Genomic DNA, 57,671 nt, shown 5'->3' with positions numbered 1-57,671 from the left:
GTTCCTGCATCCAGGTTGCGGCTTCTTCAGAGAACTTACGGTTAAACAGCATGCGATACGCACGGTCTTTCTGCGCCGCGTCGGTTTTATCCACGTTGCGCGTGTCCATCAGCTGGATCAGATGCCAGCCGAAGGAGGAGTGTACCGGCGCGCTCATCTGGCCTTTATTCAGCTTCATTAACGCATCGCGGAAAGCCGGATCGTAAATATCCGCTGCCGCCCAACCCAGGTCACCGCCCTGGTTTGCAGAGCCAGGATCCTGAGAGAACTCTTTTGCCGCTTTATCGAAGGTGGTTTTACCGCTCTTGATGTCTGCCGCGATCTGTTCCAGCTTCGCACGAGCCTGATCGTCAGTCATGATCGGAGACGGCTTAAGCAGGATATGACGCGCATGCACTTCGGTAACCGAAATGTTCTGGCTCTGGCCGCGCAGGTCGTTCACTTTCAGAATGTGGAAGCCCACACCGGAACGGATTGGACCGACGATGTCGCCTTTCTTCGCCGTGCTCAGCGCCTGGGCAAACAGGGATGGCAGCTCCTGAATACGCCCCCAGCCCATCTGGCCGCCTTTCAGCGCCTGCTGGTCAGCGGAATAGGTGATCGCCAGCTTGCCGAAGTCATCGCCATTACGCGCCTGCTCAACGATAGCGCGCGCCTGGCTTTCCGCCTCAGCCGCCTGATCGGAGGTTGGGTTTTCCGGCAGTGGGATCAGGATGTGGCTCAGGTTAAGCTCAGTGCTGGCATCATTCTGATTCCCTACCTGTTTTGCCAGGGCATCCACTTCCTGAGGCAGGATGGTGACGCGGCGACGGACTTCATTGTTACGCACTTCTGAAATCAGCATCTCTTTACGGATCTGATTACGGTAGGTGGCATAGCTGATGCCGTCATAGGCCAGGCGGCTACGCATCTGATCCGGGGTAATGTTGTTCTGCTTTGCAATGTTGGCGATCGCCTGATCGAGCTGCTCGTCAGAGATCGTCACGCCCATTTTCTGGCCCATCTGAAGAACAATCTGATCCATGATCAGACGCTCCAGGATCTGGTGGCGCAGCGTAGCGTCATCCGGAAGCTGTTGACCTGCTTCGCCCGAGTTGAGCTTTACAGATTTCATCAAACCGTCAACGTCACTTTCAAGCACGACGCCGTTGTTAACCACAGCCGCGACTTTATCGACAACCTGTGGGGCCGCGAAGCTGGTATTCGCAACCATAGCGACACCGAGTAGCAGCGTTTTCCAGTTCTTCATACTTTTTCCATTTCAATTAACCGCAAAGCGGATTACGTTGTAAATCAAGCACATTACAATGAACTACGATACGGCAGAATGTTCGAGCGCAGCATCTGCTGCGTGCCCAGACCGTAGTTAGAACTCAGGCCGCGCAACTCGATATTAAAGCCGATCACGTTATCATATTTGCCCTGACTGTTTTGCGTATCCCAGCCGTTAAGTTTGCGTTCGTAACCGACACGTATTGCGTAACAGCAGGAGTTGTATTGCAGACCCAGCATCTGGTCAGCAGGTTTTTGGGCATTCGTGTCATAGTAGTAGGCCCCGACGACTGACCAACGATCGGCGATCGGCCAGCTCGCGGCGGTACCCACCTGTGAAATACCGTCTTTGTATTGGTCTGTATTCGCATAGTTTGGCAGCGTCGCCTGGATATACTCCGGGCTGGCGTAACGGTACGTCAACTGCAACATGCGGTCTTCATCACGACGGTATTCGATGGCTGCGCTGCCCGTCGCGATATTGTCCAGTCGTGTATCGTACTGAACACCACCGCGCAGACCCCAACGATCCGTCATGCGCCAGTAGGTGTCGCCCGCCCATACCAGTGAGCCCGTTTTGTTGTCTTTCTCCCAGTTAATGTCGTCATCACCGGTACGAGACTCGGTGAAATAGTAGATTTGACCAACAGAAACGTTAAAACGTTCAACGGCAGCATCATCATATACGCGCGTTGTGACGCCAGTCGTTAACTGGTTAGCAGACGCAATACGGTCAAGCCCGCCGTAGGTACGGTCACGGAACAGGCCGCTGTAGTCTGATTGCAGGAAGGAAGAGTCGTAGTTTTGAATTTTGCTCTGATCGCGATAAGGCACATACAGATACTGCATACGCGGCTCAAGCGTCTGGGTGTATCCATCGGCGAGAAGGCCCATATCACGTTCGAAGATCAGCTTCCCGTCCATTTTGAATTGCGGAAGCGTACGGTTTACCGACTCTTCAAGATCGGTACCATAGCGTTTGTTATACCAGTCCAGATTTTTCTGCTGGTAATGGGTGGCCATCAGCTTAGCTTCGGTATTCAGGCTCGCCCAGTCGTTTGACCACGGCAGATTGATCGTCGGCTCGATATGCAGACGCGTTGATTCCGGCATATCCGAGTTGGTGTTGACGAAATGGACCGCCTGAGCATAAACGCGCGTGTCGAAAGGACCCACATCGTTCTGGTACCAGTTCACGTCCAGCTGCGGCTCGGCACCATAGGTACTACGCGATTGCGTATCAAATACCTGGAACTGTTTGGTCGACACCGTCGCGTCAAAGTTCTCAATGGCGTAGCCCACGCTGAATTTCTGCGTGGCGTAACCGTCGGTACTGGAGCCGTATTTAGAATCAAAGTCGTTGAAGTAATACGGATCGCTGACTTTGGTGTAGTCGATGTTGAAGCGCCACACCTGATCCAATACCCCGGCGTGCTTCCAGTAGTACATCCAGCGGTGCTTATCACCTTCGCTCGGATGCTCGTCCTGGAACACCTTATCTGATGGCAGATAATCAAATTCCATCAGACCCGCGCCCGCCTTGGTCAGATAGCGGAATTCGTTCTCCCACATGATGTTACCGCGCTTATGGATATAGTGCGGCGTGATCGTGGCGTCCATGTTGGGCGCAATGTTCCAGTAGTACGGCAGGTAGAACTCAAAGTAGTTCGACGTGCTGTACTTGGCGTTCGGGATCAGGAAACCTGAACGACGTTTGTCACCCACAGGCAGTTGCAGGTAAGGGCTATAGAAAATGGGCACCGGGCCGAGTTTAAAACGGGCGTTCCAGATCTCTGCAACCTGTTCTTCACGGTCGTGGATCACTTCACTGCCCACAACGCTCCAGGTATTTGACCCTGGCAAACAGGAGGTAAACGTGCCGTTTTCGAGAATGGTGTAGCGGTTTTCGCCGCGCTGCTTCATCAGGTCCGCGGTACCGCGCCCCTGACGACCGACCATCTGGTAATCACCTTCCCAGACGTTGGTGTCTTTGGTATTCAGATTCGACCAGGCTTTCGGACCTTTCAGGATGACCTGATTGTCGTCATAGTGCACATTACCCAGCGCATCCACCGTACGGACAGGCGCCTGAGCACCTTCCGGTTGCTTCTGGTGCAATTGCACTTCGTCAGCAAGCAGGCGACTGTTTCCCTGGTTAATATCGACATTGCCCGTAAAGGTCGCATTGTCAGGATAATTACCTTTTGCGCTGTCGGCATTAATGGTGACGGGTAAGTCATTCGTATCGCCTTTCACCAGTGGGCGATTGTAACTTGGGACGCCAAGCATACACTGCGAGGCGAGATCGGCTGCGAGCCCCTGTTGGCTATACAGGGCGGTGCCAATCATTGTGGCCAGAAGGGTGGGGATACGTTTTTTCATACGTTGTATTTTATTGTTCCGTCATCAGTGGCTACGGCTTACAAACGCTCAGAGACTATCTTACTCATCAGCGCAGTACCAGCGTTAATCCTGCCCGTTTGCGCGCCAGAGTGTTAGGCTCGCTATCGAATGACGAGTATGATAATGCAAATTATAGGCGATGTCCCTCAATTGACCGTGGCGCGACCACTGTAATGATGGCGTTGCGTCGGCCAGGAACATGACCATTCGGGGAGTATATGCAGTATTGGGGTAAAATAATCGGCGTTGCGTTCGCAATTATTATGGGTGCCGGATTCTGGGGTGTCGTTCTTGGCCTCATTATCGGCCATATGTTTGATAAAGCACGCAGCCGCAAAATGGCCTGGTTTGCCAACCAGCGCGAGCGCCAGTCACTCTTTTTCTCCACCACCTTCGAGGTGATGGGGCACTTAACCAAATCAAAAGGACGCGTAACGGAAGCCGATATTCAGGTGGCCAGCGTCTTTATGGATCGCATGAATCTGCACGGCGAATCCCGCATCGCGGCGCAGAATGCGTTCCGGATTGGTAAATCAGATCACTACCCGCTGCGTGAAAAAATGCGGCAGTTCCGTAGCATCTGTTTCGGGCGTTTTGATTTAATTCGGATGTTTCTGGAAATTCAAATCCAGGCCGCCTTCGCGGATGGCTCTCTGCATCCGAATGAACGGGACGTCCTGTATGTGATTGCTGAAGAGTTGGGCATTTCCCGCATGCAGTTCGATCAGTTCCTGCGCATGATGCAGGGCGGCGCGCACTTTGGCGGCGGTTATCAGCAGCAATCGTCCGGCGGCGGCTGGCAGCAGGCGCAGCGTGGCCCTACGCTTGAAGATGCCTGTAACGTCCTCGGCGTGAAGCCGTCTGACGATGTTACGACCATCAAACGCGCCTATCGTAAGCTGATGAGCGAGCACCATCCGGATAAGCTGGTGGCGAAAGGCCTGCCGCCAGAGATGATGGAGATGGCGAAACAGAAAGCGCAGGAAATCCAGAAAGCCTACGAGCTAATTAAAGAGCAGAAAGGTTTTAAATAAAAAAATGGCCCGACAGTGTCGGGCCATTTTTTCAGAAGTCCACCGGGGCTTTGAACGTCATGGCGTTGCCGAAAGCAGGGTGGGTGATGGTGAGCGTCTGCGCATGCAGTTGCAGGCGCGGCGCTAACGCCAGCGCTTCCGGCGGCGCATAGAATCTGTCCCCCAGAATGGGGTGACCCATCGCAAGCATATGCACACGCAGCTGGTGGGAGCGCCCGGTAATCGGCTTCAGCAGGACGCGCGCGGTGTTATCCGGCGCGTACTCCAGCACTTCATACTCGGTTTGCGCGGCCTTGCCGGTTTCGTAACACACCTTCTGCTTTGGCCGGTTCGGCCAGTCGCAAATCAGCGGTAAATCCACCAGCCCTTCCGCCTGCGCCGGATGGCCCCAGACGCGCGCGACATACTGTTTCTTCGGCTCGCGCTCGCGGAACTGACGCTTCAGCTCGCGTTCTGCCGCTTTATTCAGAGCCACCACAATCACGCCGCTGGTCGCCATATCCAGACGATGGACAGACTCGGCCTGGGGATAATCACGCTGGATACGCGTCATCACGCTGTCTTTATGCTCTTCCAGACGCCCCGGCACGGATAACAAGCCGCTCGGCTTGTTAACCACCATAATATGCTCGTCCTGATACAGAATGACCAGCCACGGATCCATCGGGGGATTGTAGGGCTCCATTACCATCTTGCGCTCCGCTTACTGATGCGTCACAACGATAAGACGCAGGGCGTCGAGACGCCATCCCGCCTGATTCAGGCTTTCCAGCACCTGCTGGCGGTTGTTCTCAATGGCGGCCAGCTCATCGTCACGAATGTTAGGGTTCACTGCTTTCAACGCTTCCAGACGCGACAGCTCGGCAGAAAGCTTCTCATCGGCTTCGCTACGCGCCGCATCGATCAGCACTCTGGCCGCTTTTTCGGCCTGGGCTTCACCCAGTTGCAGAATGGCATGCACGTCCTGCTGCACCGCATTCACCAGCTTACTGCCGGTATGGCGGTTCACCGCGCTCAGCTGACGGTTGAAGCTTTCAAACTCCACCTGGCCGGCCAGGTTCGTACCGTTTTTATCCAGCAGCAGACGCACCGGGGTTGGCGGCAGGAAGCGGTTAAGCTGAAGCTGTTTCGGCGCCTGCGCTTCCACAACGTAGATCAGCTCCACCAGCAGCGTGCCCACAGGCAAGGCTTTGTTCTTCAACAGGGAGATGGTGCTGCTGCCGGTATCGCCGGAGAGGATCAGATCCAGACCGTTGCGGATCAGCGGGTGCTCCCAGGTGATGAACTGTGCATCTTCGCGGGAAAGCGCCACATCACGCTCAAAGGTGATGGTGCAGCCGTCTTCCGGCAGGCCCGGGAAATCCGGCACCAGCATATGATCGGACGGGGTCAGCACGATCATGTTCTCGCCGCGATCGTCCTGGTTAATGCCGACGATGTCGAACAGGTTCATGGAGAAGCTGATCAGGCTGGTGTCATCGTCCTGTTCTTCGATACTTTCGGCCAGCTGCTGCGCTTTTTCACCGCCGTTGGAGTGGATCTCCAGCAGGCGATCGCGACCCTGCTCCAGCTGAGCTTTCAGCGCGTCGTGCTTCTCTCGACAGGATTTGATCAGCTCATCAAAGCCCTCGGTGTTTTCCGGCGCCGCAAGGTAACCGATCAGATCGCTATGCACCTGGTCATAAATGGTGCGGCCCGTCGGGCAGGTATGTTCAAACGCATCCAGGCCTTCGTGGTACCAGCGAACCAGAACGGACTGGGCGGTTTTCTCCAGATACGGAACGTGGATCTGAATATCGTGCGCCTGACCGATACGATCCAGACGGCCGATACGCTGCTCCAGCAGATCCGGGTTAAACGGCAGATCGAACATCACAAGATTGCTGGCGAACTGGAAGTTACGGCCTTCAGAACCGATTTCGGAGCACAGCAGAACCTGCGCGCCGCTGTCCTCTTCACTAAACCACGCCGCAGCGCGGTCGCGCTCGATAATAGACATGCCTTCATGGAACACGGCGGCGCGAATACCTTCGCGCTCGCGCAGCACTTGTTCAAGTTGCAGGGCGGTGGCTGCCTTGGCGCAGATCACCAGCACCTTCCGGGAACGGTGCGCGGTCAGATAACCCATTAACCACTCCACGCGCGGATCGAAGTTCCACCAGGTGCCAGTGTCGCCTTCAAATTCCTGATAAATTTGCTCCGGGTAGAGCATATCGCGCGCGCGATCTTCCGCTGATTTACGGGTGCCCATAATGCCGGAGACTTTAATCGCCGTCTGGTACTGGGTCGGCAGCGGCAGTTTGATGGTGTGCAGCTCGCGTTTCGGGAAGCCTTTCACGCCGTTACGGGTGTTGCGGAACAGCACGCGGCTGGTGCCGTGACGGTCCATCAGCATGTCGATCAGCTCTTTACGCGCAGATCCCGCATTATCGCTGTCGCTGTTCGCGGCCTGAAGCAGCGGCTCAATATCCTGCTCGCCGATCAGATCGCTGAGGGTGTTAAGTTCATCATTAGAGAGACGATTACCGGCCAGCAGCAGCGCAACGGCGTCCGCCACCGGACGGTAGTTTTTCTGCTCTTCAACAAACTGCTCAAAATCGTGGAATCGGTTCGGATCGAGCAGGCGCAGACGGGCGAAGTGGCTCTCAAGACCCAGCTGCTCCGGGGTGGCGGTCAGAAGCAGAACGCCCGGTACGCGCTCGGCAAGCTGCTCAATCGCCATGTATTCACGGCTTGGCGCATCTTCGCTCCAGACGAGGTGGTGCGCTTCGTCGACGACCATCAGATCCCATTCTGCGTCGCACAGGTGCTCCAGGCGCTGCTTGCTGCGGCGTACGAAGTCCAGGGCGCAGATCACCAGCTGTTCGGTTTCAAACGGGTTGTCCGCGTCGTGCTGGGCTTCGGCATAGCGCTCGTCGTCGAACAGGGAGAAGCGCAGGTTAAAGCGGCGCAGCATCTCGACCAGCCACTGGTGTTGCAGCGTTTCCGGCACCACAATCAGCACGCGCTCGGCAGCGCCAGAGAGCAGCTGCTGGTGCAGGATCATGCCTGCTTCGATGGTTTTACCCAGGCCCACTTCGTCAGCCAGCAGCACGCGAGGCGCATGGCGACGGCCCACGTCATGGGCGATATTCAGCTGATGGGGAATAAGGCTGGTACGCTGGCCGCGCAGGCCGCTCCACGGCATGCGGTACTGTTCACTCTGGAACTTACGCGCGCGGTAGCGCAGGGAGAAGCGATCCATTCGGTCGATTTGCCCGGCAAACAGACGGTCCTGCGGCTTGCTGAAAACCAGTTTGCTGTCGAGCAGCACTTCACGCAGGATAACATTCGTCTCGTCGGTATCAAGACGCGTTCCAATGTAGGCGAGCAGTCCATTCTCTTCTTTTACGTCTTCAACCTTCAGCTGCCAGCCTTCGTGGCTGGTCACGGTGTCGCCCGGATTGAACATTACGCGGGTAACAGGGGAGTCATTGCGAGCGTACAGGCGGTTTTCACCGGTAGCAGGGAAAAGGAGGGTAACCATGCGCGCATCGACGGCAACGACGGTTCCTAATCCAAGTTCGCTTTCTGTATCGCTGATCCAGCGTTGACCAAGTGTAAAAGGCATAGTTGTTCGGCTCTAATCTTTAATTGCAGGCAATAGTTCGACCCCGTCAAAAAAGACGGTCATCGAAAAATGGGTCCGGGAATGGAAAGGGCGCTATGGTACTGGATGGCAACGGTTTCGTCACGCGTCAAAATAGCCCAAGTTGTCCTGTCACTAGTGTAGCAAAGTCGTCATTGATGAACGGTAAAATTCCCTCCGCAACCGGCTGAAGCTGGCGGGTCAGGTAGTGATCGTAATCGAGCGGAGACTGCTGGTAATCAACGGGTTCCGGGCCGTTAGTTGTCCAGACGTATTTGATCGTACCCCGGTTCTGATACTGCGGCGCACGGCCCCGGCGAACATTCTCTTCATCCGCCAGCCGCGCGGCGCGTACGTGGGGAGGAACGTTACGTTGATATTCGGCCAGCGGGCGGCGCAGGCGCTTGCGATACACCAGCTGGTCATCCAGTTCACCCGCCATCAGGCTGGCGATGGTGTCGCGCACGTAGTCCTGATACGGCTCGTTGCGAAACACCCGCAGGTAGAGCGTCTGCTGGAACTGCTGCGCCAGTGGCGTCCAGTCGGTGCGCACCGTCTCCAGCCCTTTAAAGACCATCCGCTGCGTGTCACCTTCCTGAATCAGCCCGGCGTAGCGCTTCTTGCTGCCCTGGTCGGTTCCGCGAATGGTCGGCATTAAAAAGCGGGCAAAATGGGTTTCAAACTCCAGCTCTAACGCGCTGGTTAACCGCTCTTTTTGCAAATTTTCGCGCCACCAGTCGTTCACGTAGGCGACCAGTTCTTTGCCGATGCGCGCGGCGTCGTCTTCTGAATGGGCCGCTTTCAGCCAGACAAAGGTGGAGTCGGTATCGCCATAAATAACGTCATAGCCCCGGGATTCAATCAGCGCTTTGGTCTGGCGCATAATGTCGTGCCCGCGCATGGTGATGGAAGACGCCAGACGGGGATCAAAGAAGCGGCAGGCGCTGGTACCCAGCACGCCGTAAAAGGCGTTCATAATGATTTTCAGCGCCTGTGAGAGCGGCTTGTTGCCGTGGCGCTTCGCCTCGTCGCGGCCGTGCCAGATGTTTCCCACAATTTCGGGCAGGCAGTGTTTTTCCCGCGAGAAGCGTGCTCCAAGAAAACCTTCGGTGCTGTGCGCATCGTCTGGCTGCGCCATTCCCTCCACCAGCCCCACCGGATCAATCAGAAACGTGCGGATAATTGACGGGTACAGGCTTTTATAATCCAGCACCAGCACCGAGTCATACAGTCCGGGCCGTGAATCCATCACGTAACCGCCGGGGCTGGCCTGCGGCGGCACGTCGCCGAGATTAGGGGCGACATAGCCCGCCCGGTGCATCCGCGGGAAATAGAGGTGGCTGAAGGCCGCTACCGAGCCGCCGTGCCTGTCGACCGCGAGACCGTTCACCGTTGCGCGTTCCAGCAGGAACGGCATGATCTCGGTTTTGTGGAAGATCTGCGTCACCAGCTCGCAATCTTTCAGGTTATAGGTAGCGAGCGCCGGTTTATCCTCGTTAAAGCGCCGGTCGATCTCGTCCATTCGGTCCCAGGGATTGTCGATGGATTTACCTTCGCCGAGCAGTTCCTGGGCGACCGCTTCCAGCGAGAAGGAAGAGAAGTTCCAGAAGGCGGATTTCAGCGCCTCGATGCCGTCGATAATCAGGCGACCATTGGCCTGTGCAAAGAATACGCCGTTCTTAAAACCGTGCTCACGCCACTCCAGCTCGCTGTTGCCGCGCCCCAGAATCAGCGGGATACGGTAACGCTCGGCATGTTTTTGCAGCACGCGCAGGTCAAACTGCACTACGTTCCAGCCGATCAGAACATCCGGATCGTGCTCGGCAAACCACTGGTTAAGCTTCTCCAGCAGTTGCGGGCGGCTGTTGACGTACTCCAGATTAAAATCCAGCGCGGACGCATCGCCGTTCGGCGGCCCGAGCATATAGACAACCCGCTGCCCACAGCCTTCCAGACCAATGCAGTACAGTTCGCCGTGGCGGGTGGTTTCAATATCCAGCGACACCCACTTTAGCGGCGGGCGATAGTGCGGATTAGGCTTCAGGCGCGCGTTAACGATCCTGCCGTTTTGCGCGGTGCCATCTACCCAGACGGGGGCGGTGATAAACCGCTCCATCAGAAAGCGTTCAGGCGGGCGAATGTCGGCCTCGTAAAGCGTCACGCCTGCTTCACGAAGCAGCTTTTCATAGCGCATCAACTGGCGATGGGCGCGGCAGTAGAGGCCGTAAACCGGCTGGCGGTGGAAATCTTTCAGCTGAAGCGGCGTAAGGCGCCAGTTGTTTTCGCCGCGTAGCAGTTGTTTCACTTTCTCGACGTGAGCTTCAGGAATAAAGGCCACGGACTCCTGCGGCGGGAGCGTAACGTTTAGTGGGCCGTTGTCCGTTGCCAGCCAGAATTCAACCTCAGTACCCTGAGGGGTATCCTGCCAGTGTCTGGTCAGTAAAAAGCCTTCTTGCGCCTGCGTCACGGCGTTATCCCATAAAACAAAACCAGGCCTGATTATAGCCTGGTTGAGGGGTGTTTGCTGGGGTTTTATACAGTGCCTGTTCCGCCGGATGGCGCTGCGCTTATCCGGCCTACAGGTTCCGCAGGCCCGGTAAGCGCAGTGTCACCGGGCAAGGGTTTACTGCCCGTAGTAGGCTTTCGCACCGTGCTTACGCAGGTAATGCTTATCCAGCAGGGTTTGCTGCATATCCGGCAGCTGCGGTGCCAGCTGGCGGCAGAAGATCCCCATATAGGCGACTTCCTCCAGCACGATCGCGTTGTGCACCGCGTCCTCCGCGTTTTTACCCCAGGCAAACGGGCCGTGGGAGTGCACCAGCACGCCGGGCATTTGCGCCGCGTCGATTCCCTGTTTTTCGAAGGTTTCGACAATCACGTTCCCCGTTTCCCATTCGTACTCACCGCCGATCTCCGCATCGGTCATCAGACGCGTGCAGGGAATGGTGCCGTAAAAGTAGTCCGCGTGGGTGGTGCCGGTGGCCGGAATAGGCTGGCCCGCCTGCGCCCAGATGGTCGCGTGACGCGAATGGGTATGCACAATCCCGCCGATGGTCGGGAAGGCCTGATACAGCAGGCGATGAGTGGGCGTATCGGAGGAGGGCTTTTTATTGCCTTCAACCACTTCACCCGTTTCGATGCTGACCACCACCATGTCTTCTGCGGTCATTACCGTGTAATCCACGCCGGAAGGCTTGATCACGAACACCCCTTTTTCCCGGTCAACGGCGCTGACGTTGCCCCATGTCAGGGTTACGAGGTTATGTTTTGGCAGCGCCAGGTTGGCTTCGAGTACCTGACGTTTGAGATCTTCTAACATTGTCGTCTCCTGCCGGATGGCGCTGCGCTTATCCGGCCTACAGAACCGTAGGCCCGGTAAACGAAGTGCCACCGGGCACTCCGTACTTAGCGTTTTGAACCGTAATAGACTTCGTTCCAGCGCAGCGCGTCTTTAAAGGCTGGCAGACGGGTGTCGTTATCAATCACGGTCAGTTCGATGTCGTGCAGCTCGGCAAACTGACGCATATCGTTCAGGTCAAGCGCGTGGCTGAATACGGTGTGGTGCGCGCCGCCGGCCAGGATCCAGGCTTCCGAGGCGGTTGGCAGGTCAGGCTGCGCTTTCCACAAAGCGTTGGCAACCGGCAGCTTCGGCAGAGAATGCGGGGTTTCAACCGCATCGACGCAGTTCACCAGCAGGCGGAAACGATCGCCGAGGTCAATCAGGCTGGCGTTAATGGCCGGGCCGGTACGGGTGTTGAAGATCAGACGGGCCGGATCCGCTTTGCCGCCAATGCCGAGGTACTGCACGTCGAGGATCGGTTTCTCTTCAACCGCGATGGATGGACACACTTCCAGCATGTGCGAGCCGAGCACCAGATCGTTGCCGTTCTCGAAGTGGTAGGTGTAGTCCTCCATAAAAGAGGTGCCGCCCTGTAGACCGGTCGACATCACCTTCATGATGCGAAGCAGAGCGGCAGTTTTCCAGTCGCCTTCGCCCGCAAAGCCGTAGCCCTGCTGCATCAGACGTTGTACCGCCAGACCCGGGAGCTGTTTCAGGCCGTGGAGATCTTCAAAGGTGGTGGTGAAGGCATGGAAGCCGCCCTGTTCCAGAAAACGCTTCATGCCCAGCTCAATACGTGCGGCATCCAGCACGTTCTGGCGCTTGTCACCGTTGACCTGTGCCGCAGGCGTCAGGCGATAGCTGCTTTCGTACTCGTCCACCAGCGCGTTAACGTCGCCATCGCTGATGTCATTCACCACCTGCACCAGGTCGCCCACCGCCCAGGTGTTGACGGAGAAGCCAAATTTAATCTGCGCGGCCACTTTATCACCGTCGGTGACCGCCACTTCGCGCATGTTGTCGCCGAAACGCACCACTTTCAGGTGGCGGGTATCCTGCTTAGATACCGCCTGACGCATCCAGGAGCCAATACGTTTTTGTGCCTGACCGTCCTGCCAGTGCCCGGTCACCACGGCATGCTGTTGACGCATGCGCGCGCCGATGAAGCCGAACTCGCGGCCGCCGTGCGCGGTCTGGTTCAGGTTCATGAAGTCCATGTCGATGCTGTCCCACGGCAGGGAGGCGTTGAACTGCGTGTGGAATTGCAGCAGCGGTTTGTTGAGGATAGCCAGGCCGTTGATCCACATTTTGGCTGGCGAGAAGGTGTGCAGCCACACCACCAGGCCAGCGCATTTGTCATCGTAATTGGCATCGCGGCAAATGTTGGTGATTTCGTCCGGGGTGGTACCCAGCGGCTTCAGCACCAGTTTGCACGGCAGTTTGGCTTCCGCGTTCAGCGCATTCACAACGTGCTCCGCGTGTTTCGTCACCTGCTGCAACGCTTCCGGTCCGTACAAATGCTGGCTGCCAATCACAAACCACACTTCATAATTATTAAAAATGGTCATTATCGTGTCCTTAATGTGTCAGGGTTGCCGTAGTATCCGCGGTGCTTTTGGCCGGGGCGGCGACAGGGAGATAGTGAAGTTCGGCGCTTTTTGCCCATTGCTGGTAGCGCTGATAAAGCTGTTCAAAGCGTTGTGCCTGCTGAGTCTGCGGCTGGAGCGTACTTTCGACGGCGCTCGCCATGTGCTGTTGCGCGGTCGGGATATCCGCATGTACGCCTGCGGCCACGGCAGCGAAAATCGCGGCGCCCAGCGCACAGCACTGATCGGAGGCCACAATTTGCAGCGGCCGGTTCAGCACGTCGCAGCAGGCCTGCATAATCACCGGGTTTTTACGGGCGATGCCGCCCAGCGCCATCACGTTGTTCACGTCAATGCCCTGCCCGGTGAAGCACTCCATAATGGCGCGCGCGCCGAATGCGGTGGCGGCGATCAGGCCGCCAAACAGCGCGGGCGCGTCGGTCGCGAGGTTGAGATCGGTAATCACCCCTTTCAGACGCTGGTTGGCAAACGGCGTACGACGCCCATTGAACCAGTCCAGCACCACCGGCAGGTGGTCGAGAGACGGATTTTTTGCCCAGGCTTCGGTGAGCTGCGGCAGGAGCTGTTTTTTGCTCGCCGTAATCTGCGTTTTCAGTTCAGGATGCGCGGCAGCCAGCTGATCCAGCGGCCAGCCGAGCACGCGGCCAAACCAGGCGTAGATATCGCCGAAGGCGGACTGACCCGCTTCGAGGCCGATAAAATCGGGTACCACGCTGCCGTCAACCTGACCGCAAATGCCTTTCACCGCGCGGTCGCCGACGCTGGCTTTATCTGCCGTCAGAATGTCACAGGTGGAGGTGCCGATAACTTTCACCAGCGTGTTGGGCTGCGCACCCGCGCCCACCGCACCCATATGGCAGTCGAACGCGCCGCCGGAAATGGTCACGTTTTGCGGCAGACCGAGGCGTTTCGCCCACTCTTCGCAGAGCGTGCCGACCGGAATATCGGCGGTGAAGGTGTCGGTAAACAGCGGGTATGTCAGGTTTTTGTTGATGATCGGGTCGAGTTCATCGAAGAACGTTGCCGGAGGCAGCCCCCCCCAGCTTTCATGCCACAGCGATTTATGCCCGGCGCTGCAACGGCCGCGGCGGATATCCTGCGGGCGAGTGGTGCCGGAGAGCAGGGCGGGAACCCAGTCGCATAGCTCAATCCATGACGCGGCTGCCTGTGCGACCGACGCGTCCGCGCGGGTAACGTGCAGGATCTTGGCCCAGAACCACTCGCTGGAGTAAATTCCGCCGATATACCGTGAGTAGTCAGTTTTGCCCGGCTGATGGCATAAGCGGGTGATGGCTTCCGCCTCTTCCACGGCGGTATGGTCTTTCCACAGCACAAACATGGCGTTCGGGTTGTCGGCAAACTCCGGTCGCAGCGCCAGTACGCGGCCTTCGGCATCGACAGGGGCAGGCGTTGAGCCGGTGCTGTCGACGCCAATCCCCACGACATCGGCCCGCTGGGCGTCCGTCAACTCTGCCAGCACGGTTTTGATCGCCGCTTCCATTGATTCAATGTAATCACGCGGGTGGTGGCGGAACTGGTTGTTCGGCGCATCGCAGTAGCGCCCCTCTTGCCAGCGCGGATACCACTCAACGCTGGTTGCTATCTCCTGGCCAGTCGTACAGTCCACTGCCAGCGCGCGAACTGAGTCGCTGCCAAAATCGAGGCCAATTGCAATTGCCATGGTGTTGCTCCATCCAAAAAACAGGTATGGAAGAACATTAGAGACTAGGGACAAAAATCGTCAGGCAGGATCCGCTAATCTTATGGACTAAATTGCTGTAGCCACGCAAAGTGTGACGCCGTGCAAATATTCTATGTGGACATTTCTGCCGCACTTATAGACACTTTTGTTACTGCTTATCTGCCCGTACTGGCGGAGAAATCAGGGGGAAGGGCTGAAACATGGCGGACGTAAAAGAGGCGTGATGCTTTTTGGATCTTTTCGCGGGCCATTTTTATACTGCTTTTATCGATATGGACAATTGGTTTCCTTCAGGACCCTTGGGAGAACTGAATCTATGGCCGAACCGCAAAACGATCCCTTACTGCCGGGCTACTCATTTAACGCCCATCTGGTGGCGGGGCTGACGCCAATTGAGGCCGAGGGATATCTCGATTTTTACGTCGATCGCCCTCTTGGCATGAAGGGATATATCCTCAACCTGACCGTACGCGGAGAAGGGGTCGTCAAAAACGGGGCTCAGCAGTTTATCTGCCGCCCCGGTGATATGCTGCTGTTCCCGCCGGGGGAGATCCACCACTACGGGCGCCATCCGGATGCCAAAGAGTGGTATCACCAGTGGGTCTATTTCCGTCCGCGCGCCTACTGGCAGGAGTGGCTCTCGTGGCCGGCCATTTTCGCCCATACCGGTTTATATCGCCCGGATGAGGCGCATCTGGCGCAGTTCCGTGAGCTGTTCGCACAGATTATTGAGGCAGGGCAGGCGGGCGGGCGCTACGCCGAACTGCTGGCCATCAACCTGCTTGAACAGGTGCTGCTGCGCCGCATGGAGGCCATCAACGAGTCGCTTAATCCGCCGCTGGACAACCGCGTCCGCGACGCCTGCCAGTACATCAGCGACCACCTTGCCGACAGCCAGTTTGATATTGCCAGCGTCGCCCAGCATGTGTGTCTGTCGCCGTCACGGCTCTCTCATCTGTTCCGCCAGCAGCTTGGCGTGAGTGTACTCAGCTGGCGTGAGGATCAGCGCATCAGCCAGGCGAAACTGCTGCTCAGCACCACCCGAATGCCTATCGCCACCGTCGGGCGTAACGTCGGCTTTGAAGATCAGCTCTATTTCTCTCGCGTGTTTAAGAAGTGCACCGGTGCCAGCCCGAGCGAATTCCGTGCGGGATGTGAATAATCGGTAAACATTCAGGTGAACTTCAGGCGCATCTTGTAAACTATTCAGACAATTGATGCCTTGACGCGGTGCAGGGCGCTAAGCAGAATCGCTGATTCGTTTTCTGACCGGAATAGTTATGCAGGCATTGCTGGAACATTTTATTACCCAGTCCGTTATGTATTCGCTCATCGCCGTGGCGCTGGTGGCGTTTCTGGAGTCGCTGGCGCTGGTCGGGCTGATCCTGCCCGGCACCGTGATGATGGCGGGGCTTGGGGCGCTGATCGGCAGCGGCGAGGTCAATTTCTGGCAGGCGTGGATGGCCGGTATTATTGGCTGTTTGCTGGGGGACTGGATCTCCTTCTGGCTGGGCTGGCGCTTTAAGAAGCCGCTGCACCGCTGGTCGTTCATGAAAAAAAATAAAGCGCTGCTGGATAAAACCGAGCACGCGCTGCACCAGCACAGCATGTTCACCATCCTCGTGGGGCGCTTCGTTGGCCCAACGCGCCCGCTGGTGCCGATGGTGGCCGGGATGCTGGATCTGCCCGTCGCGAAGTTTGTGGTGCCGAACATCATCGGCTGCGTCTTCTGGCCGCCGTTCTACTTCCTGCCGGGGATCCTGGCGGGCGCGGCCATCGATATTCCTGACGGTATGCAAAGCGGTGAGTTCAAGTGGCTGCTGCTGGGAACGGCGGTCCTGCTGTGGCTGGCGGTCTGGCTCTGCTGGCGCCTGTGGCGCAGCGCGAAAGCCAGTGTTGATCGCCTGACGCGCTATCTTCCGCGCTCTCGCCTGCTCTGGCTGGCCCCGCTGACGCTGGGGGTGGCTGTCGTGGCGCTGGTGGCGCTGATTCGCCACCCGCTGATGCCGGTGTACGGTGAGATCCTGTTGAAGGTGGTGAGCCGTTAAACGCCGGGCGGCACTGCGTTTGCCCGGCCTACGGTCTTATACCCAGTAATCCTGACGCGCTTTCTTTCCCGCTCATTAAGGCGTCGGTTGTTCCATCCCACAAAATACGTCCCTCCGCGATCACTACCGATCGCGGCGCGATGCGTGCGGCATCTTCGATGCTATGCGAAACCATCAGCATCGTCAGTTGCTCGCGCTCGCAAACCTCCTCAACCAGTGAGAGCATCTCCTGACGCAGGGCCGGGTCGAGCGCCGAAAAGGGTTCGTCGAGCAGCAGCAGCGGCTGCTTGCGCACCAGACAGCGTGCCAGCGCCACGCGCTGGCGCTGGCCGCCGGAAAGCTCACCCGGTAGTCTGTTGATAAACGCAGCCAGGCCCATTTGTTCGGCGATCGCCTCCAGCGTCTGACGCTGCGCAACACTGAGTTTTAACCCCGGATCCATACCCAGCGCGATGTTCTGCCACACCGTAAGATGATTGAACAGATTGTTTTCCTGAAACAGCATCGACACCGGGCGCTTAGCCGGCGGAGCGTAGGTATATTCGCCATTATCAATGACGATCGACCCGCTGGCAGGCTGCAAAAAACCGGCAATCAGATTGAGCAGAGTACTTTTTCCGGCCCCGCTAGGGCCAAGCACTGCGATTCGCTCTCCCTGACGAACGGAGAGGGTAAAACGCATTGGCAGGTGCTCATAAAGCCAGGTTACATCAGTCAGTTTTAACATCACGCCCCGGAAGTTTTTCGATAACGGTAAATAACGCAAAGCACAGCACCAGCAGTAAAAGTGCCGTGACGGCGCCGTCCTGGCTACGATAGGAGCCAATTTCCTGATAAAGCCAGAACGGCAGCGTGCGGAAATCCTCGTTGCCAAAGAGGGCCACAACGCCAAAATCGCCAATCGACAGCACGCAGGCAAACGCCAGCGCCTGAGCCAGCGGACGCTTTAGCGCGCACAGTTCGACCACCTTCAGACGCTTCCAGCCCTGCATGCCCAGCGACTGACACAGCAAACTGTAGCGGCTGTTGACGTCGCGCATCGGGTTTTCCAGCACCTTGAGCGCGTAAGGGATAGCCATCAGTGCGTTGGTAAAAATGACGATGCCGTCGGCGCTTTCCGGCAGGCCGATGGTGCTGTTGAACAGTAAAAAGAATCCGGTCGCCAGCACAATACCCGGCATCGCCAGGATCAGCATACCCGTCAGTTCCAGCGCGTGTCCGGCTTTACGGGCATGACGCGCGTACAGCTCGCGGCTGCTCCAGAGCAGCATCATGGTCAGGATCACGCACAGCAGCCCGGCTGCCAGCGCGATGCGCAATGAGGTCCACGTCGCCTGCCACAGGACAGGCTGTTGCAGTACCGACAACACATTGCGATTCAGGCCATCAACGATAACGGCCAGCAGCGGGGGCAGCAGAAGCAGGAGGGCCAGCGCGATCAGCATAAAATCCGCGACGCGGCTGTGCAGGCTGTCCTGCGGATCGCGCCAGCCTGTCAAGTGATTGCTGCCTGTGGGGATCGCTTTACTCAGCCGCTGGCTGAGTAACACCAGCGCCAGGCAGCAGACCATCTGCACCATCGCCAGCAGCGCGGCGCGGCCCGGATCGTAGTCGTAACTTAAGGCCTGATAGATCGCCAGCTCAATGGTGGTGGCCTGCGGCCCGCCGCCGAGAGAAAGCACGGTCGCAAAGCTGGCGAAGCAGAGCATAAAGATTAGCGCGGCCACCGGGGCAATCTGGCGTCGCAGCCACGGCCATTCGACAAAGCGGAAGAACGACCAGCCGCGCATGCCAAGCTGGGCGGCAATCTGACGCTGCTCACCGGGAATGTTTTCCAGCGCCTGTAAAAAGAGGCGCGTCGCCATCGGCATATTGAAAAAAATATGCGCCAGCAGAATGCCTTTCAGGCCGTAAGGGGAGAAGGTCCATTCCAGACCAAGCAGGTTGAAGAGGGATGCCAGCCAGCCCTGCCGACCGTAGACGCTCAGAATACCGAACACCGCCACCAGCACGGGCAGGATCAGCGTCATCGCGCACAGCCGCAGCAGGGCAAGCCTGCCGGGGAAACGTCTGCGATAGAGGGCGCGTGCAAGGAAAATGGCCGGGATCGTCGACAGCAGCGCGGAGAGAAACGCCTGCCAGAAGGAGAAACGGATGACGTGCCAGAGATAGCTGTCGTGCCAGAGGGCGAGCAGATCGCTCTCTGGCGCGTTAAACCACAGCGCAAGGAATGCACCCAGGCTGACGACCACCATCAGTATGGCGGCGAGCAGCCCGGGAACTAACCAGCCGGGGATCAGCGGCTGACGGCGCGTTGCCATTCACTAATCCATGCGGCGCGCTGGGCGGCAACCTGCTGCGGCGTAAATTCCAGTGAGGTTTGCGGCTTGTTTAGCTGCTCAAAGCCTGCCGGCAGCGCAACGTCAGTGACCGGGTACATCCAGTTTCCTGTCGGAATAGCATTCTGGAATGCCGGGGAGACCATAAATTTCAGGAATTTTTCGGCAAGCTCCGGCTGTTTGCTCGCGGCGGTGCGGGCGGCCACTTCCACCTGCAAATAATGCCCTTCAGCAAAGTTCGCGGCGGCGTAGTTATCCTTCTTCTCGGCGATAATGTGGTAGGCCGGAGAGGTAGTGTAGCTCAGCACCAGATCGCTTTCGCCTTTCAGGAACAGGCCGTAGGCTTCGCTCCAGCCTTTGGTGACGGTAACGGTTTTCGCGGCCAGCTTCTGCCACGCTTCCGGCGTTTTATCCCCGTAGACTTTCTGCATCCACAATAGCAGCCCCAGACCCGGCGTGCTGGTACGCGGATCTTCATAAATTACGCGCCATTTCTGGTCACTTTCGACCAGCTCTTTCAGGCTTTTGGGCGGATTCTTCAGCTTGTTTTTATCGTAGACAAACGCAAAGTAGCCGTAATCAAAGGGAACGAAGGTGTCGTTTTTCCAGCCGCCCGGTACGTTGACGGCATCTGACGCCACACCGCTTTTGGCGAACAGTCTGGTTTGGGTGGCGGCTTCCAGCAGGTTGTTATCCAGCCCGAGCACCACGTCGGCTTTGCTGTTTTTGCCTTCCATGCGCAGCCGGTTAAGCAGAGAGACACCATCTTCCAGCGCCACGAATTTCAGCTCGCAGTTGCAGTCGGCTTCAAAGGCTTTTTTAACCACCGGGCCGGGGCCCCAGTCGGCGGAGAAGGAGTCGTAGGTGTAGACCGTCAGAACGGGCTTAGCAAAAACAGGCAGCGCAAACAGCGCCAGCAGAGGAAGAACGTTTTTTAACACTTTGCACCTCAGGGTTGAGTGGCAAAGGATTTTGAGAGACAGCCTCAAATCCCTTCGCCGGCGTTATCCGGATCAGGTTCGACGGGTATTATCTCAGCGCACATCAGTGATGCAGCACCCCGTTGAGAACGGCGCTATTGTAATGATTTGGTGAATATTACGAAAGCGTTATGGCTCCGGCGGCGCAAACCAGGCGGATTTAAAATCAAACCAGCCGAGGGTATTCATCCGCAGGCCGCGCATGCTGCGCTGCCCCTGGATCAGCAGCCAGTGGTGAATCAGCGGTACGATCGTCTGCCCGGTCAGTAATTCCTGACACCAGGCGGCCAGATCCATTTCTCCCGCGCGCCACCGCGCGGCGTCCTGCTGCCAGTCCCGGTTGATACAGTGCTGAATCAGGGGCACTTCGTACAGGTGAGAAAAGAGCGAGAAATCAAGCGGCAGCGTAAAGTTTGCGCTGTTGAGCCAGATATCGCTGATGACGTCTCCGCGATGCCATTCATCATAATCGACTTCCTGTATCGCCAGCGTCACGCCTTCGGCTGCCAGCAGCGTGCTCATGATCCTCGCCAGAAAACGATGCTCAATGTGATCGCGATAGTAGCTGAGGGTGATGGTCTCCAGTCCGGCAGGCTTTTCGCTGCGGACGGGCTGCGCATGGTGCCAGCGTGGGAGCAGGCCATAGGCCGGGAACCACCAGGTCTGGTATTGCTCCTCTGCGTGATAAATCAGGTTAGCGGGCGCCAGAATATGGCTTATCCACCTGCGGACGTCGTGGTTTGCCCCGCGATGGCTGCGGCTATCAAAGAGCAGGTAGTAGCAGCCCTCCTCCAGGCGGCTTTCGAACGCCTTTTCACCGGCTGTTGGCCCTTCCAGGGTCAGGCCTGCGCTCAGCTCTTCGTTGAGATCCGGTAACACCCAGACGTTCACTTCGTCGATCAACGCCCTATAGCCAAAGTAATCATCAAAGGCGCGGATCTTCAGCTGATTACTGTTATTTCGTGTAACGGAGTAGGGGCCCGTACCAATCGGCTGGCTGGAAAAATTGTTCAGGGAGCGCCACTCGGCAGGCAGGATCATTGATGGCACGTAGCCCAGAAGCCACGGAAGCCATTTGTCCGGCTGCGAAAGCTCAATATCCAGCGTCCAGGCCGTTGGAGAGTGGATCCGTGCGATATGCGAATAGAGCGGCAGCGTGCGGGCGCGCTCTAAAGAGGCGATAACGTCGCGCATCTCCAGCTCGCGTCCATGGTGGAAATGAATGCCGGGGCGTAGAAAGAAGCGCCAGTGCAGCGGAGACACCTGTTGCCAGTGATGGGCAATATCCGCTTCCAGTTCCCCGTTTTCCTCATTTATCCGCGTCAGGCCGCTGAAAATCTGCCGGGCCATGTGGGTTTCAGAGCGACGTAACGCCGTACCGGGCAACAGATTTTTCATTGGGCGGTAGTAAAGTACCCGCAGAATGTGGCGTCCCTGACGAAAGCTGCGTCCCAGATGCGAGACCAGCATCTGGCGCACGGCGGCTTTGTCGCCCACCAGCTGGACCAGCTGATCGATGCGGTCCTGCTCCAGCAGATCCTCCGCTCGCTGTTGCTGTAACGCCAGGCCGGTATAAAGGAAAGTCAGGCGCGAACGCTTGCCGCGTCCGGCTTCGGCCTCCCAGTTTAGCCAGCCCTGCTGCTGCATGGTATTAAGGAGCGTGCGCATATGACGCCGGGAGCAGTTGAGGAGCTCGGCCAGCTCGTTCAGCGTGGTCTCCTGCGATTGCCCCTCGCAGCACTGCCAGAGGCGGATAAATTGTTGTTGCAGACGACCGGAAGGCATAAAAGGGGAACTCCTGACAAAAAATCAGCAATTTATTAATCCCTATATTAAGCCAATAATCCTTTTCGATGAAGCGAGGAGGTAAATTATGAAGAGGTCTACCGCACGTCAGTTTTATCAGCACTATTTTTCAGCGACAAAGGGAGTGTCCTGGCTGGCCCGCCAGTGCGCAGAGCAGCGGCTGAGAATACTGGAAGATCTGATGCAGTGGGACGTTACGAAACCGACCTCTTCTCGCTAACTCGCCTCGATCATGTGTGACTGAGTATTGGTGCTAATCACCCGCCAGCAAAATGTTTTTTGCTGGCTTTTTTCGTTTACTATTCCACCCAATTTCGATTCGCTTTCATAAGGACTTGCGCATGCTCTGGTTGATGACGATGGGGCGACGCCTGAATGGCGTGTACGCCGCTTTTATGCTGGTGGCCTTCATGATGGGCGTGGCCGGCGCGCTTCAGGCGCCGACGCTGAGCCTGTTTCTCAGCCGCGAGGTGGGGGCGCAGCCGTTTTGGGTGGGCCTGTTCTACACCGTCAACGCCATTGCCGGGATCCTCGTCAGCCTGTGGCTGGCGAAACGATCCGACAGCCAGGGCGATCGCCGCAAGCTGATCCTCTTTTGTTGCGCCATGGCCGTGGGCAACGCGCTGCTGTTTGCCTTCAACCGCCATTACCTGACGCTCATTACCTGCGGCGTGCTGCTGGCCTCTCTGGCGAACACCGCCATGCCGCAACTGTTCGCCCTGGCCCGGGAGTACGCCGACAGCTCGGCGAGGGAAGTGGTGATGTTCAGCTCGGTGATGCGTGCGCAGCTCTCTCTCGCGTGGGTCATCGGTCCGCCGCTGGCGTTTATGCTGGCGCTGAACTACGGCTTCACCACCATGTTTTCCATCGCGGCGGGGATTTTTGTCATCAGCCTGGCGCTGATAGCCTTTGCGCTGCCATCGGTGGCGCGCGTAGAGCAGGTGACGGACAAGCCCATCACGCAGGTGAGCGGCTGGCAGGATAAAAACGTCCGCATGTTGTTTATCGCCTCCACGCTGATGTGGACCTGCAACACCATGTACATTATTGATATGCCGCTGTGGATCAGCAGCGATCTGGGACTGCCCGACAAGCTCGCGGGTATTCTGATGGGCACCGCTGCCGGGCTGGAGATCCCGGCGATGATTCTGGCGGGTTACTACGTCAAACGTTTCGGAAAGCGTCGGATGATGGTCGTCGCCGTGGCGGCCGGGGTACTGTTCTACGCGGGGCTGATCCTGTTCCATTCGCGTGAAGCCTTGCTGGCGTTACAGCTGTTTAACGCGGTGTTTATCGGAATCGTTGCCGGGATAGGCATGCTCTGGTTCCAGGATTTAATGCCGGGGCGCGCAGGCTCCGCGACCACGCTGTTTACCAACAGTATCTCTACCGGCGTGATTCTGGCAGGGGTGATTCAGGGGGCGCTGTCGCAAAGCTATGGGCATGCATCCGTGTACTGGGTGATCGCAGCGATTTCGCTCGTCACGCTGATGCTGACGTGCCGGGTAAAAGACGTTTGATTCTGGAAGGCGGCTTCACGAAATGAAACGATTTTCTGACAGGCGCAGAGAAGGCGCATAGAGTGCGTGACGGGTGCTTGAGGCTGTTTGCCTCAGGCTTTCGCAAGAGGCAAACAGTGGAGAGTCCCACATCAAAAAACTGATGGGGAGACCAACTTCACAACCAACATTGCGAGGTTAGTCTCTTCATTGCCGAAAAGCAATAAGGAGGCTGGAATGCCAAAACGTACTCTGCTGTTAGGTTTGTTTCTGATCTGTACGACGCTGTTGATCTTCACCTGGATGGTGCGCGACTCGCTGTGTGAGCTGCACTTCAGACAGGAGAAAACAGAGCTGGCGGCAGTGTTGGCTTACGAAGCAAAACGTTAGCAGTATTGGCGGGGAGTTTTCCCCGCCACTCCAGAGTGGTTGAGCCTCAACGCACCCTTATCAATGGCCCGCGCCCTGCGGGCCATTGCCTTTAACCCATAAACGCAGGCTGTTTTTTCTCGTAAGCGGAGATAGCCTCTTCGTGTTGCAGCGTCAGGCCAATGCTATCCAGACCGTTCAGCATGCAGTGGCGGCGGAACGCATCAATGCTGAAGCTGTAGATCTTATCCCCGGCTTTCACCACTTCCGCTTCCAGATCCACCTCAAACGAAATCCCCGGATTCGCCTGCACCAGCGCAAACAGTTCATCGACCTGTTCGTCACTCAGCGTCACCGGCAGCAGCTGGTTGTTGAAGCTGTTGCCGTAGAAGATATCCGCGAAGCTCGGGGCGATAACCACCTTAAAGCCGTAGTCGGTTAATGCCCAGGGCGCATGTTCACGCGACGATCCGCAGCCAAAGTTTTCCCGCGCCAGCAAAATGGAGGCGCCTTTGTATTCCGGAAAGTTCAGGACGAATTCCGGGTTCGGCACTTCGCCTTTATCGTCGAGGAAACGCCAGTCGTTGAACAGATGCGCACCAAAACCCGTGCGCGTCACTTTCTGCAAAAACTGCTTAGGAATGATCGCGTCAGTATCGACGTTAGCGGCGTCCAGAGGGACAACCCGGCCCGTATGTTGGGTAAATTTCTCTGCCATGATTGTCTCCTTATTTCAGGCTGCGAATATCGGCGAAATGACCGGTGACTGCCGCAGCGGCGGCCATTGCCGGGCTGACCAGGTGGGTGCGCCCACCGCGGCCCTGACGGCCTTCAAAGTTACGGTTGCTGGTGGAAGCACAGCGCTCGCCCGGATTCAGGCGGTCGTTGTTCATCGCCAGACACATGGAGCAACCCGGCAGGCGCCACTCGAAGCCTGCTTCGATAAAGATCTTATCCAGACCCTCCGCTTCCGCCTGGGCTTTCACCGGACCGGAGCCTGGCACAACCAGCGCCTGCACGCCCGGCGCCACTTTGCGGCCTTTAGCGATTTCTGCCGCAGCGCGTAAATCTTCAATACGGGAGTTGGTACAGGAGCCGATGAATACTTTATCAATGCTCACGTCGGTCAGCGGTACGCCGGGTTTCAGCCCCATGTAAGCCAGCGCTTTTTCCGCACTGGCACGTTCGACCGGATCGGCAAAGGAGGCCGGGTCAGGAATACTGTCGTTGACGGAAATCACCTGGCCCGGGTTGGTGCCCCAGGTGACCTGCGGGGCGATTTCTTCCGCCTGTAACGTCACAACGGTATCAAAAATTGCCCCCTCGTCCGTTTTCAGGGTTTTCCAGTACGCTACCGCGTCGTCAAAATTCTGACCTTTCGGCGCATGCAGACGCCCCTTCACATAGCTGAAGGTGGTTTCGTCTGGGGCCACCAGGCCTGCTTTGGCGCCCATCTCAATGGCCATGTTGCACAGGGTCATACGACCTTCAATGCTCAGCGCCTGGATAGCGTCGCCGCAGAATTCCACGACGTGACCGGTGCCGCCTGCGCTGCCGGTTTTGCCGATAATCGCCAGCACGATATCTTTCGCGGTGATACCCGGCGCAGCTTTACCCTTCACTTCAATCTTCATGGTTTTGGCGCGGCCCTGCTTCAGGGTCTGCGTCGCCAGAACGTGTTCAACTTCAGAGGTCCCAATCCCGAACGCCAGGGCGCCAAATGCGCCGTGCGTCGCGGTGTGGGAGTCACCGCAGACGATGGTCATGCCCGGCAGAGTAATCCCCTGCTCAGGCCCCATTACGTGGACGATGCCCTGATAGGGGTGGTTCAGATCGTACAGCTCCACGCCAAACTCGTTACAGTTCTTAATCAGCTCCTGCATCTGGATACGCGCCATCTCGCCAGATGCATTGATGTCTTTGGTCTGGGTGGAAACGTTGTGATCCATCGTGGCAAAGGTTTTACCCGGCTGACGCACCGGGCGCTTATGCGCGCGCAGGCCGTCAAATGCCTGAGGAGAGGTCACTTCGTGTACCAGATGACGGTCGATGTACAACAGTGGGGTTTCGTTTGGTGCTTCGTAAACAACGTGCGCATCAAACAACTTCTCATATAACGTCTTAGCCATGATTACACCCCTTCAGCGACATAGCGGGCAATGATGTCGCCCATTTCATCGGTACTGACTGCCGCCGTGCCGCGTGCTAAATCACCGGTACGGACGCCTTCTTCTAATGCCCGGTTAATGGCGTTTTCAATTGCGGTTGCTGCATCGCCTGCATCCAGGCTGTAGCGCAGCAGCAGAGCCAGGGAGAGGATCTGCGCAATCGGGTTGGCGATGTTTTTACCTGCGATATCCGGCGCGGAGCCGCCCGCCGGTTCGTACAGGCCAAAGCCTTCTTCGTTCAGGCTGGCCGAGGGCAGCATGCCCATGGAGCCGGTGATCATCGCGCATTCATCCGAGAGAATATCGCCGAACAGGTTGGAGCACAGCAGCACGTCAAACTGGGACGGATCTTTAATCAGCTGCATCGTTGCGTTGTCGATATACATATGTGACAGCTCAACGTCCGGGTACTGCCTGGCAACTTCACTGACGATTTCGCGCCACAAAATAGACGACTGGAGCACGTTCGCTTTATCAATAGAGGTCACTTTACGGCGGCGTTTGCGCGCTGACTCAAACGCGATATGAGCGATACGTTCAATTTCAAAACGGTGATACACCTCGGTATCAAACGCTTTCTCATGCTGACCGCTGCCTTCGCGGCCTTTTGGCTGCCCGAAGTAGATCCCGCCGGTCAGCTCACGCACGCAGAGAATGTCGAAACCGTTGGCGGCGATATCGGCGCGCAGCGGGCAGAACTCTTCCAGCCCCGGGTACAGCTTCGCGGGACGCAGGTTGCTGAACAGTTTGAAGTGTTTACGCAGCGGCAGCAGCGCGCCGCGCTCTGGCTGCTCTGCTGGAGGCAGGTGTTCCCACTTAGGGCCACCCACTGAGCCAAACAGAACGGCATCGGCATTCTCGCAGCCTTCTACAGTCCCTTTCGGCAGGGGAGTACCGTGGTTATCAATGGCAATACCGCCCACGTCGTAGTGGCTGGTGGTAATTTTCATCGCAAAACGCGAACGAACGGCTTCCAGTACTTTCAGCGCCTGTGTCATCACTTCCGGGCCAATACCGTCACCCGGCAACACAGCAATATGGTAATTCTTCGACATCACACGGTTTCCTTGTTGTTCTCTTTATTCTGAGCTTTGCGTTGCAACTCTTTTTCGACTTCGGCTGCGCGCCAGATGTTGTTCAGGACATGCACCATCGCTTTCGCGGAGGATTCGACGATATCTGTCGCCAGACCCACACCGTGGAAGCGGCGACCGTTATAGTTGACGACGATATCAACCTGGCCCAGGGCGTCTTTACCGTGCCCTTTTGCCGTCAGGTCGTATTTCACCAGCTCTACGTCGTACTCAGTGACGCGGTTAATCGCCTGGTAAATGGCATCCACAGGGCCGTTACCGTTGGCGGCTTCCGCTTTAATTTCATCGCCGCAGGCCAGCTTGACGGAGGCGGTAGCGATATCACTTGAGCCTGACTGAACGGTGAAGTAGTCCAGACGGAAGTGTTCTGGCTCTTCCTGCTGTTTGTTGATGAATGCCAGCGCTTCCAGGTCGTAATCGAAGACCTGGCCTTTCTTGTCAGCCAGTTTCAGGAATGCGTCGTACAGCTGATCCATGTTGTAATCGCTGTCCTGATACCCCATCTCTTCCATACGGTGTTTCACCGCCGCGCGGCCAGAGCGCGAGGTCAGGTTCAGCTGAACCTGGTTCAGACCGATGGATTCCGGAGTCATGATTTCGTAGTTTTCACGGTTCTTCAGCACGCCATCCTGGTGAATACCGGAGGAGTGAGCGAACGCGCCAGTACCAACAATCGCCTTGTTCGCCGGGATCGGCATATTGCAAATCTGGCTCACGGTCTGGCTGGTGCGCCAGATTTCGTTGTGATTGATGCGAGTGTGTACGTTCATAATGTCTTTGCGCACCTTGATCGCCATGATCACTTCTTCCAGCGAGCAGTTGCCGGCGCGTTCACCAATGCCGTTCATTGCCCCTTCTACCTGACGCGCGCCGGCGTGGACGGCAGCGATGGCATTGCCCACAGCCAGACCCAAATCATCGTGGGTGTGAACAGAGATGATGGCTTTATCAATATTAGGTACGCGGTCGTACAGGCCGGTGATGATGTTAGAGAACTCAAACGGCATGGTGTAGCCGACGGTATCCGGGATGTTGATGGTTCTGGCTCCGGCATTAATCGCGGCTTCCACTACACGGGCCAAATCGTCAATCGGCGTGCGGCCTGCATCTTCACAGGAGAATTCGACGTCATCAGTATAGTTACGCGCGCGTTTAACCATATACACCGCACGTTCGATCACTTCATCCAGCGTGCTGCGCAGCTTGGTTGCAATGTGCATGGGGGAGGTGGCAATGAATGTATGGATACGGAAGGCTTCTGCAACTTTCAGGGATTCCGCGGCCACATCAATATCTTTCTCAACGCAGCGAGCCAGACCGCATACGCGGCTGTTTTTGATGGTGCGGGCGATGGTCTGTACTGACTCGAAATCACCCGGCGAGGAGACGGGAAAGCCGACTTCCATTACGTCTACACCCATGCGTTCGAGGGCCAGCGCAATTTGCAGTTTTTCTTTAACACTCAGGCTCGCCTGTAATGCCTGTTCACCGTCACGTAAAGTAGTATCGAAAATAACGACTTGCTGGCTCATGGGTTAGGTCCTTGTCAGTCTTAGGGCGCCTTGCTACGAGCATAAAAAAACCCGCGCAGTGGCGCGGGTTTTTAGTTTTACTGAAGACGATTCAACGCTGAATTTCGCCCGCCAGTCTACCGCGCACAGTGGATGCGTTTAGTAGTAGTAGACCGGTGAAACGAAGGGTGCGAATCATGAATCGTGCTCCAGATGAATGCGATATGCTTTTAGTGGTACTGGATACGCTGACTCATGTCAACCCCTCTCAGGCAAAACGGCCACTCAGCGCAGGATAAACACATTAGCTAATTGTGCTGGTTTTTACGCTGTTAACCGATTTAATTGTCTATTATTGGACTTGAGATTCATCTCTGGAATAATTTGAATATAATTGGTAGCAATTGAACACAGTATTTTTACCGATGTGCTGTGAAATGGAATGTGTTTTATTTCATTGAGTTATAAGTTCTATGAATGAATCATGGGCGGGAAAGTTATCAATATTGATATCATTTTGTTAATGAAATCGTGGTGTATGGCCTTCATAGTTTAATAATACTTAAGTTATTATTAACTAAGGCGGTGATTGTGTATTTGCCAGCTTTATGGTTTCATGCCTGCATTAAAGTTTTAGATATCATTTGAACGATTTTTAGCTCTTCATTCAGGGGATGCTTAATGGCATCTCTTGAATGAGGGTTCTTTATATATTCTGAATTTTAAATAATTTCCTTTCGCTTGTTGTATATGCATGGTAAATCATATTTTTCGAAGTTATTACTGTACTTTGGCAAAGGGAATTTAGCGTGACAGTGGAGTCAGAAATGCCAGAAAATAATATTAACCAACCACAGCCTTATGATGGGGTTAAGCCTCAGTTACGCACAGTGGATCTCAACCTGTTAACTGTATTTGATGCAGTTATGCAGGAGCAGAATATTACGCGAGCAGCGCAATCTCTGGGAATGTCTCAACCTGCCGTGAGTAATGCCGTAGCCAGACTTAAGGTGATGTTTAACGACGAGTTATTCGTCCGGTATGGAAGAGGTATCCAGCCCACGGCGCGTGCATTCCAGCTATTCGGTTCGATTCGTCAGGCGCTACAGCTGGTTCAAAATGAGCTTCCCGGCTCAGGGTTTGAACCTTTAAGCAGTGAGCGGGTTTTCCATCTCTGTGTTTGCAGTCCGTTAGACAATTATTTGACGTCTGTTATATATAATAAAGTTGAACAGATTGCTCCTAATATTCATCTCGTTTTTAAATCATCTTTAAATCAAAACACTGAGCACCAGCTTCGTTATCAGGAAACGGAGTTCGTTCTGGGCTACGAAGAGTTTCGCCGTCCAGAGTTTGCATGTGTTCCGTTGTTTAAAGATGAAATGGTGTTAGTCGCCAGCAAAAAACATCCACGCATGAATTCGCCGCTGCGTGAAAGCGATGTTTACAGCGAGCAGCATGCCGTTGTTGCTCTGGACAGATATGCTTCGTTCAGTCAGCCGTGGTATGACACTGCCGATAAACAAGCCAGCGTGGCCTATCAGGGGATGGCGATGGTCAGCGTTTTAAATGTCGTTTCTCAGACGCAGCTAGTCGCTATTGCACCGCGCTGGCTTGCTGAAGAGTTCTCCGATTCGCTGAGCCTGCAAATTTTACCTCTGCCGCTCAAGCTGAATAGTCGTACCTGTTATCTTTCCTGGCATGAAGCGGCGGGGCGGGATAAAGGGCATCAGTGGATGGAAGAGTTGCTGATCAATATTTGTCGTCGATAAGTCAGGGTGAATAAACCGCATGGTGCCATGCGGTTTATTCTGTGATTTTTTATGCAGGCAATATTTTGTTCTGTGCGCATTTTTTCAGACGCTCAGGGCGGCTTAAAAATAGATGATTTCCTGATCCATCCTCTTTTTAAGAGATGAATTATTAGCGTCTCCCCTCATACCAGACGAATTCACCATATTCGTGTCTGACAGCTATTTTTTCTGCTTTTATTGCCCATTCCCGCATTCCGTTTGCTAATTGCCTGCCTCATAACGAGCGGTTAAGGTATCCATCACTCTGCACATTATAAGATGGGTTCACCCTGTCAGAAGACGGCGCGGAAATGAATTCTGTTGACCGTCTATAACAAAAGCCTGGAGGCAAAGCATGGAGATGTTGTCTGGCGCGGAAATGGTCGTCCGATCGCTTATCGATCAGGGCGTGAAACAAGTGTTCGGCTATCCCGGAGGCGCGGTTCTCGATATTTATGACGCGCTGCACACGGTAGGCGGTATTGATCATGTTCTGGTTCGTCATGAACAGGCTGCTGTGCATATGGCTGACGGCCTGGCCCGCGCCACGGGCGAAGTGGGTGTAGTGCTGGTTACTTCGGGGCCGGGAGCGACCAATGCCATCACCGGCATTGCGACTGCGTATATGGACTCTATTCCACTGGTCATTCTCTCCGGACAGGTGGCGACGTCACTGATTGGCTATGATGCGTTTCAGGAATGCGACATGGTGGGGATCTCACGCCCCGTGGTGAAGCACAGCTTTCTGGTTAAGCAAACGGAAGATATCCCGGGCGTGCTGAAAAAAGCCTTCTGGCTGGCCGCCAGCGGTCGTCCTGGGCCAGTGGTTGTCGATCTGCCAAAAGATATTCTCAATCCCGCGAATAAACTGCCTTACCTGTGGCCTGAGTCGGTGAGCATGCGTTCGTATAATCCGACGACGCAAGGGCACAAAGGCCAGATTAAGCGTGCGCTGCAAACGCTGCTGGCTGCGAAAAAGCCCGTAGTCTATGTGGGGGGCGGCGCCGTCAATGCAGCCTGTGAAACGCAACTACGCGAACTGATTGAGAAGCTGAATCTTCCTGTCGCGTCATCGCTGATGGGGCTGGGGGCATTCCCGGCTACCCACCGTCAGGCGCTGGGCATGCTGGGTATGCATGGCACCTATGAAGCCAATATGACGATGCACCATTCTGATGTGATTTTTGCCGTCGGCGTACGTTTTGACGATCGCACCACCAATAACCTGGCGAAATACTGTCCGAATGCGACGGTGCTACACATTGATATCGATCCTACTTCTATCTCTAAAACGGTGCCGGCGGATGTGCCCATCGTGGGGGACGCACGACAGGTGCTGGATCAAATGTTGGAACTGCTGGCGCAGGAGACCGCCTCTCAACCGCTGGATGAGATCCGTGACTGGTGGCAGCAAATCGAACAATGGCGCGGCCGTCAGTGCCTTAAATACGACACGCAGAGTGAAAACATCAAGCCGCAGGCGGTGATCGAGACGATCTGGCATCTGACCAAAGGCGAGGCGTATGTCACTTCTGACGTAGGCCAGCATCAGATGTTCGCTGCGTTGTATTACCCGTTTGATAAACCGCGTCGCTGGATCAACTCAGGCGGGCTTGGCACGATGGGCTTTGGTCTGCCCGCCGCGCTGGGGGTGAAGCTGGCGTTGCCGAACGAAACGGTTATCTGCGTAACGGGTGATGGCAGTATACAGATGAATATTCAGGAGCTTTCTACTGCGCTGCAATATGAGTTGCCAGTGCTGGTGCTTAACCTGAATAACGGTTACCTCGGTATGGTGAAGCAGTGGCAGGATATGATTTATTCCGGCCGTCACTCTCAGTCTTATATGAAGTCACTTCCGGACTTTGTCCGTCTGGCTGAAGCCTATGGTCATATTGGCATGCGGGTAACCGATCCGTCAGAGCTGGAAGCGAAGCTCGGCGAAGCGCTTGAGCACGTTAAAAACAATCGCCTCGTCTTCATGGACGTCATCGTCGACGGCACAGAGCACGTTTATCCGATGCATATCCGTGGCGGTGGTATGGATGAAATGTGGTTAAGCAAAACGGAGAGAACCTGATATGCGCCGGATATTATCTGTATTACTGGAAAATGAGTCGGGCGCACTGTCACGCGTCATTGGGCTTTTTGCGCAGCGCGGATACAACATTGAAAGCCTGACCGTTGCGCCGACCGATGATCCAACGCTCTCCCGCATGACGATCCAGACTGTCGGCGATGCGAAAGTGCTTGAGCAGATCGAAAAGCAATTGCACAAGCTGGTGGACGTGTTGCGCGTCAGCGAGCTGGGGCAGGGGGCTTACGTCGAACGTGAAGTGATGCTGGTGAAAATTCAGGCCAGCGGTTATGGCCGTGAAGAGGTCAAGCGTAACACGGATATTTTCCGTGGGCAGATCATTGACGTCACGCCTTCTATATATACTGTGCAGCTTGCCGGAACGAGCGATAAGCTGGATGCGTTCCTGGCCTCCGTCAGGGATGTGGCAAAAATTGTTGAAGTTGCGCGCTCTGGCGTTGTTGGCCTCTCGCGCGGCGATAAAATCATGCGTTAGTTGCGCAAAAGGTTCGCCTCTTTCAGCCCGGTAGCCAAAGCCGGGCTTTTTTTTGCGTAATCCGCCGACAACGCGGACAAAAGCGGTTGCCGTGAAAGCTATTCTGCGTTTAGATGTTAAAATATTTAACCATAACCTTGACAGGGCCATGGACTTTTTTCTTTTTTTGAGGGGCAATTGTGAAACTGGATGAAATCGCCCGGCTCGCCGGCGTGTCGAGAACCACGGCCAGCTATGTGATTAACGGTAAAGCAAAGCAGTATCGTGTCAGCGATAAGACCGTTGAGAAAGTGATGGCAGTCGTTCGTGAGCATAATTACCATCCGAATGCTGTCGCCGCAGGTTTACGTGCCGGACGCACCCGCTCGATTGGCCTGGTGATCCCGGATCTGGAAAACACCAGCTATACCCGCATCGCCAACTATCTTGAACGTCAGGCTCGTCAGCGGGGCTATCAGCTGTTGATTGCCTGCTCCGAGGATCAGCCCGACAACGAGATGCGCTGCATTGAGCATCTGCTGCAACGTCAGGTTGACGCCATCATCGTGTCGACCTCTTTACCACCCGAGCATCCTTTCTATCAGCGCTGGGCGAACGATCCATTCCCGATTGTGGCGCTGGATCGTGCTTTGGATCGTGAACATTTCACCAGCGTCGTAGGCGCCGATCAGGACGATGCAGAAATGCTGGCTGCCGAGCTGCGTACCTTCCCGGCGGAAACGGTGCTCTATCTTGGCGCTTTGCCTGAACTATCCGTGAGCTTCCTGCGTGAACAAGGGTTCCGTACGGCGTGGAAAGACGATCCGCGTGACGTTCATTATCTGTATGCCAACAGCTATGAGCGCGAAGCGGCTGCTCAGCTGTTCGAGAAATGGCTGGAAACGCACCCGATGCCGCAGGCGTTGTTTACCACCTCGTTTGCCCTGTTGCAGGGGGTGATGGACGTGACGTTACGTCGCGATGGCAAGCTGCCATCCGATCTGGCGATTGCGACCTTCGGCGATAACGAACTGCTCGACTTCCTGCAATGTCCGGTGCTGGCCGTGGCTCAGCGTCACCGCGACGTCGCCGAGCGCGTGCTTGAGATTGTTCTGGCAAGCCTGGATGAACCTCGCAAACCGAAACCCGGGCTTACGCGTATCAAACGTAATCTCTATCGGCGCGGGATTTTGAGCCGCCATTAATATTTCCACAGGGGCGGTAAAACTGCCCCTTTTGCGGCGCATTTATTGCGGGAAATAATTCCCGGATAAAAATTAGGATTTATCTCTAAGATTCGTAGCCGGCTATTTTTCTGAATCCGTTTTGGCGTTAAAAAGCGCAATTATAATTTTTAACGGGCATTCTTTTGTATTGTTTTGTTACAAACAGCCGCCAGCCGATGAATATTCAGCCATTTTTTACTGTCCCCTTCAGCCCTCAATGTACACGAACGAATCCATATTGCCTTGCGCTTAATCTGATGCTGTTATCCCCCGGCGATATGCCTTAAAATGCTGCCCGCGTCGCAAACTGACACTTTATATTTCCCTGCGATGATATTGAGTGAGTCTTAACGCTCGTGTGCATATTCGGTTTTTTTCTTACAAATATTCATAACGTTAATTTTGCCTCGCCAGTTGTGTAGTTATTAGCCAGGTCACTCTTGCTCTGTAAATACGGTGCTTTCGCGCCGGTATAGAGAGAGTCCTGGCTTGACAAGCTTTTCCCTCGCTCCGTAAACTCCTTCAGGTGGGAATTTGTGGGTTAAAGTGGTGAGGAGGGGTGAGGCTGGCATGTTCCGTGGAGCAACGTTAGTCAATCTCGACAGCAAAGGGCGTTTATCGGTACCAACCCGATACCGCGACCAGCTGATTGAGAACGCTTCGGGTCAACTGGTTTGCACCATTGACATCAACTCCCCCTGCCTGCTGCTTTACCCTTTGCCTGAATGGGAAATCATTGAGCAAAAGCTGTCGCGACTGTCGAGCATGAACCCGCAAGAACGCCGCGTGCAGCGGTTGTTATTGGGACATGCCAGTGAATGTCAGATGGATAGCGCCGGGCGATTATTGATTGCGCCTGTGTTGCGGCAACACGCCGGTCTGACTAAAGAAGTGATGCTGGTCGGGCAGTTCAACAAGTTTGAACTGTGGGACGAAACGACCTGGTATCAACAGGTCAAGGAAGATATCGACGCTGAGCAGTCTGATTCCGCAACATTATCGGAACGGCTGCGGGACTTGTCTCTATAAATATGATGGAAAATTATAAACATACAACGGTGCTGCTGGATGAGGCCGTTAACGGCCTGAATATTCGTCCAGACGGCATCTATATTGATGGCACTTTTGGTCGCGGTGGTCACTCGCGTTTGATCCTCTCCCAGCTTGGAGCGGAAGGACGCCTGCTGGCAATTGACCGCGATCCGCAGGCGATTGCCGTTGCGCAAACCATCGATGATCCTCGCTTTTCCATCGTGCATGGACCTTTCTCTGCGCTTGCGGATTATGTCGCTGAGCGCGGCCTGACCGGCAAGATCGACGGGATTCTCCTCGATCTTGGCGTCTCTTCACCACAGCTTGATGATGCAGAACGCGGCTTCTCCTTTATGCGTGATGGGCCGCTGGATATGCGTATGGACCCCACTCGCGGCCAGTCTGCCGCTGAATGGTTACAAACTGCTGACGAAGCGGATATTGCCTGGGTAATCAAAACCTTCGGTGAAGAACGCTTTGGCAAACGTATTGCGCGCGCCATCGTGGAGCGCAACCGCGTTGAGCCAATGACCCGTACCAAAGAGCTGGCAGAAGTCATCGCGGCGGCAACGCCGGTGAAGGACAAGCACAAACATCCTGCGACCCGTACCTTCCAGGCGGTTCGTATCTGGGTAAACAGTGAACTGGAGGAAATAGAGCTGGCGCTAAAAAGCTCGCTCGACGTGCTGGCCCCGGGTGGGCGGTTATCCATCATCAGCTTCCATTCGCTGGAAGATCGCATCGTAAAACGCTTTATGCGTGAACAGAGCCGCGGTCCACAGGTTCCAGCTGGGTTGCCGATGACGGAAGAACAACTCAGAAAGCTGGGAGGCCGTCAGTTGCGAGCATTAGGCAAGTTGATGCCGGGCGAAGAAGAGGTGGCAGAGAATCCACGTGCCCGTAGTTCAGTGCTGCGTATTGCAGAGAGGACGAACGCATGATCAGCAGAGTGACAGAGACCCTAAGCAAAGTTAAGGGATCGTTAGGAAGCAACGAGCGCCATGCCTTGCCTGGCGTGATCGGCGACGATCTTTTGCGGTTTGGGAAGCTGCCACTCTGCTTGTTCATTTGCATCATTGTGACGGCAGTCATGGTGGTCACCACCGCTCACCATACCCGTTTATTAACTGCGCAGCGCGAACAGATGGTACTGGAACGCGATGCGCTGGATATTGAATGGCGAAATCTGATCCTTGAAGAAAACGCGCTCGGCGATCACAGCCGGGTTGAACGGATCGCAACGGAAAAACTGCAATTACAGCATGTTGATCCTTCGCAGGAAAATATCGTAGTACAAAAATAAGGGAAAACGCGACGCATGAAAGCAGCGGCAAAAACGCTAAAACCAAAACGCCAGGAAGAACAGGCCAACTTTGTCAGTTGGCGTTTTGCGTTGCTTTGCGGCTGCATTTTACTGGCGCTGGGTTTCCTGCTGGGACGCGTGGCGTGGCTACAAATCATCGCGCCTGACATGCTGGTACGTCAGGGTGATATGCGTTCTCTGCGCGTGCAGGAAGTTTCTACCTCTCGTGGGATGATCACCGATCGTTCCGGCCGTCCGCTGGCGGTGAGCGTGCCGGTGAAGGCGATCTGGGCCGATCCGAAAGAGTTACACGATGCAGGCGGGATCACCCTTGATAACCGCTGGAAGGCGCTGTCAGACGCGTTGAAAATGCCGCTGGATCAGCTGGCGTCGCGCGTTAACGCCAACCCGAAAGGGCGCTTTATCTATCTTGCCCGTCAGGTGAACCCTGACATGGCTGACTACATTAAGAAACTGAAGCTGCCCGGCATTCATCTGCGGGAAGAATCCCGCCGTTACTATCCTTCGGGCGAAGTCACCGCGCACCTGATTGGCTTTACCAACGTGGATAGCCAGGGGATTGAGGGCGTTGAAAAAAGCTTCGACAAGTGGCTTACCGGCCAGCCTGGCGAGCGAATCGTGCGTAAAGACCGCTATGGTCGCGTCATTGAAGACATTTCCTCGACAGACAGCCAGGCCGCGCACAACCTGGCCCTGAGTATTGATGAACGCTTGCAGGCGCTGGTCTATCGTGAGCTGAACAACGCCGTCGCGTTTAACAAGGCGGAATCGGGCAGCGCCGTGCTAGTGGATGTGGCGACAGGTGAAGTGCTGGCGATGGCCAGTAGCCCCTCATACAACCCGAATAATTTTGCCGGTACAGCAAAAGATGCAATGCGTAACCGCTCCATCACCGATGTGTTTGAACCCGGCTCAACCGTAAAACCTATGGTGGTGATGACGGCTCTACAGCGAGGCATCGTCAACGAAAATACCGTTCTGAATACGATTCCTTATCGAATTAACGGTCACGAAATCAAAGACGTGGCACGTTACAGCGAACTGACCCTGACCGGGGTCTTACAGAAGTCGAGTAACGTCGGTGTGTCAAAACTGGCGTTAGCGATGCCGTCCTCAGCGTTAGTAGATACTTACTCACGTTTTGGGCTGGGAAAGGCGACCAATTTGGGGTTGGTCGGAGAACGCAGTGGCTTATATCCTCAAAAACAACGGTGGTCTGACATAGAGAGGGCCACCTTCTCTTTCGGCTACGGGCTAATGGTAACTCCCTTACAGTTAGCGCGAGTCTACGCAACGATTGGCAGCTATGGCATTTATCGTCCGCTGTCGATCACCAAAGTTGATCCACCGGTTCCGGGGGAACGTGTTTTCCCGGAATCTATCGTTCGTACCGTCGTGCATATGATGGAAAGCGTCGCGTTACCTGGCGGTGGCGGCGTGAAGGCCGCAATTAAGGGCTATCGTATCGCCATTAAAACCGGTACAGCGAAAAAAGTGGGGCCGGACGGCCGCTATATCAACAAATACATTGCCTATACCGCAGGCGTAGCGCCTGCAAGCAATCCGCGTTTTGCACTGGTGGTCGTCATCAACGATCCGCAGGCGGGTAAATACTACGGCGGCGCCGTCTCCGCGCCTGTGTTCGGGGCTATTATGGGCGGCGTGTTGCGCACCATGAACATTGAACCGGATGCGCTGGCGACGGGCGAAAAAAGTGAATTTGTAATTAATCAAGGCGAGGGAACAGGTGGCAGATCGTAATTTGCGCGACCTTCTTGCTCCGTGGGTGCCTATGCTACCTGCGCGAGCACTGCGAGAGATGGTACTGGACAGCCGCGTAGCGGCTTCTGGCGATCTTTTTGTGGCAGTAGTGGGTCATCAGGCGGACGGGCGTCGTTATATCCCGCAGGCGATTGCGCAAGGTGTTGCTGCCATTATTGCTGAGGCCAAAGATGAGGCAACAGACGGTGAGATCCGTGAAATGCACGGCGTGCCGGTCATCTATCTCAGCCAGCTGAATGAGCGTCTCTCCGCGCTGGCAGGACGTTTTTACAACGAACCTTCCGACCAGTTACAGCTGGTTGGCGTGACAGGAACCAACGGAAAAACCACCACCACTCAGCTGATGGCACAGTGGGCGCAGCTGCTGGGCGAAACCGGTGCCGTCATGGGCACGGTGGGGAACGGTCTTCTGGGCAAAGTAAGCCCGACGGAAAACACCACAGGCTCTGCGGTTGACGTGCAGCGTGTGCTGGCAGGCCTCGCTGAGCAGGGTGCGACCTTCGCTGCGATGGAAGTCTCTTCTCATGGTCTGGTACAACATCGCGTGGCGGCCCTGAAATTTGCTGCCTCTGTCTTTACTAACCTGAGCCGCGATCACCTTGATTATCATGGTGATATGGAGCACTACGAAGCGGCGAAATGGCTGCTTTATTCCACTCACCACCATGGGCAGGCGATCATTAACGCCGACGACGAAGTCGGTCGCCGCTGGCTGGAAAAACTGCCGGATGCGGTGGCGGTGTCGATGGAAGATCACATTAATCCGAACTGCCGTGGCCGCTGGCTGAAGGCGGTCGAGGTGAACTACCACGATAGTGGGGCGACGATCCGCTTCGCTTCCACCTGGGGCGAAGGTGAAATTGAAAGCCGCCTGATGGGAGCCTTTAACGTCAGTAACCTGCTGCTGGCGCTGGCGACGCTGCTGGCGCTGGGCTACCCGATGGCGGATCTGCTGAAGACGTCTGAGCGTTTGCAACCGGTCTGTGGCCGCATGGAAGTGTTCAGCGCGCCGGGCAAGCCGACGGTGGTTGTGGATTACGCGCACACGCCGGATGCGCTGGAAAAAGCGCTGGAAGCGGCGCGTCTGCACTGCGCAGGCAAGCTCTGGTGCGTGTTTGGCTGCGGTGGCGATCGCGACAAGGGCAAACGTCCGCTGATGGGCGCCATCGCTGAGCAGTTCGCGGATATTCCCGTGGTAACCGATGACAACCCGCGTACCGAAGAGCCGCGGGCCATTATCAATGACATTCTGGCAGGCATGCTGGATGCGGGTCGTGCGCGCGTGGTTGAAGGCCGTGCGGAGGCCGTGACTAACGCCATTATGCAGGCGCAGGAGAACGATGTGGTTCTGCTGGCCGGTAAAGGTCATGAAGATTATCAGATCGTCGGCAATCGTCGTCTGGATTACTCCGACCGCGTGACGGCAGCGCGTCTGCTGGGAGTGGTGGCATGATTAGCATTACGTTAAGCCAGGCCGCTGCGGTATTGCAGGGGATGCTGCATGGTCAGGATCTAACCATTGAGGCTGTGACCACCGACACCCGTAAGGTGACGGCGGGCTGCCTGTTTGTGGCGCTGAAGGGCGAGCGTTTTGACGCCCACGATTTTGCGCAACAGGCTAAAGATAACGGCGCGGGCGCGCTGCTGGTCAGCCGTAAGCTCGATATCGATTTGCCGCAGATTGTGGTGAAAGATACGCGCCTGGCGTTTGGCGAGCTGGCGGCATGGGTTCGCCAGCAGGTGCCAACACGCGTCGTGGCGCTGACGGGCTCGTCGGGTAAAACCTCCGTTAAAGAGATGACGGCGGCGATCCTTAACCAGTGCGGTAACACGCTTTATACGGCGGGCAACCTTAATAATGACATCGGTGTACCGATGACGCTGCTGCGCCTGACCCACGAGCATGAATATGCGGTGATTGAGTTAGGGGCTAACCATCAGGGCGAAATCGCCTGGACCGTGAGCCTGACGCGTCCGGAAGCGGCGCTGGTGAATAACCTGGCGGCGGCACATCTTGAAGGTTTTGGTTCGCTGGCCGGTGTGGCGAAAGCGAAAGGTGAAATTTATACCGGACTGCCGGATGACGGCATCGCCATTATGAACGCCGATAACAACGACTGGCTGAACTGGCAGAGCATCATTGGTTCACGCAAAACCTGGCGCTTCTCACCGAATGCGGCAAACAGTGATTTTTCGGCGACCAACATTCATGTGACGTCATACGGCACCGAGTTCACCCTCACGACCCCAACGGGCGACATCGAGGTGCTGCTGCCCCTGCCCGGTCGTCATAACATTGCCAATGCGCTTGCTGCGACAGCGCTCTCAATGGCGGTAGGTGCCTCACACGCGGCGATCAAAGCAGGTCTGGCAAATTTAAAAGCCGTGCCGGGGCGTCTTTTCCCGATCCAGCTGGCTGAAAACAAACTTCTGCTGGATGACTCCTACAACGCTAACGTCGGCTCCATGACGGCGGCCGTGCAGGTCTTGTCTGAGATGCCGGGCTATCGCGTGATGGTTGTGGGCGATATGGCCGAGCTGGGTGATGAAAGCGAAGCCTGCCATGTTCAGGTGGGTGAAGCGGCGAAAGCCGCCGGGCTTGACCGCGTATTGAGCGCAGGCACGCTGAGCAAGGCCATTTCCGATGCCAGTGAAGTTGGCGAACATTTTGCCGATAAATCTGCACTGATCGAACGCCTGAAGGCATTGATTACAGAAAAACAGATTGTGACTGTTTTAGTTAAAGGTTCACGTAGTGCCGCCATGGAAGAGGTTGTGCACGCATTACAGGAGAACGGGACATGTTAGTTTGGCTGGCCGAACATTTGGTCAAATATTACTCAGGCTTTAACGTCTTTTCCTATCTGACGTTTCGCGCCATCGTCAGCCTGCTGACTGCGCTGTTCATCTCGCTGTGGATGGGCCCGCGCATGATTGCCCGTCTGCAAAAACTCTCTTTCGGCCAGGTTGTACGCAACGATGGTCCGGAATCGCACTTCAGCAAGCGCGGTACGCCGACCATGGGCGGGATCATGATCCTGACCGCGATTGTGGTGTCCGTTCTGCTGTGGGCCTATCCGTCTAACCCCTACGTCTGGTGCGTGCTGACCGTGCTGGTTGGCTATGGGATCATCGGTTTTGTTGATGACTACCGCAAAGTCGTGCGCAAAGACACCAAAGGTTTGATCGCCCGCTGGAAGTATTTCTGGATGTCGGTGATTGCGCTGGGCGTGGCCTTCGCGCTTTATCTGGCAGGAAAAGACACCCCGGCCACCGAGCTGGTGGTGCCGTTCTTCAAAGACGTGATGCCGCAATTGGGGCTGTTCTACATTCTGCTGGCTTACTTTGTGATCGTCGGCACCGGCAATGCCGTCAACCTGACCGATGGTCTGGACGGCCTGGCCATCATGCCAACCGTGTTTGTCGCGGGCGGTTTCGCGCTGGTGGCGTGGGCGACCGGTAACATGAACTTTGCAAACTACCTGCACATCCCGTACCTGCGACATGCGGGTGAGCTGGTGATCGTCTGTACGGCGATTGTCGGGGCGGGGCTGGGCTTCCTGTGGTTTAACACCTATCCGGCGCAGGTCTTTATGGGCGACGTCGGTTCACTGGCGCTGGGCGGCGCGCTGGGCATTATCGCCGTGCTGCTGCGTCAGGAGTTCCTGCTGGTGATCATGGGCGGTGTGTTTGTGGTTGAGACGCTGTCGGTGATTTTGCAGGTCGGTTCCTTCAAGCTGCGCGGTCAGCGCATCTTCCGTATGGCACCGATTCACCACCACTATGAACTGAAAGGCTGGCCGGAGCCGCGCGTCATTGTGCGCTTCTGGATTATTTCGCTGATGCTGGTGCTGATTGGCCTGGCAACGCTGAAGGTACGTTAATCATGGCAGATTACCAGGGCAAAAAAGTCGTTATCATCGGGTTAGGCCTCACCGGCCTCTCCTGCGTGGACTTTTTCCTTGCGCGTGGCGTGACGCCGCGCGTGATGGATACGCGCGTCTCTCCGTCGGGTCTGGACAAGCTGCCGGAGCAGGTTGAACGCCACCTGGGTGGTCTGAATGATGAGTGGCTGCTGGCCGCCGATCTGATTGTTGCCAGCCCCGGTATGGCGCTGGCGCATCCTTCCCTGAGCGCCGCCGCGGATGCGGGCGTTGAGATTGTCGGCGATATCGAACTGTTCTGCCGGGAGGCGCAGGCCCCGATCGTCGCCATTACCGGTTCAAACGGTAAAAGCACCGTCACCACGCTGGTGGGGGAAATGGCGAAGGCGGCGGGCAAAAATGTCGGCGTGGGCGGTAACATTGGTCTGCCCGCTCTGATGCTGCTTGATAAAGGGTGTGAGCTGTTCGTCCTTGAGCTTTCCAGCTTCCAGCTGGAAACCACTTCAAGCCTGCATGCGGCGGCGGCGACGATCCTAAACGTCACCGAAGATCATATGGACAGATACCCGTTCGGCTTGCAGCAGTACCGTGCGGCCAAACTGCGCGTTTATGAAAATGCCAAAGTTTGCGTAGTGAATGCCGATGATGCACTCACCATGCCGGTGCGCGGCGCAGACGAACGCTGCATTAGCTTCGGTATTAACATGGGTGACTATCACCTTAATCGTCAGCAGGGCGAAACCTGGCTACGCGTGAAAGGTGAGAAAGTGCTGAACGTGAAAGAGATGATGCTCTCCGGCCAGCATAACTACACCAATGCTCTGGCGGCGCTGGCGCTGGCGGATGCCGTTGGCCTGCCGCGATCTTCAAGCCTGAAGGCGCTCACCACCTTTACCGGCCTGGCGCACCGCTTCCAGCTGGCGCTGGAGCACAACGGCGTACGCTGGATTAATGATTCCAAAGCGACCAACGTGGGTAGCACCGAGGCGGCACTGAACGGTTTGCACGTTGATGGCACGCTATACCTGCTGCTGGGCGGCGACGGTAAATCGGCTGACTTCTCCTCGCTAAAGCAGTACCTCAACGGTGATAACGTGCGCCTGTATTGCTTTGGCCGCGATGGCAGCGAGCTGGCAGCGTTGCGTCCTGAAGTCGCCGAGCAAACCGAGACCATGGAGCAGGCGATGCGCCTCATCGCCCCACGCGTGAAGCCCGGCGATATGGTACTGCTCTCACCAGCCTGTGCCAGCCTCGATCAATTCAAGAGTTTCGAACAGCGGGGTGATGTCTTTACCCGCCTGGCGAAGGAGTTAGGCTGATGCGTTTATCTCTCCCTCGCCTGAAAATGCCGCGCCTGCCAGGATTTGGTATCCTGGTATGGCTGTTTACGGCGCTGAAAGGCTGGGTGATGGCTTCCCGGGATAAAGATTCCGACAGCCTGATCATGTACGACCGCACGCTGTTTTGGCTCACGCTGGGGCTGGCGGCGATCGGCTTTATTATGGTCACCTCGGCGTCAATGCCTGTCGGACAGCGTCTGGCAAACGACCCGTTCCTGTTTGCCAAGCGTGACGGGCTGTACATCATTCTCGCGTTCTGCCTGGCAATGATCACCTTACGCCTGCCGATGTCGTTCTGGCAGCGGCACAGTACAGCCATGCTCATCGCCTCAATCATCATGCTGTTGATCGTTCTGGTTGTCGGGAGCTCCGTTAACGGGGCATCACGCTGGATTGCCTTTGGCCCACTGCGTATTCAGCCCGCGGAGTTCACCAAACTGTCGTTGTTCTGCTACCTGGCTAACTACCTGGTGCGTAAAGTTGACGAAGTTCGTAACAACCTTCGTGGCTTCTTAAAACCGATGGGCGTGATTCTGGTCCTCGCGATCCTGCTGCTGGCGCAGCCCGACCTCGGTACGGTAGTCGTACTGTTTGTCACTACGCTGGCGATGCTGTTCCTGGCGGGCGCAAAACTGTGGCAGTTCATTGCCATCATCGGGATGGGGATTTCGGCGGTGGTGCTGCTGATCCTCGCCGAGCCCTACCGTATCCGCCGTGTGACCTCGTTCTGGAACCCATGGGAAGATCCGTTCGGCAGCGGTTACCAGCTGACGCAGTCGCTGATGGCGTTTGGCCGCGGCGAAGTCTGGGGTCAAGGCCTGGGCAACTCGGTACAAAAACTGGAGTATTTACCGGAGGCGCACACCGACTTCATCTTCTCCATTATTGGGGAAGAACTGGGTTATATCGGTGTGGTATTGGCGCTATTAATGGTATTCTTCGTCGCTTTCCGCGCCATGTCGATTGGCCGGAAAGCGCTGGAGATCGATCACCGCTTCTCCGGTTTCCTGGCCTGCTCAATTGGTATCTGGTTTAGCTTCCAGGCGCTGGTAAACGTTGGGGCGGCAGCGGGTATGCTGCCGACCAAAGGTCTGACGTTGCCGTTGATCAGTTATGGTGGTTCGAGTCTGCTGATCATGTCGACGGCCATCATGTTTTTGTTACGCATAGATTATGAAACGCGTCTGGAGAAAGCTCAGGCGTTTACACGAGGTTCACGATGAATCAACCGAAGCGGTTAATGGTGATGGCAGGCGGTACCGGTGGACACGTGTTCCCGGGACTGGCGGTTGCGCACCATTTAATGGAACAGGGCTGGCAGGTACGCTGGCTGGGAACCGCAGACCGCATGGAAGCCGATCTGGTACCTAAACACGGTATCGAGATCGACTTTATTCGTATTTCTGGCCTTCGTGGCAAAGGGATCAAGGCGCAGCTGCTGGCGCCGGTGCGCATTTTCAATGCCTGGCGTCAGGCGCGCGCCATTATGAAGCGTTTTAAGCCTGACGTCGTTCTGGGCATGGGCGGTTACGTTTCCGGTCCGGGCGGACTGGCGGCGTGGTCACTGGGCATCCCCGTTGTTCTGCATGAGCAGAACGGTATTGCCGGGTTGACCAACAAATGGCTGGCAAAAATCGCCACCAAAGTTATGCAGGCCTTCCCCGGGGCATTCCCGAAAGCGGATGTCGTAGGGAATCCGGTACGTGTGGACGTGCTGGCGCTGCCGCTGCCAGATACGCGTCTGGCGGGTCGCGAAGGGCCGGTGCGCGTGCTGGTCGTCGGCGGTTCCCAGGGCGCACGTATTTTAAACCAGACGATGCCGCAGGTTGCGGCAAAACTGGGTGATGCGGTGACCATCTGGCACCAGAGCGGGAAGGGCGCTCAGCAGACCGTTGAGCAGGCCTACGTGCAGGAAGGTCAGCCGCAGCATAAAGTGACTGAATTTATTGATGATATGGCCGCAGCCTATGCCTGGGCCGATGTTGTGGTCTGTCGCTCGGGCGCGCTGACGGTGAGCGAAATCGCCGCCGCCGGTTTACCGGCGCTGTTTGTGCCGTTCCAGCACAAAGACCGACAGCAGTACTGGAATGCGCTGCCGCTTGAGAAAGCGGGCGCAGCGAAGATTTTTGAGCAGCCACAATTTACCGCTGATGCGGTCGCCACTACCCTGGCGGGCTGGAACCGGGATGTATTACTGGAGATGGCGCAACGCGCACGCGCGACCGCTATCCCGGATGCAACGGAACGGGTGGCAAAAGAAGTGAGCCTGGCAGCCCAGGCATAATTCTCGCAGTGCGTGTTGCGCTGCACGATTTTTTTGAAGTAGTCGATGGCGTTTAGAGAATGAATACACAACAACTGGCAAAACTGCGTTCTATCGTGCCCGAGATGCGTCGCGTCCGGCACATTCACTTTGTCGGCATCGGTGGTGCTGGCATGGGCGGTATTGCCGAAGTGTTAGCTAACGAAGGCTATCAGATCAGCGGGTCTGACCTGGCGCCAAACCCTGTTACGCAGCAGCTGGCGTCGCTGGGGGCGACTATCTATTTCAATCATCGCCCGGAAAACGTGAGCGATGCGAGCGTGGTTGTGGTGTCCAGCGCTATCTCCGCGGATAACCCGGAAATCGTTGCGGCGCATGAGGCGCGCATCCCGGTGATCCGTCGCGCGGAAATGCTGGCGGAACTGATGCGTTTCCGTCACGGCATTGCGGTGGCCGGTACGCACGGTAAAACCACCACAACAGCGATGGTCTCCAGCATTTATGCGGAAGCGGGTCTCGACCCGACGTTCGTTAACGGTGGTCTGGTGAAAGCCGCTGGCGTGCATGCGCGTCTGGGCCACAGCCGTTATCTGATTGCGGAAGCGGATGAGAGCGATGCGTCGTTCCTGCATCTACAGCCGATGGTGGCGATCGTCACCAACATCGAAGCTGACCATATGGACACTTACCAGGGCGACTTCGAGAACTTAAAGCAGACCTTTATTAACTTCCTGCACAACCTGCCGTTCTATGGCCGTGCGGTGATGTGCGTGGACGATCCGGTTATTCGCGAGCTGCTGCCGCGCGTCGGGCGTCAAATTACGACCTACGGCTTCAGCGAAGACGCGGATGTACGCGTAGAAGATTACAAGCAGATCGGTGCGCAGGGGCATTTCACCCTCGCGCGTCAGGATAAAGACCTGCTGCATGTCACCCTGAACGCTCCGGGACGTCACAACGCCCTGAATGCGGCAGCGGCGGTGGCTGTTGCGACAGAAGAAGGCATTGACGATGAAGCGATCCTGCGCGCACTGGAGAGCTTCCAGGGGACGGGCCGTCGCTTCGACTTCCTCGGTGAATTCCCGCTGGAGCCGGTAAACGGTAAGCCAGGGTCTGCGATGCTGGTGGATGACTACGGTCACCATCCGACGGAAGTGGACGCAACCATCAAAGCGGCACGCGCGGGCTGGCCGGAAAAGAATCTGGTCATGATCTTCCAGCCGCACCGTTACACGCGTACCCGCGATCTGTATGACGATTTTGCCAACGTCCTTTCGCAGGTCGATACCCTGCTGATGCTGGATGTTTATGCAGCGGGTGAAACTCCGATTCCGGGTGCGGACAGTCGTTCTTTATGTCGTACCATCCGTGGACGCGGTAAAGTGGATCCTATTCTGGTTCCCGACCCGGCGCAGGTGGCTGAAATGCTTGCCCCGGTCCTGACGGGTAACGATCTGATCCTGATTCAGGGCGCGGGAAATATCGGCAAAATCGCCCGTACCTTAGCTGAAATCAAACTGAAGCCGCAAACTCAGGAGGACGAGCGTCATGGCTGATAAGATTGCTGTCCTGTTTGGCGGCACTTCCGCCGAACGCGAGGTTTCTCTGAATTCGGGCGCTGCCGTGCTGGCGGGCCTGCGTGAAGGTGGCGTGGACGCGCATCCGGTTGATCCGAAAGAGGTGGACGTTACGCAGCTGAAAGCGATGGGCTTCGATAAAGCCTTCATCGCGTTGCACGGTCGCGGCGGTGAAGACGGCACGTTGCAGGGGCTGCTGGAGCTGATCGGTATGCCGTACACCGGCAGCGGCGTGATGGCATCCGCCATCTCCATGGATAAACTGCGCAGCAAACTGCTGTGGCAGGGGGCGGACCTGCCCGTTGCGCCATGGGTTGCACTGACGCGTCGTGAATATGAAATGGGTCTGTCGGACAGCGTTAATACACGCATTGCGGCACTGGGCTTACCGGTTATTGTGAAGCCGAGCCGTGAAGGGTCGAGCGTGGGAATGTCTAAAGTCGATAAAGCTGTAGATTTGGCTGACGCTTTAGCACTGGCATTTCAACATGATGAAGAAGTTCTGATTGAAAAATGGCTTAGCGGGCCGGAATTTACCGTCGCGATGCTTGGCGAAGAAATTTTACCGTCAATTCGCATCCAACCCGCCGGAGTCTTCTATGATTATGAGGCGAAGTATCTCTCTGATGAGACGCAATATTTCTGCCCAGCGGGTCTTGAAGCAGAGCGTGAGGCCGAATTACAGTCTCTGGTGCTTAAAGCCTGGAATGTGCTGGGATGTCGTGGCTGGGGACGCATTGACGTGATGCTTGACGGTGACGGGCAATTTTATCTGCTGGAAGCAAACACGTCTCCGGGTATGACCAGCCATAGCCTTGTGCCGATGGCGGCGCGTCAGGCGGGAATGAGCTTCTCGCAGTTAGTCGTACGTATTCTGGACCAGGCGGGCTGATATGTCTCAGGCTGCATTGAACACGCGCAACCGCGATGACGAAGAAGAATACTCCTCTTCGCGCCGGAGTAATGGAACGCGTCTTGCAGGGATCATCTTCCTGCTCGGGGTGCTGTGCACCGTGTTTATCAGCGGCTGGATGGTGCTGGGCTGGATGGAAGACGCGCAGCGGTTGCCGCTGTCGAAGCTGGTGGTGACCGGGGAGCGACACTACACGCGTAACGATGACATTCGCCAGTCGATTCTGGCGCTTGGGTCGCCTGGCACCTTTATGACGCAGGACGTCAACATTATCCAGAGTCAGATTGAACGTCTGCCGTGGATAAAACAGGCGAGTGTCAGAAAACAATGGCCTGATGAATTGAAGATTCATCTGGTTGAATATGTGCCGATTGCGCGTTGGAATGATCAGCATATGGTTGACGTAGACGGAAATTCGTTCAGCGTCCCGAGCGATCGTGTCAACAAGCAGAATTTACCGATGTTGTATGGCCCGGAAGGCAGCGAAAACGAAGTATTGCAGGGTTTTCGTGAGATGGGGCAGGTGCTGGCTAAGGATCGCTTTACGTTAAAAGATGCTGCGATGACGGCGCGCCGTTCCTGGCAGTTGACCCTAACGAATGGCATTAAGCTCAATCTTGGCCGCGGCGACACAATGAAACGTCTGGCGCGTTTTGTAGAACTTTACCCGGTTTTACAGCAGCAGGCGCAGACGGATGGCAAACGGATAAGCTACGTTGATTTGCGCTATGACTCAGGCGCAGCAGTCGGTTGGGAGCCGGCTCCGGTCGAGGAACCTAATCAGCAACAAAATCAGGCACAGGTACAGGCAGAACAACAATGATCAAGTCGACGGACAGAAAATTGGTAGTAGGACTGGAGATTGGCACCGCGAAGGTTGCCGCTTTGGTAGGGGAAGTTCTGCCCGACGGTATGGTCAATATCATTGGCGTGGGCAGCTGCCCCTCCCGTGGTATGGATAAAGGTGGGGTAAACGACCTTGAGTCGGTGGTGAAATGCGTTCAGCGCGCCATCGACCAGGCTGAATTGATGGCAGATTGCCAGATTTCCTCTGTCTATCTGGCCCTGTCTGGTAAGCACATCAGCTGCCAGAATGAAATCGGTATGGTGCCGATTTCTGAAGAAGAGGTGACGCAGGAAGACGTTGAGAACGTTGTCCACACGGCGAAATCCGTGCGTGTTCGCGACGAGCACCGTGTGCTGCATGTGATCCCGCAGGAATACGCGATCGACTACCAGGAAGGCATCAAGAATCCGGTCGGTCTGTCGGGCGTGCGTATGCAGGCAAAAGTGCACCTGATCACATGTCACAACGATATGGCGAAGAACATTGTAAAAGCCGTTGAACGTTGTGGCCTGAAAGTTGACCAACTCATTTTCGCCGGTCTTGCCGCGAGCTATTCCGTGCTGACCGAAGACGAACGTGAACTGGGCGTCTGTGTGGTCGATATTGGTGGTGGTACAATGGACATGGCCGTCTATACCGGCGGTGCGTTACGCCACACCAAAGTGATCCCGTACGCCGGGAATGTGGTGACCAGCGATATCGCTTACGCCTTTGGTACGCCACCGAGCGATGCAGAGGCGATTAAAGTGCGCCATGGTTGCGCGCTGGGCTCTATCGTCGGCAAAGACGAGAGCGTTGAAGTGCCGAGCGTAGGCGGGCGACCGCCGCGCAGCCTGCAACGCCAGACGCTGGCAGAGGTGATTGAGCCGCGTTATACCGAGCTGCTCAACCTGGTCAACGAAGAGATTTTGCAGTTACAGGAACAGCTTCGCCAGCAGGGTGTGAAACATCATCTCGCGGCGGGGATTGTATTAACCGGCGGGGCAGCGCAAATTGAAGGTCTTGCGGCCTGCGCTCAGCGCGTGTTCCATACGCAGGTGCGTATTGGTGCGCCGCTGAATATTACCGGTTTAACGGATTACGCTCAGGAGCCGTATTACTCAACGGCCGTGGGCCTGCTGCACTACGGGAAAGAATCCCATTTGAGTGGTGAAGCAGAAGTGGAAAAACGCGTCTCGGTGGGGTCTTGGGTCAAACGACTTAACACCTGGTTGCGAAAAGAGTTTTAATTTTTTTAAGAGACCGGAGAGAATTAGCGGTCTCGGGCGACAGGCACAACGGAGAGAGAGATTATGTTTGAACCTATGGAATTAACCAACGACGCGGTGATTAAAGTCATCGGCGTCGGTGGCGGCGGCGGTAACGCCGTAGAGCACATGGTGCGCGAGCGCATCGAAGGTGTTGAATTCTTCGCGGTGAACACCGATGCGCAGGCGCTGCGTAAAACGGCTGTTGGCCAGACGATTCAGATCGGTGGTGGCATCACCAAAGGTCTGGGAGCAGGGGCTAACCCGGAAGTGGGCCGCAACGCGGCAGAAGAAGATCGTGAAGCGCTGCGCGCTGCACTGGACGGTGCAGACATGGTCTTCATCGCAGCGGGTATGGGCGGCGGTACAGGTACCGGTGCAGCACCCGTTGTGGCGGAAGTCGCTAAAGATTTAGGTATTCTGACCGTTGCTGTCGTGACCAAGCCTTTCAACTTTGAAGGTAAGAAGCGTATGGCTTTCGCGGAGCAGGGTATCACCGAGCTGTCCAAGCACGTGGACTCTCTGATTACCATCCCGAACGACAAGCTGCTGAAAGTGCTGGGTCGCGGTATCTCTCTGCTGGACGCCTTTGGCGCGGCAAACGACGTGCTGAAAGGCGCGGTTCAGGGTATTGCTGAACTGATTACCCGTCCAGGTCTGATGAACGTTGACTTTGCAGACGTTCGCACCGTGATGTCCGAGATGGGCTACGCGATGATGGGCTCTGGCGTGGCGAGCGGCGAAGACCGTGCGGAAGAAGCCGCTGAAATGGCGATCTCTTCTCCACTGCTGGAAGATATCGATCTGTCTGGTGCGCGCGGCGTGCTGGTCAACATTACCGCTGGCTTTGACCTGCGTCTGGATGAGTTCGAAACCGTGGGTAACACCATCCGTGCGTTCGCCTCTGACAACGCGACCGTTGTTATCGGTACGTCCCTTGATCCGGAAATGAACGACGAACTGCGTGTGACCGTTGTGGCCACCGGTATCGGTATGGACAAGCGTCCTGAGATCACCCTGGTGACCAACAAACAGACTCAGCAGCCGGTTATGGATCGTTACCAGCAGCACGGTATGGCGCCTCTGACTCAGGAGCAAAAACCCGCTGCGAAAGTGGTGAACGACCCAACTCCACAAACGGCAAAAGAGCCAGATTATCTGGATATCCCGGCGTTCCTGCGTAAGCAAGCTGACTAAGAATTGGCTGGAATTTGGGGATTTGCGCTCTTTGTGCTAAACTGGCCCACCGTTAGTGATATACACTCTCGGTTGGATAGTTAATTTGGCGAGATTATACGATGATCAAACAAAGGACACTTAAACGTATCGTTCAGGCGACGGGTGTCGGTTTACATACCGGCAAGAAAGTCACACTGACGTTACGCCCTGCGCCGGCCAATACCGGGGTCATCTATCGTCGCACCGACTTGAATCCACCGGTAGATTTTCCGGCCGATGCCAAATCTGTGCGTGATACTATGCTCTGTACTTGTCTGGTGAACGAGCATGACGTGCGGATTTCTACCGTAGAGCACCTGAACGCCGCCCTGGCGGGTCTGGGTATCGACAACATTATGGTTGAAGTCGATGCGCCAGAAATCCCGATCATGGACGGGAGTGCTGCTCCGTTCGTTTATTTGTTGCTGGATGCCGGCATCGAAGAACTGAACTGCGCGAAGAAATTTGTTCGCATTAAAGAGACCGTTCGCGTCGAAGATGGCGACAAATGGGCTGAATTCAAACCGTACAATGGTTTCTCGTTGGACTTCACCATCGATTTTAACCATCCGGCGATTGACTCCAGCACCCAGCGCTATGCGATGAACTTCTCTGCGGATGCGTTCATGCGTCAGATCAGCCGAGCACGTACCTTCGGCTTTATGCGTGATATCGAATATCTGCAATCCCGCGGCCTGTGCCTGGGCGGCAGCTTCGATTGTGCCATCGTTGTTGACGATTATCGCGTACTGAACGAAGACGGCCTGCGTTTTGAAGATGAATTTGTTCGTCACAAAATGCTGGACGCGATCGGCGACCTCTTCATGTGTGGTCACAACATCATTGGTGCATTTACCGCGTTTAAATCCGGTCATGCACTGAACAACAAACTGTTGCAGGCCGTCCTGGCAAAACAGGAAGCCTGGGAATATGTGACCTTCGAAGACGAAGCTGAACTGCCGCTGGCGTTCAAAGCCCCGACTATGGTCCTGGCGTAACGGTTAAAGCCGTTTCGTAAGAAAAGCGACTGGTTCACCTGGTACTCTCTCCGACCAGGGAAGCCAGTCGTTTTTATTTCTGCCCTTCTTTAATTTGTCCCCCTCACCCCTGGCCTGTGTCGGGTGCCGAATAACGGTGTGTTCGCTGCATTATTGACCGTTTTTACCTGCTGCAAGGTGTCATTCCTGCTGCCGTGTATTGGCTTTAGTGGTAATATCTGGGCGCTAAAAAAGAATAACTGAACTCAGCCTGCACTGGCGGGCGAACGTGGTGGAGCAAGTGAGCGGAATACTGACGCGCTGGCGACAATTTGGCAGACGTTACTTCTGGCCGCATCTCTTATTGGGGATGGTCGCGGCGAGTTTCGGCTTGCCTGTGCTCAGCAACAGCGCAGACGCGGCCACGCCAGCACGTTCCACGACGACCAAACACGATCTCACCACACGGGTTAACTTCACTAATCTCGCATGGCTTGAAGCTAGCCGCCGTCCTAATTTCTCCGTTGATTACTGGCAGCAGCACGCGATTCGCACGGTTATCCGCCATCTGTCGTTCGCGATGGCGCCACAGACGATGCCTGTTGCGGAAGAAACGCTGCCGGTTCAGGCTCAGCATCTTGCCCTGCTCGATACGCTTAATGCGCTTCTGACGCAGGACAACCAGCCGCCAGTGACCGTAAATCAGACGGCGCAAACGGATTTTGTTTCCCCTGCATCCTTCTCTGTTTCGACATGGATTAGCCAGGTTCACGGCATCCGTGCCGGGCCTCAACGCCTCAGCTAAATTAACCTTTTTCAATACCTTAATTTATCTGCCCGACTGGGGCGTTTGAGAATTTATTATGCTAATCAAATTGTTAACCAAAGTTTTTGGTAGTCGTAACGATCGTACCCTGCGCCGCATGCGCAAAGCTGTGAACGTCATCAACGGTATGGAACCGGCGATGGAGAAGCTCACTGATGATGAGCTGAAAGCGAAAACCGCGGAGTTCCGTGCGCGTCTGGAGAAAGGTGAAACCTTAGAAAGCCTGATCCCGGAAGCCTTCGCCGTTGTACGTGAGGCCAGTAAACGCGTGTTCGGCATGCGTCACTTCGACGTGCAGCTGCTGGGCGGGATGGTGCTCAACGAGCGCTGCATCGCGGAAATGCGTACCGGTGAAGGTAAAACCCTGACGGCAACGCTGCCGGCTTACCTGAATGCGCTGACGGGTAAGGGCGTTCACGTTGTTACCGTCAACGACTATCTGGCGCAGCGCGACGCAGAAAACAACCGTCCACTGTTCGAATTCCTCGGCATGACCGTGGGCATTAACATGTCCGGCCTGCCGGCACCTGCCAAGCGTGAAGCCTATAACGCAGATATCACCTACGGCACCAACAACGAATACGGCTTCGACTACCTGCGCGACAACATGGCGTTCAGCCCGGAAGAGCGCGTCCAGCGTAAACTGCACTATGCGCTGGTGGATGAGGTTGACTCCATTCTGATCGATGAAGCGCGTACCCCGCTGATCATCTCCGGCCCGGCCGAAGACAGCTCCGAGATGTACCGTAAAGTCGACAAAATCATTCCTCACCTGCTGCGTCAGGAGAAAGAAGACTCCGATACCTTCCAGGGGGAAGGTCACTTCTCCGTGGATGAAAAAGCGCGTCAGGTCAACCTGACCGAACGCGGCCTGGTGAAAATCGAAGAGCTGCTGGTGGCTGAAGGCATTATGGAAGAGGGCGAGTCTCTGTACTCCCCGAGCAACATCATGCTGATGCACCACGTAACGGCTGCACTGCGCGCGCACGCCCTGTTCACCCGCGACGTTGACTACATCGTTAAAGACGGCGAAGTCATCATCGTCGATGAACACACCGGCCGTACCATGCAGGGACGTCGCTGGTCCGATGGCCTGCACCAGGCCGTGGAAGCGAAAGAAGGCGTGGATATTCAAAACGAAAACCAGACGCTGGCATCCATCACCTTCCAGAACTACTTCCGTCTGTACGAGAAGCTGGCGGGGATGACCGGTACCGCAGATACCGAAGCGTTTGAGTTCAGCTCCATCTATAAGCTGGATACCGTGGTAGTACCTACCAACCGTCCGATGATCCGTAAGGATATGCCGGACCTGGTATACATGACTGAAGCGGAAAAAATTCAGGCGATCATTGAAGATATTCGCGAACGTACCGCGAAGGGCCAGCCGGTACTGGTGGGGACCATCTCCATCGAGAAATCCGAAGTGGTATCCAACGAGCTGACCAAAGCAGGCATCAAACACAACGTTCTGAACGCCAAGTTCCACGCTAAAGAAGCAGATATCGTTGCGCAGGCCGGTTACCCGGCTGCCGTAACCATCGCCACCAACATGGCGGGTCGTGGTACCGATATTATGCTCGGCGGTAGCTGGCAGGCCGAAGTGGCGGAGCTGGAAAACCCAACCCCAGAGCAAATCGCGCAGATCAAAGCCGACTGGCAGGTGCGTCACGACGCGGTACTGGCATCCGGTGGTCTGCACATCATTGGTACCGAGCGTCATGAATCTCGTCGTATCGATAACCAGCTGCGCGGCCGTGCGGGCCGTCAGGGTGATGCCGGTTCTTCCCGCTTCTATCTGTCTATGGAAGATGCGCTGATGCGTATTTTCGCCTCTGACCGTGTGTCCGGCATGATGCGTAAACTGGGCATGAAACCTGGCGAAGCGATCGAGCACCCGTGGGTTACCAAAGCGATTGCGAACGCCCAGCGTAAAGTAGAAAGCCGCAACTTCGATATTCGTAAGCAGCTGCTGGAATATGATGACGTTGCCAACGACCAGCGTCGTGCGATCTACACCCAGCGTAACGAACTGCTGGACGTGTCCGACGTGAGCGAAACCATCAACAGCATTCGCGAAGATGTGTTCAAAGCCACTATCGACGCGCACATTTCGCCGCAGTCTCTGGAAGAGATGTGGGATATCGAAGGTTTGCAGGAACGTCTGAAAAACGACTTCGATCTCGAACTGCCAATCAAAGAGTGGCTGGACAAAGAGCCTGAGCTGCACGAAGAGACCCTGCGCGAGCGTATCTACGAAACCGCGCTGGACGTCTACAAGCGTAAGGAAGAAGTGGTTGGCGCAGAGATGATGCGTCACTTCGAGAAAGGCGTAATGTTGCAGACCCTGGACTCCCTGTGGAAAGAGCATCTGGCGGCAATGGACTACCTGCGTCAGGGTATCCACCTGCGTGGTTATGCGCAGAAAGATCCGAAGCAGGAGTACAAGCGTGAATCCTTCTCCATGTTTGCTGCCATGCTGGAGTCGCTGAAGTATGAAGTCATCAGCACCCTGAGCAAAGTTCAGGTGCGTATGCCGGAAGAAGTGGAAGCGATGGAGCAGCAGCGTCGTGAAGAAGCTGAGCGTCTGGCACAGATGCAGCAGCTGAGCCATCAGACCGATGAAAGCGAAGCCGCAGCGGCAATCGCAGCGCAGACGGGCGATCGTAAAGTCGGTCGTAACGATCCGTGCCCATGCGGTTCCGGCAAAAAATACAAGGCGTGCCACGGCCGTCTGAGCTAAGAACATAACAAACTGAAAAGGCGCAGATATCTGCGCCTTTTTTATGGAAGTGACATGATGAAAACACTGCAAATTGCTGTCGGGATCATTCGCAACCCGCAAAACCAGATCTTTATAACCCAACGTGCCGCCGATGCGCATATGGCCAACAAATGGGAATTTCCGGGCGGGAAAATTGAATCCGGTGAAACGCCGGAGCAGGCGCTGGTGCGCGAGCTTCAGGAAGAGGTCGGCATTACTCCGATTGGCGCAACGCTGTTCGATAAGCTGGAGTACCAGTTTCCGGATCGTCATATAACGCTGTGGTTCTGGCTGGTGGAAAGCTGGGAAGGTGAACCGTGGGGTAAAGAGGGGCAACCGGGGGGCTGGGTTACGCTTCACGCGAGTGATGCCGAAAAATTTCCTCCGGCAAATGCGCCCGTCATATCCCGGCTAACGGGCAACCTGTAGGCCTGCTAAGCGAAGCGCCAGCAGGCTTCAAAGGTTACTGCTGGTTTTCGCTCCAGTCATCGCTATCCGAGAGATCGCCTTCGCTCGGAATGCGCTTCTCTTCCGCCGCCCATTCACCCAGGTCTATAAGCTGACAGCGCTTACAGCAGAATGGGCGAAATGGACTTACGTCTCCCCAGACGACAGTTTTCCCACAGGTTGGGCAGTTTACGGTGGTTACGTCAGACATTGGCACTCCTTAACAACAGGCCAGTTCAAAATCGAGGCGTTCCGGCACGGTGCCATGTTCACTGTCCAGCGGCATAAAGCGGATCGCGAAACGGCTTTTATGCCCGGAAATTTGCGGGTAAAGCTGCTCTCCAAGAGACAGGTTCAGGCGCAGAAGATCGGCGTCGTCGCCGTTATCCTGATAGAAACCGTTGAGACTGGTTTGTTTGCGGAACGGGGCAGAGTTACGCACAAGATCGAGGATCAGGGATAACGTCTGATTCATCGGCTCCAGGCTGCCCAGCCAGCTGTTCACCTGGCGATTGCGCTGTTCCTGCGGCATGTGCAGCCACATATGCAGCGTTGGCAGGTCAAAGCTACAGCATCCGCCCGGTATGCTCAGGCGCTGGCGCACCAGCGCAATCAGACGATCCTCTCGTAAAAACTGGCCAACGCGCGGCGCGGCCATCAGGGTCGTGCTGCTGTTTTTCAGCTGCTTGCGTAAAGCGTCAATTCGACTTTGATCCACGCCCGGTACTTCGGCCCAGGCCTGTAATTTACGCTGCTGGCGCTCCAGCTCTTTCAACAGCTCAGTGCGGACGTCGCCGCGTTCAATCACATCCAGCAGATCGCCCACGTTGCGGAAAAAATGCAGCGCGGTGGCGTGATC

Annotated in this window: 48 protein-coding genes and 1 riboswitch (2 of these 49 running past the window's edge); of the genes, 29 read left to right on the top strand and 19 right to left on the bottom strand. The window is 55.9% G+C overall.

The annotated features are described in order from the left end of the window. Positions 1–1,249 carry the 5' portion of a peptidylprolyl isomerase SurA gene (gene surA / locus SK54_RS19900; RefSeq protein WP_017383803.1) on the bottom strand. 38 nt of this gene lie to the left of the window's left edge, so 1,249 of the gene's 1,287 nt are visible here — the first part of the coding sequence; its start codon is at positions 1,247–1,249; the stop codon falls past the left edge of the window. 53 nt (positions 1,250–1,302) lie between these two features. Further along, a complete protein-coding gene (gene lptD / locus SK54_RS19895; RefSeq protein ID WP_017383802.1) occupies positions 1,303–3,654 on the bottom strand; it encodes an LPS assembly protein LptD in 2,352 nt (783 codons plus the stop codon). Between the two features lie 239 nt (positions 3,655–3,893). Between lptD and djlA the strand changes: the two genes are divergently transcribed. Beyond that, positions 3,894–4,709 (top strand): co-chaperone DjlA, encoded by an 816-nt coding sequence (gene djlA / locus SK54_RS19890; protein ID WP_015572652.1) that lies wholly within the window; start codon positions 3,894–3,896, stop codon positions 4,707–4,709. Positions 4,710–4,740: 31 nt separating this feature from the next. Here djlA and rluA read toward each other — a convergent pair whose 3' ends face one another. From rluA to araB, 6 genes are all read right to left on the bottom strand, one after another. Continuing rightward, entirely contained in the window at positions 4,741–5,400 is a 660-nt protein-coding gene (gene rluA / locus SK54_RS19885) for a bifunctional tRNA pseudouridine(32) synthase/23S rRNA pseudouridine(746) synthase RluA (RefSeq protein WP_003856412.1), read from the bottom strand. 12 nt (positions 5,401–5,412) lie between these two features. Next, complete coding sequence (rapA, locus tag SK54_RS19880; protein WP_048247832.1) at positions 5,413–8,319, bottom strand: RNA polymerase-associated protein RapA; 2,907 nt, start codon at positions 8,317–8,319, stop codon at positions 5,413–5,415. 127 nt (positions 8,320–8,446) lie between these two features. Then, positions 8,447–10,804 carry a DNA polymerase II gene (gene polB / locus SK54_RS19875; RefSeq protein ID WP_048247830.1) on the bottom strand — a complete coding sequence of 786 codons (2,358 nt, stop codon included), beginning with the start codon at positions 10,802–10,804 and terminating at the stop codon, positions 8,447–8,449. Between the two features lie 156 nt (positions 10,805–10,960). After that, positions 10,961–11,656 carry an L-ribulose-5-phosphate 4-epimerase gene (gene araD, locus SK54_RS19870; protein ID WP_023295910.1) on the bottom strand — a complete coding sequence of 232 codons (696 nt, stop codon included), beginning with the start codon at positions 11,654–11,656 and terminating at the stop codon, positions 10,961–10,963. A gap of 86 nt (positions 11,657–11,742) precedes the next feature. Further along, positions 11,743–13,245 (bottom strand): L-arabinose isomerase, encoded by a 1,503-nt coding sequence (gene araA / locus SK54_RS19865; protein ID WP_015572656.1) that lies wholly within the window; start codon positions 13,243–13,245, stop codon positions 11,743–11,745. A 10-nt stretch (positions 13,246–13,255) separates the two neighbouring features. Further along, positions 13,256–14,965: a ribulokinase gene (gene araB, locus SK54_RS19860; RefSeq protein ID WP_023303071.1), complete on the bottom strand. Its 1,710-nt coding sequence runs from the start codon at positions 14,963–14,965 to the stop codon at positions 13,256–13,258. A gap of 337 nt (positions 14,966–15,302) precedes the next feature. Here araB and araC point away from each other — a divergent pair, with 337 nt between their 5' ends. Together araC and SK54_RS19850 are read left to right on the top strand one after the other, a co-directional pair. Next, positions 15,303–16,148: an arabinose operon transcriptional regulator AraC gene (gene araC / locus SK54_RS19855; RefSeq protein WP_017383797.1), complete on the top strand. Its 846-nt coding sequence runs from the start codon at positions 15,303–15,305 to the stop codon at positions 16,146–16,148. A 118-nt stretch (positions 16,149–16,266) separates the two neighbouring features. After that, positions 16,267–17,034 (top strand): DedA family protein, encoded by a 768-nt coding sequence (locus tag SK54_RS19850; protein WP_015572658.1) that lies wholly within the window; start codon positions 16,267–16,269, stop codon positions 17,032–17,034. Between the two features lie 28 nt (positions 17,035–17,062). Here SK54_RS19850 and thiQ read toward each other — a convergent pair whose 3' ends face one another. The 4 genes from thiQ to sgrR form a co-directional block, all read right to left on the bottom strand. Further along, the gene (gene thiQ, locus SK54_RS19845) at positions 17,063–17,761 is read right to left on the bottom strand and encodes a thiamine ABC transporter ATP-binding protein ThiQ (protein ID WP_017694525.1); all 699 of its coding nucleotides are present in this window, start codon (positions 17,759–17,761) and stop codon (positions 17,063–17,065) included. Then, positions 17,745–19,355 (bottom strand): thiamine/thiamine pyrophosphate ABC transporter permease ThiP, encoded by a 1,611-nt coding sequence (gene thiP, locus SK54_RS19840; RefSeq protein ID WP_048247829.1) that lies wholly within the window; start codon positions 19,353–19,355, stop codon positions 17,745–17,747. The genes thiQ and thiP overlap by 17 nt, the downstream gene beginning before the upstream one ends. Continuing rightward, positions 19,331–20,314 carry a thiamine ABC transporter substrate binding subunit gene (gene thiB, locus SK54_RS19835; protein WP_032647227.1) on the bottom strand — a complete coding sequence of 328 codons (984 nt, stop codon included), beginning with the start codon at positions 20,312–20,314 and terminating at the stop codon, positions 19,331–19,333. Before thiB ends, thiP begins: the two co-directional genes overlap by 25 nt. Before the next feature lie 31 nt (positions 20,315–20,345). After that, a riboswitch (TPP riboswitch) is annotated at positions 20,346–20,446 on the bottom strand. A 36-nt stretch (positions 20,447–20,482) separates the two neighbouring features. Further along, positions 20,483–22,138, bottom strand: coding sequence for an HTH-type transcriptional regulator SgrR (gene sgrR / locus SK54_RS19830; RefSeq protein WP_017694522.1), 1,656 nt, complete (start codon positions 22,136–22,138; stop codon positions 20,483–20,485). An 88-nt stretch (positions 22,139–22,226) separates the two neighbouring features. Here sgrR and sgrT point away from each other — a divergent pair, with 88 nt between their 5' ends. From sgrT to SK54_RS19815, 3 genes are all read left to right on the top strand, one after another. Then, positions 22,227–22,379 carry a glucose uptake inhibitor SgrT gene (gene sgrT / locus SK54_RS19825; protein ID WP_003856388.1) on the top strand — a complete coding sequence of 51 codons (153 nt, stop codon included), beginning with the start codon at positions 22,227–22,229 and terminating at the stop codon, positions 22,377–22,379. 121 nt (positions 22,380–22,500) lie between these two features. Then, entirely contained in the window at positions 22,501–23,679 is a 1,179-nt protein-coding gene (locus tag SK54_RS19820; RefSeq protein WP_015572661.1) for a sugar efflux transporter, read from the top strand. Positions 23,680–23,895: 216 nt separating this feature from the next. Beyond that, positions 23,896–24,048 (top strand): Hok/Gef family protein, encoded by a 153-nt coding sequence (locus tag SK54_RS19815; protein WP_010427008.1) that lies wholly within the window; start codon positions 23,896–23,898, stop codon positions 24,046–24,048. Positions 24,049–24,139: 91 nt separating this feature from the next. On the opposite strand, the gene leuD is transcribed toward SK54_RS19815, so the two are convergent. From leuD to leuL, 5 genes are all read right to left on the bottom strand, one after another. Further along, positions 24,140–24,745 (bottom strand): 3-isopropylmalate dehydratase small subunit, encoded by a 606-nt coding sequence (gene leuD / locus SK54_RS19810; protein WP_015572662.1) that lies wholly within the window; start codon positions 24,743–24,745, stop codon positions 24,140–24,142. A gap of 10 nt (positions 24,746–24,755) precedes the next feature. Next, positions 24,756–26,156, bottom strand: a complete 1,401-nt coding sequence (leuC, locus tag SK54_RS19805; protein ID WP_048247827.1) for a 3-isopropylmalate dehydratase large subunit — start codon at positions 26,154–26,156, stop codon at positions 24,756–24,758. A gap of 2 nt (positions 26,157–26,158) precedes the next feature. Then, complete coding sequence (leuB, locus tag SK54_RS19800) at positions 26,159–27,250, bottom strand: 3-isopropylmalate dehydrogenase (protein WP_017694521.1); 1,092 nt, start codon at positions 27,248–27,250, stop codon at positions 26,159–26,161. Continuing rightward, positions 27,250–28,821 (bottom strand): 2-isopropylmalate synthase, encoded by a 1,572-nt coding sequence (gene leuA / locus SK54_RS19795; protein ID WP_017383789.1) that lies wholly within the window; start codon positions 28,819–28,821, stop codon positions 27,250–27,252. The genes leuB and leuA overlap by 1 nt, the downstream gene beginning before the upstream one ends. 91 nt (positions 28,822–28,912) lie before the next feature. Further along, a complete protein-coding gene (gene leuL, locus SK54_RS22825) occupies positions 28,913–28,999 on the bottom strand; it encodes a leu operon leader peptide (protein WP_057979999.1) in 87 nt (28 codons plus the stop codon). 628 nt (positions 29,000–29,627) lie between these two features. Here leuL and leuO point away from each other — a divergent pair. The 23 genes from leuO to mutT all read left to right on the top strand — a co-directional run bounded on the left by leuO (position 29,628) and on the right by mutT (position 56,794). Beyond that, on the top strand, positions 29,628–30,572 hold the full coding sequence (gene leuO, locus SK54_RS19790) for a transcriptional regulator LeuO (protein WP_017383788.1): 945 nt from the start codon (positions 29,628–29,630) through the stop codon (positions 30,570–30,572). A gap of 376 nt (positions 30,573–30,948) precedes the next feature. After that, positions 30,949–32,673, top strand: coding sequence for an acetolactate synthase 3 large subunit (ilvI, locus tag SK54_RS19785; protein WP_015572665.1), 1,725 nt, complete (start codon positions 30,949–30,951; stop codon positions 32,671–32,673). A 1-nt stretch (position 32,674) separates the two neighbouring features. Beyond that, positions 32,675–33,166 carry an acetolactate synthase small subunit gene (ilvN, locus tag SK54_RS19780; RefSeq protein ID WP_003856371.1) on the top strand — a complete coding sequence of 164 codons (492 nt, stop codon included), beginning with the start codon at positions 32,675–32,677 and terminating at the stop codon, positions 33,164–33,166. A 179-nt stretch (positions 33,167–33,345) separates the two neighbouring features. Next, positions 33,346–34,350 carry a catabolite repressor/activator gene (gene cra / locus SK54_RS19775; protein ID WP_003856369.1) on the top strand — a complete coding sequence of 335 codons (1,005 nt, stop codon included), beginning with the start codon at positions 33,346–33,348 and terminating at the stop codon, positions 34,348–34,350. 591 nt (positions 34,351–34,941) lie between these two features. Then, positions 34,942–35,400 (top strand): division/cell wall cluster transcriptional repressor MraZ, encoded by a 459-nt coding sequence (gene mraZ / locus SK54_RS19770; protein ID WP_006810119.1) that lies wholly within the window; start codon positions 34,942–34,944, stop codon positions 35,398–35,400. A 2-nt stretch (positions 35,401–35,402) separates the two neighbouring features. Next, positions 35,403–36,344, top strand: coding sequence for a 16S rRNA (cytosine(1402)-N(4))-methyltransferase RsmH (gene rsmH / locus SK54_RS19765; protein WP_003856366.1), 942 nt, complete (start codon positions 35,403–35,405; stop codon positions 36,342–36,344). Further along, positions 36,341–36,706 (top strand): cell division protein FtsL, encoded by a 366-nt coding sequence (gene ftsL, locus SK54_RS19760; RefSeq protein ID WP_003856363.1) that lies wholly within the window; start codon positions 36,341–36,343, stop codon positions 36,704–36,706. The genes rsmH and ftsL overlap by 4 nt, the downstream gene beginning before the upstream one ends. A gap of 15 nt (positions 36,707–36,721) precedes the next feature. Continuing rightward, complete coding sequence (gene ftsI, locus SK54_RS19755; protein ID WP_003856361.1) at positions 36,722–38,488, top strand: peptidoglycan glycosyltransferase FtsI; 1,767 nt, start codon at positions 36,722–36,724, stop codon at positions 38,486–38,488. After that, the gene (gene murE / locus SK54_RS19750) at positions 38,475–39,962 is read left to right on the top strand and encodes a UDP-N-acetylmuramoyl-L-alanyl-D-glutamate--2,6-diaminopimelate ligase (RefSeq protein WP_048247825.1); all 1,488 of its coding nucleotides are present in this window, start codon (positions 38,475–38,477) and stop codon (positions 39,960–39,962) included. Before ftsI ends, murE begins: the two co-directional genes overlap by 14 nt. Next, complete coding sequence (murF, locus tag SK54_RS19745; RefSeq protein ID WP_048247823.1) at positions 39,959–41,317, top strand: UDP-N-acetylmuramoyl-tripeptide--D-alanyl-D-alanine ligase; 1,359 nt, start codon at positions 39,959–39,961, stop codon at positions 41,315–41,317. The genes murE and murF overlap by 4 nt, the downstream gene beginning before the upstream one ends. Continuing rightward, entirely contained in the window at positions 41,311–42,393 is a 1,083-nt protein-coding gene (gene mraY, locus SK54_RS19740) for a phospho-N-acetylmuramoyl-pentapeptide-transferase (protein ID WP_003856353.1), read from the top strand. Before murF ends, mraY begins: the two co-directional genes overlap by 7 nt. Before the next feature lie 2 nt (positions 42,394–42,395). Continuing rightward, positions 42,396–43,712, top strand: a complete 1,317-nt coding sequence (murD, locus tag SK54_RS19735; RefSeq protein WP_017694517.1) for a UDP-N-acetylmuramoyl-L-alanine--D-glutamate ligase — start codon at positions 42,396–42,398, stop codon at positions 43,710–43,712. Continuing rightward, entirely contained in the window at positions 43,712–44,956 is a 1,245-nt protein-coding gene (gene ftsW / locus SK54_RS19730; RefSeq protein WP_006810115.1) for a cell division protein FtsW, read from the top strand. The genes murD and ftsW overlap by 1 nt, the downstream gene beginning before the upstream one ends. Beyond that, positions 44,953–46,017 carry an undecaprenyldiphospho-muramoylpentapeptide beta-N-acetylglucosaminyltransferase gene (murG, locus tag SK54_RS19725; RefSeq protein WP_017383783.1) on the top strand — a complete coding sequence of 355 codons (1,065 nt, stop codon included), beginning with the start codon at positions 44,953–44,955 and terminating at the stop codon, positions 46,015–46,017. Before ftsW ends, murG begins: the two co-directional genes overlap by 4 nt. 59 nt (positions 46,018–46,076) lie before the next feature. Next, complete coding sequence (murC, locus tag SK54_RS19720; protein WP_003856345.1) at positions 46,077–47,552, top strand: UDP-N-acetylmuramate--L-alanine ligase; 1,476 nt, start codon at positions 46,077–46,079, stop codon at positions 47,550–47,552. Beyond that, complete coding sequence (locus SK54_RS19715) at positions 47,545–48,465, top strand: D-alanine--D-alanine ligase (protein ID WP_015572671.1); 921 nt, start codon at positions 47,545–47,547, stop codon at positions 48,463–48,465. Before murC ends, SK54_RS19715 begins: the two co-directional genes overlap by 8 nt. Before the next feature lies 1 nt (position 48,466). After that, positions 48,467–49,309, top strand: coding sequence for a cell division protein FtsQ (ftsQ, locus tag SK54_RS19710; protein WP_003856342.1), 843 nt, complete (start codon positions 48,467–48,469; stop codon positions 49,307–49,309). After that, complete coding sequence (gene ftsA / locus SK54_RS19705) at positions 49,306–50,562, top strand: cell division protein FtsA (protein WP_003856340.1); 1,257 nt, start codon at positions 49,306–49,308, stop codon at positions 50,560–50,562. The genes ftsQ and ftsA overlap by 4 nt, the downstream gene beginning before the upstream one ends. Before the next feature lie 63 nt (positions 50,563–50,625). Continuing rightward, the gene (gene ftsZ, locus SK54_RS19700) at positions 50,626–51,777 is read left to right on the top strand and encodes a cell division protein FtsZ (protein WP_003856338.1); all 1,152 of its coding nucleotides are present in this window, start codon (positions 50,626–50,628) and stop codon (positions 51,775–51,777) included. A 101-nt stretch (positions 51,778–51,878) separates the two neighbouring features. Next, a complete protein-coding gene (gene lpxC, locus SK54_RS19695; RefSeq protein ID WP_003856337.1) occupies positions 51,879–52,796 on the top strand; it encodes a UDP-3-O-acyl-N-acetylglucosamine deacetylase in 918 nt (305 codons plus the stop codon). 280 nt (positions 52,797–53,076) lie between these two features. Beyond that, on the top strand, positions 53,077–53,580 hold the full coding sequence (secM, locus tag SK54_RS19690) for a secA translation cis-regulator SecM (protein ID WP_032103219.1): 504 nt from the start codon (positions 53,077–53,079) through the stop codon (positions 53,578–53,580). A 58-nt stretch (positions 53,581–53,638) separates the two neighbouring features. Beyond that, positions 53,639–56,344 (top strand): preprotein translocase subunit SecA, encoded by a 2,706-nt coding sequence (gene secA, locus SK54_RS19685; RefSeq protein ID WP_048247821.1) that lies wholly within the window; start codon positions 53,639–53,641, stop codon positions 56,342–56,344. A gap of 57 nt (positions 56,345–56,401) precedes the next feature. Then, entirely contained in the window at positions 56,402–56,794 is a 393-nt protein-coding gene (gene mutT / locus SK54_RS19680; protein ID WP_026094401.1) for an 8-oxo-dGTP diphosphatase MutT, read from the top strand. Positions 56,795–56,828: 34 nt separating this feature from the next. On the opposite strand, the gene yacG is transcribed toward mutT, so the two are convergent. Then, positions 56,829–57,023 (bottom strand): DNA gyrase inhibitor YacG, encoded by a 195-nt coding sequence (yacG, locus tag SK54_RS19675; RefSeq protein ID WP_015572675.1) that lies wholly within the window; start codon positions 57,021–57,023, stop codon positions 56,829–56,831. 9 nt (positions 57,024–57,032) lie between these two features. Next, on the bottom strand, positions 57,033–57,671 hold the 3' portion of the coding sequence (gene zapD, locus SK54_RS19670; RefSeq protein WP_032103180.1) for a cell division protein ZapD. Its footprint extends 105 nt past the window's final position; only the last 639 of its 744 coding nucleotides appear in the window; its start codon lies beyond the right edge, outside the window; the stop codon is at positions 57,033–57,035.

The sequence above is a fragment of the Enterobacter sp. MGH120 genome (genome assembly GCF_001037725.1).
In the GTDB taxonomy this organism is placed as follows: Bacteria; Pseudomonadota; Gammaproteobacteria; order Enterobacterales; family Enterobacteriaceae; genus Enterobacter; species Enterobacter hormaechei_C.
Note: the sequence above shows the minus strand (reverse complement) of the source record. Positions and strands in the feature narration are given on the sequence as shown.

Bases quoted from the DNA above. Each gene is read 5' to 3' on its own strand.
- lptD (WP_017383802.1), bottom strand. From the start codon at position 3,654: ATGAAAAAACGTATCCCCACCCTTCTGGCCACAATGATTGGCACCGCC.
- djlA (WP_015572652.1), top strand. From the start codon at position 3,894: ATGCAGTATTGGGGTAAAATAATCGGCGTTGCGTTCGCAATTATTATG.
- rluA (WP_003856412.1), bottom strand. From the start codon at position 5,400: ATGGTAATGGAGCCCTACAATCCCCCGATGGATCCGTGGCTGGTCATT.
- rapA (WP_048247832.1), bottom strand. From the start codon at position 8,319: ATGCCTTTTACACTTGGTCAACGCTGGATCAGCGATACAGAAAGCGAA.
- araD (WP_023295910.1), bottom strand. From the start codon at position 11,656: ATGTTAGAAGATCTCAAACGTCAGGTACTCGAAGCCAACCTGGCGCTG.
- araA (WP_015572656.1), bottom strand. From the start codon at position 13,245: ATGACCATTTTTAATAATTATGAAGTGTGGTTTGTGATTGGCAGCCAG.
- araB (WP_023303071.1), bottom strand. From the start codon at position 14,965: ATGGCAATTGCAATTGGCCTCGATTTTGGCAGCGACTCAGTTCGCGCG.
- araC (WP_017383797.1), top strand. From the start codon at position 15,303: ATGGCCGAACCGCAAAACGATCCCTTACTGCCGGGCTACTCATTTAAC.
- SK54_RS19850 (WP_015572658.1), top strand. From the start codon at position 16,267: ATGCAGGCATTGCTGGAACATTTTATTACCCAGTCCGTTATGTATTCG.
- thiQ (WP_017694525.1), bottom strand. From the start codon at position 17,761: ATGTTAAAACTGACTGATGTAACCTGGCTTTATGAGCACCTGCCAATG.
- thiP (WP_048247829.1), bottom strand. From the start codon at position 19,355: ATGGCAACGCGCCGTCAGCCGCTGATCCCCGGCTGGTTAGTTCCCGGG.
- sgrR (WP_017694522.1), bottom strand. From the start codon at position 22,138: ATGCCTTCCGGTCGTCTGCAACAACAATTTATCCGCCTCTGGCAGTGC.
- sgrT (WP_003856388.1), top strand. From the start codon at position 22,227: ATGAAGAGGTCTACCGCACGTCAGTTTTATCAGCACTATTTTTCAGCG.
- SK54_RS19820 (WP_015572661.1), top strand. From the start codon at position 22,501: ATGCTCTGGTTGATGACGATGGGGCGACGCCTGAATGGCGTGTACGCC.
- SK54_RS19815 (WP_010427008.1), top strand. From the start codon at position 23,896: ATGCCAAAACGTACTCTGCTGTTAGGTTTGTTTCTGATCTGTACGACG.
- leuD (WP_015572662.1), bottom strand. From the start codon at position 24,745: ATGGCAGAGAAATTTACCCAACATACGGGCCGGGTTGTCCCTCTGGAC.
- leuC (WP_048247827.1), bottom strand. From the start codon at position 26,156: ATGGCTAAGACGTTATATGAGAAGTTGTTTGATGCGCACGTTGTTTAC.
- leuB (WP_017694521.1), bottom strand. From the start codon at position 27,250: ATGTCGAAGAATTACCATATTGCTGTGTTGCCGGGTGACGGTATTGGC.
- leuA (WP_017383789.1), bottom strand. From the start codon at position 28,821: ATGAGCCAGCAAGTCGTTATTTTCGATACTACTTTACGTGACGGTGAA.
- leuL (WP_057979999.1), bottom strand. From the start codon at position 28,999: ATGATTCGCACCCTTCGTTTCACCGGTCTACTACTACTAAACGCATCC.
- leuO (WP_017383788.1), top strand. From the start codon at position 29,628: ATGCCAGAAAATAATATTAACCAACCACAGCCTTATGATGGGGTTAAG.
- ilvI (WP_015572665.1), top strand. From the start codon at position 30,949: ATGGAGATGTTGTCTGGCGCGGAAATGGTCGTCCGATCGCTTATCGAT.
- ilvN (WP_003856371.1), top strand. From the start codon at position 32,675: ATGCGCCGGATATTATCTGTATTACTGGAAAATGAGTCGGGCGCACTG.
- mraZ (WP_006810119.1), top strand. From the start codon at position 34,942: ATGTTCCGTGGAGCAACGTTAGTCAATCTCGACAGCAAAGGGCGTTTA.
- rsmH (WP_003856366.1), top strand. From the start codon at position 35,403: ATGATGGAAAATTATAAACATACAACGGTGCTGCTGGATGAGGCCGTT.
- ftsL (WP_003856363.1), top strand. From the start codon at position 36,341: ATGATCAGCAGAGTGACAGAGACCCTAAGCAAAGTTAAGGGATCGTTA.
- ftsI (WP_003856361.1), top strand. From the start codon at position 36,722: ATGAAAGCAGCGGCAAAAACGCTAAAACCAAAACGCCAGGAAGAACAG.
- murF (WP_048247823.1), top strand. From the start codon at position 39,959: ATGATTAGCATTACGTTAAGCCAGGCCGCTGCGGTATTGCAGGGGATG.
- mraY (WP_003856353.1), top strand. From the start codon at position 41,311: ATGTTAGTTTGGCTGGCCGAACATTTGGTCAAATATTACTCAGGCTTT.
- murD (WP_017694517.1), top strand. From the start codon at position 42,396: ATGGCAGATTACCAGGGCAAAAAAGTCGTTATCATCGGGTTAGGCCTC.
- ftsW (WP_006810115.1), top strand. From the start codon at position 43,712: ATGCGTTTATCTCTCCCTCGCCTGAAAATGCCGCGCCTGCCAGGATTT.
- murG (WP_017383783.1), top strand. From the start codon at position 44,953: ATGAATCAACCGAAGCGGTTAATGGTGATGGCAGGCGGTACCGGTGGA.
- murC (WP_003856345.1), top strand. From the start codon at position 46,077: ATGAATACACAACAACTGGCAAAACTGCGTTCTATCGTGCCCGAGATG.
- SK54_RS19715 (WP_015572671.1), top strand. From the start codon at position 47,545: ATGGCTGATAAGATTGCTGTCCTGTTTGGCGGCACTTCCGCCGAACGC.
- ftsQ (WP_003856342.1), top strand. From the start codon at position 48,467: ATGTCTCAGGCTGCATTGAACACGCGCAACCGCGATGACGAAGAAGAA.
- ftsA (WP_003856340.1), top strand. From the start codon at position 49,306: ATGATCAAGTCGACGGACAGAAAATTGGTAGTAGGACTGGAGATTGGC.
- ftsZ (WP_003856338.1), top strand. From the start codon at position 50,626: ATGTTTGAACCTATGGAATTAACCAACGACGCGGTGATTAAAGTCATC.
- lpxC (WP_003856337.1), top strand. From the start codon at position 51,879: ATGATCAAACAAAGGACACTTAAACGTATCGTTCAGGCGACGGGTGTC.
- secA (WP_048247821.1), top strand. From the start codon at position 53,639: ATGCTAATCAAATTGTTAACCAAAGTTTTTGGTAGTCGTAACGATCGT.
- mutT (WP_026094401.1), top strand. From the start codon at position 56,402: ATGAAAACACTGCAAATTGCTGTCGGGATCATTCGCAACCCGCAAAAC.
- yacG (WP_015572675.1), bottom strand. From the start codon at position 57,023: ATGTCTGACGTAACCACCGTAAACTGCCCAACCTGTGGGAAAACTGTC.